This is a genomic window from Microcoleus sp. AR_TQ3_B6 (genome assembly GCF_036702785.1).
Lineage (GTDB): Bacteria > Cyanobacteriota > Cyanobacteriia > Cyanobacteriales > Microcoleaceae > Microcoleus.
The window spans coordinates 1-57,671 of the sequence record NZ_JAUBVJ010000018.1; the positions used below are offsets into that span (position 1 = coordinate 1).

Consider the following 57,671-nt stretch of genomic DNA (forward strand, 5'->3'; position numbering starts at 1 on the left):
TAGCATCTATAACTGGATGGGATTACATTTTGTCAGCCCTAGCTACTGTTGCATGATTTTTGAAAATTGGTATAAAAAACCTGTATCCGATGAAACTTGCCCCCCGAATTTATCCGTGGAGTCAATGCTTCAATTCTTTAATCTAAAATCTAAAATCTCAAATCGATTGACTTGCTTTAAATTCCTTTGAGGAGCGATCGCCAATCCCGACAGCGTTTCAGGTAAATACGAGCTACCTGATCGCTCGGATTTGTCCGCAAACACTCTTCAAACAATTTTCCCGCTTCTCGGAACTGCTTGCGCTCGCACAGTAACATAGCTTCAGTATATACGGGCAAATTTGCTAGCTTTGCCGACCTAATTTCCGGCGGATCGGCATCAAATACCTCATAGACTACGACATATTGAGATTTTCCTTTTACCTGTACTTTATCCACAATCCGAATAGCATAATCAGCAGGATTTCGCAACCGTTCCAAAGTCTGGTGAGAAATTAACAGAGGTACGCTGTAATCTTTGGTCAATCCTTCAATGCGAGATGCCAAATTAACAGCATCGCTAATCACAGTGCTGTCCATTCTGCTTTTACCCCCGACTGTCCCCAGCATCAAAGAACCCGAGTTAATGCCAATGCCAATTTGAATCGGGACGTAGCCGACACGCTGACGGTCTTGGTTGTAATTAGTCAGGATATTTAGCATTGCAATACCCGCTTTCACTGCATCATCTGCAAAGTCACTAAACAGAGCCATAATTGCATCGCCGATGTATTTGTCAATAAACCCATTATTGCTAGTAATGGCCGGCTCCATCCGCGAAAGGTAAGCATTGATAAAATTAAAGTTTTCTTGCGGTGTCATAGTTTCCGAAAGCGTCGTGAAGTCGCGGATATCCGCAAATAGCACCGACATTTCCTCCTGCACTTGGTCGCCTAAATTGACATCTATAATACTTTCATATCCCAACAAATTTAGAAATTGATGCGGCACAAATCGCCCGTAGGCATCAGTTAATTCTGATTCTGCATCCAGGGATTTTTCCAAATTTTGATTGAGTTCAAAAAGTTTTTCAATAAATTTATGGCGCTCGGTTTCAGCTTGTTTGCGTTCCCCGACATCTTGAAAAACTGCCATCGCAAAAGCAACTTGGTTACCGTCAAAAATAGGAGTTCCCGAAGCCTCAATGGGAACTTTCTTGTCGGGTCGATGAATTTCCAGATCGTCAGCCGTCGCGTTTTCGCCCCTCAAAGCTCGGACGATAGGCAAATTTTCGTAAGGGTAAAGAGTATCAGTTCCCGTGATATAAAGCTGATAACTTTCTGACAAATCCTCAACTGAATTTAGTGGCAAAACCCCTTGACCGAGTAACTGCTGTCCGGCGCGATTGATGTAGTAAGGTTTGCCTTGAGAATCGAGTACGGCTACGCCTATGGGAATCGCTTCCAGAAATTGAGCCAGCTTGATTTCGCCTTCCCGAACCGCCTCGAATGCCCGAGAGCGCAACTCAGTCTCAACCGTATCGGAATGTTCAGCAGTAGTTTCCAGCAAGATTTCCAGATCCGCTTTTTCCTCCTTCAAGTCTTTCACTTGCTGGCGCAATCTTTCTATCTCTAAAAGTAGGTGTTCTCTAGATGGTTGTTCTTCCAGCATAACGCGAGAATTTGCGCCTCGACTAACAGAAAATTGCTCAACAGCCCGCGCCCTAAAAGTAATCGTGTGTCTATACTAATTCCAACTGCAAACCAGGCATCAGGCGCTGGAAATTCTTCAAAGATTTACCTTGCCAAGCTATGCGTTGAGAACCTTGTACTGCCATTTCCACCCGGGCTTTTTTGCGCTCCTCGATAATAAACTTCGACAGCATATTGATGCCAGCACTGTTCAAAAATTCTAACTGCTGCAAATTGAGGGTAATTTTCGCCGGTTCCACCTCGGCCACCTTGCCCAGTAACTGCAGTATCGGTTCGTACTCCGTAGGCCCCCTCAGCCTGAGAGAGCCAACAAAACTCACGGTTGCCGTTGCTGGATCGTAACAGATCCGGTAATCTTCTGTCTTAATTTCCATTGTCGCAAAAAAAGTCCCTTAGATATTATCGATCGCCAGTGTTGCTTATAATCTCAATTGCACCATCGTTGTCACCGCAATTACTTCCGGGTCTTGGTGTACGGTCTGGAACTTCCAGCCGATTTTGGCGGTATAATCGGTGAGCATAGTCAACAAACCCAATCCAGAATCGGTACAGCTTTCCTCAACAGCATTTTTTTCCAACTGCTGAATGTAAAGCTCGCTGGGTTCGGAGACCAGCAACTGCTGAATGTAAGCCTGAAACTTGTCTACACCTTGCGGAGAGATACTATTAGCAACTGAGAAAATCACTCCGTCGCTCTCTAATTGCAGTTTAATGTTGATCGGGTACTCCGAGGTTTCATTATTAAACTTCATCGCATTTTCTAATAACTCGTTAGCAATGTAGCTAACAGCGCTTTTAATTTCAGCTTGTCTTTCAATTGTCGAGGAATCGTCTTCGTTGCCCGGAAAAAAAGTCGCCAAGTATTCAGCCATAAAATCCGCCGACAAACCGTTGTTCCGCCACCGCTGCTGCAGGGGAATCGAACTCGGGGAAAATCCAATTATTAAGTATTCTTGGCTAGCTGGCAACTCGATGAAATCGCCCAAAGTCTGAATCATATCGATGTGAGAGGTAAAGTTTGATAAGAGGAACATTCCTGAATCTATTTTAAACTTAAGAAGTGAGATTTAATTAGCTATTTTTGTTTGAGAACCAGCAATGTGATGCCATCAAAAACTTTTTGTTTGTCGATGTGCGATCGCACGTCCTTAATTACAGCGGGCATGATTTCGGCAGCCGAACGCTGCCAATTAATCTCTATTACCTCAATTAACCTATCTAAACCATAAAGCAGTTTATCCATATTTTCAGCTTCTGTAATTCCGTCAGTGTACAGCACTACCACATCTCCTGAATACAACTGCACCCTTGTTTCAACAAAAAAATCAGCAATCTCTGCATCCAGCCCGATCTGGAAACCCAAATCGATGGTATCCAACCCCTCGACACAACTGTTACACCGCACGACAATCCTTTCTTCGTGCTGGCCGCTCAACTTCAGCATTCCCTGCTGATAGTCTAGCAAAGCAAGGCTGGCGTTTTTAAAGAATTTCAGGCGCTGCACACTATCGTAAATTACACTGTTAATAGCGCTTAAAATTTTAATCGGCTCTGGTTCATTGTCAGCGAGCCAAGTTCGGAATGCCGTTTGAACCACAATCATTAAAACGCCGCTCTCCCATCCATGTTCCGTAACATCGTCCATGCCAATTTTCACTCTACCTTTGTGCTGGAGTACGTGGTAATAGTCGCCGCCTACTTCCTCAGCACCTTCCATAAATCCCGCAATATCTAAGCCGATAATTTCCTTGAGCTCTCGGTCTTTTGGCAGCAGCATCTGCTGAATTTTGCGAGTAAGGTCTAGTTCGGATATCATTCGCATATTTTCAGCTTTTAGGCGATCTTTGAGAAGAGTATTTTTTTGATTTCTACCAATTAAGGCATCGGCAATCATCTTAAACGCGCCCACAAATTGCCCTTGTTTATCTCTGTTATTCAAAATAATATTGTGGCATAGATTGGCGATTGCCCTCTTTTTTGACGCTTCGTCAATAACAAATAGATTTTGCCTAATTGCGCCGTAAAATTCTATAAAAATAGCTCTTTTGGTTAACAATAAAATATCGATTAAATCGCGAATTTTAACAAAAAATTTTATTGTGTTTGGCAGCGAAAAATCCAAATTATTTACAGTTTGATACCAGAAATTAAAAAATGAATTCCCAGCAAAATTTCTCCCGTTAATATAGGCGTCATATTTGATTAATATACTTTGATATATCGTTTTATATAGTTGCTTAATTAGCTGCTTAACCTGAGAGTTAAAATTTGTTAAATTCTGTGTTAATTTCAGTCGCAGATTCCCCTGATGATTATTTCTAAATGCTAGCTCCATATTAATTGCCAAATCCTCATTAATTTCTCTCAATCTGCTCCGAAGAGTAATCAGTTGCGCTCTTTCCTCTGGTGTGGCATCGGAAGGCCGGCTAATTATTTGAGCAATTAGCCTAATCTCTGACAAGATTTTTGGCATTTCTGGAAGATTGAGCAAAGTAGCATTTATCAAATAATAGGTATCCAAATCTGGGTCTAAAATTAGATTATAACTATGGCAGAATAGAGCGACCGGTCTATCCATGTCGGCAGCTAAACGTTGATATACAAAATCGTAAGTTTCTAAACTCCACTGGGTGCAGCGAAGTTTTAAATTTGGCCAATATTGATAAGTTTTATTTAAAATTTCACGGGGCATTAATATGTTTCCGAGCTGGGGAGCGGTATTTGCCAGTGATTGAAAGTTCGCCTCTATTTTAGCTTCTAAATTTGTCCTGGATTCTGAATTGCTTAAATTGGGATTTAAACTCTGATAATTTAACAGTTGAAGTTTCGGTATGTATTCCCTCAACTGGCGGAGCGGGCGCAGGTATTGATTGCCGTAGATTTCTTTTTGAGCAAAATAACCCCCGCTGTTAATTTCGGAAATCAGCAGGTACATGACCAAGGTTAAAGGTATTGCAAATAGAAAACCGATTAAGGTAAATTTTTGAGGATAGCTTAGCAGATTTATTAGATGGATTCCTAGGGGTTTTCTGTCCATAATTGATACATTTCAACAAGATTATACTATTTTAGTAGCGCTCGCTACTAAAATAGCTTCGGGAACGATCGCTCTTGAAAACCAGAATGGTACAATTAATCAGCGATAGCTGGCTTAATTTCTAATGCGTTTGGATCCTGTTGCAACAAATTGTGCCGCAACCCCTTTGATATCACCGGCTCAGCTCGCCTCCCACAGTCTAAAACACGTTTAGCAGTTTTGGAACAATGAATAGTCATTTTTACTGAGGTTGTGGGGCCGAAGTAGATGCTTTTAAGAATATTTACTTAAACATAAATTTTTCTTAATAACCGGAGACTCTGACTAAAAATTAAGTAATAAATGGGTATTGCAAGTTTCCTGAAACACAAGTGCCGGCAGCGAGTAGGAAATACTTGCGTCGCACCAGCAGTTAAGTTGGTTCTACAAAAAGGAACTAACAGCACGAGCAACAGTGTCTAAACAAGAATCGGCAGTTGAGTGATCGGGAGCGATCGCGCATTGTGTAAAGTCAGGCAGAGGGCGTATGATGAAACCAATCTCCAAAAATAACTCTCAAAACAATCAAAACCGAGACGAAAAGCAGCCCAATCCTTTAATATTGGCTTTGGTGCTAACAGGAATTCTGGCCCTTGAAATGTATCCGGCGCTAAGACACACCGCAGCAGCTAACGCGGGCGCTCTCAAATATTCCCTTGCCCAGTTGGAAAGCCAACAGCAGCAAACCGCGCAGCAATTTTCCTCAGCGGCGGTGTCCCCAAAAATCAGCTATTTGGTATTTGCACTCAATAGTCTAACTTCCGAACCGGGAAAGTTGGCCGAGGGTACGCGCCCACAGCCCCCGAACCAATTGCCCGCAACCGTAGCAGCAGCAATTCGCCGAGAGTTGTCGCGCTCCACTGGCATTCGAGCCGACAAGTTGAAAGTAACTGAATCGAGCCGACAAAGTTGGTCGGATACTTGTTTAGGACTCGGGAAAGCTGATGAAATTTGCGGTCAAATGATTGTGGAAGGTTGGCGAGTTGTGGTTTCTGATGGCAGCCAAACTTGGGTTTACCGCACTAATGCTAGGGGAAATATCTGGCGTTTGGAAAAAAAAGCTAGTTAGGTAAATGTACGCCTGTGAAATGAAAAATAAGTTTTTTTGGAACAGGCTTTGGGACCTGTTTCACAAAGAGTGAATTTTCTTCTGGGAGGTTTCTTGAGGTAAGGGGCACGCGAGCGTGCCCCTTACCTCAAGCTGGGAGTTGTTTTCTTTCGATGATGCCGCCGCCCAACAGCACATCCCCGTCATACCAAACAGCAGCTTGTCCGGGGGTAATGCTCAACTGCGGTTCGTCAAAAATCAACTTAACTCTTGTACTACCAGCTTTTTCCTCTGCTTGGGAGGGTTCCACAGGAATAATGGTAGCGGGCACGGGGTGCGATCGATACCGAATCTGTACCTGAGCCCGAATCGGAGCCCTCGGCTCGGCCACAGAAACCCAATTCACTTTCTCGACAGTACATTCAGATTCTACTGCCAACTGCCGATCGCCCACAATTACCCGATTGCCAGCAGCATCGAGTTCAATCACGTACAGCGGTTCCGGTGCAGCAATCCCGAGTCCCTTCCGCTGGCCGATGGTGTAGTGGTGAATGCCGTCGTGCTGTCCGAGCACCCGCCCTGCCTTGTCCACAATGTCACCCTTTTGCGGCGCAATGTACTTATCCAGAAAAGCCCGCATCGAACCGTTACTTTCCACCAAGCACAAATCCTGACTTTCCGGCTTATCAGCAGTTTTCAAGCCAAATTGGGCCGCAATTCTGCGAGTTTCACTCTTGGTAATTTCCCCCAAAGGAAACTCCGTACCCGCCAACAAATCCTGTGTTAAATCATACAAGAAATAAGACTGATCTTTCGCAGGGTCGATCGCCCGCAGCAACTGATAGCGACCCGTAGCAGCATCGTAAGTAATGCGAGCGTAGTGCCCTGTAGCAATCTTTTCAATTCCCAGTTCTTCGCGAGCATATTTGAGCATCGGCCCAAACTTCACAGTTTTATTGCACTGGGAACAAGGCAGAGGCGTAATTCCTGCACTGTAACCCTCCACCAAATAATCCACAATACTTGCCTGAAAGACCTCGCGGCTGTCAACAATGTGGTGGGGAACACCCAAATCTTCGCAAATTTTAGCTGCATCGACCATTCCCTCAGAGCAGCACTGACCTTTGCCCTTCATCAACCACAGCGTTAAACCCACCACTTCATATCCCTGATGGTGTAAAATTGCGGCTGCTGCGGAACTATCGACTCCCCCGGAGAGGCCTACAACAATCTTGTTCATAAAAAAAATCGGTAAGTGGGAAACGAGCGTCACAAAGAGTGCACAGAGGGAAACGACCCTTCGGCTACGCTCTGGGCATCGCTCGGGGATTTCAATAAGCGAGTGAATCTTTCCATTACACGGGGATTGCTAGAAAAGGTGTACTTTTGTTATGTACTTTCGATGGGACAATTACCATCTCAAATTTTGCAACCCTGTATGCATAATGTTTGCTCCTTTATGAGCCTCCATGAGAGGGGTGATGTTAGCTTGCGCCTTAGTTAACGGTCTGTACTCGATCTAGGACACTGATTTAACCCAATAAGTCTGTTTAATCCTAGATTTCGCGGTTGCAGGAACTAGGCGAAGCATCCCCTGGTAGGTCTTGAACTCTTACCGTTAACGTAGTACGCAGGTACACCTCTGGTCAACTGTCACTTAAGTCTTAGGCTAGAAGCGAGCGTGTCTTTAGAGCTGGGTCGTTGACGGTTGGGGAGAAATTGCTATTTTACTGTTACTTTGTTCGATCGAGCTAATTTATTGTAGCACTAAGATACTACAAACTGCCACTGCTGCAGTTAGCTGAAAGCTTACCACCACTGTAATCGAAATGACTATTCAAAAATTTGTTGTCACCGCCGACCAAATGCGGCAAATAGAAACCCGAATCTTTGTCGCTGGAATGCCAGTAGCAGCTTTAATGGAAAAAGTCGCGCTCCTGATTGCCCTACGCATTCAGCAGCTTTTGAAGGCGGAAGGAAGTTCGGCAACGAGCCCAGGACGGGATTTAACGGATAGAGGGAAAAGCCCAGAAGGGAAAAATCTTGTTAATTCTCAATTGCCAGTTATCGGCGTATTGGTTGGGCCCGGACACAACGGCGGCGATGCTTTGGTTGTTGCCCGCGAATTGCACTTTCAAGGGTTCCAAGTAGTTATTTACTGCCCGTTTTCTCAACTCAAAGAACTGACAAAAAGTCACGCTGATTATGCGCGTTCTTTAAATATTCCATTTGTTGACAATATTGAACGGCTGAAAAACTGCAATTTGCTCGTGGATGGTTTATTTGGATTTGGATTAGAACGAGAAATTACTAACCACACAGCCGCCGCGATCGACGAAATAAATAATTTAAACATCCCCGTTTTCAGTATAGACATTCCATCCGGAATTCATACAGATACCGGAGAAGTTTTGGGAACGGCAATCCGAGCCAAACATACATTATGTTTGGGCTTGTGGAAAATGGCATTTCTGCAAGACAGAGCGTTAGAATATATCGGCAGTTCAGAATTAATTGATTTTGATATTCCGGCAGCAGATATTGCAGCCATAGTGGGCGAAACGCCAGCAATACAGCGCATTACAAAAGCATGGGCAACTCAGCATTTGCCCTTACCCCGATCGCCAATTTCGCACAAATACACCAACGGTCACTTACTAATTATTGCAGGTTCCCGCCGCTACAGCGGAGCAGCAATTTTGGCAGCATTGGGAGCAAGAGCAAGCGGCATCGGAATGCTGTCAATTGCTGTTCCTGAGTCGATTAAACCCATGTTGAGCAGTCAGTTGCCAGAGGCATTAGTTATAGGATGTCCCGAAACCCACAGCGGTGCAATTAGCGAGTTGCCAGTAGCAATTGATTTGAGCATCTATGATGCGATCGCCGCCGGGCCAGGTCTGACATTGGAAGCGGCAATAGCTGTAGAATCTGTACTGGAGAGCGATCGACCTCTCGTATTAGATGCTGACGGTTTAAATATCCTCGCTCAACTCGGCACAGTCCCGATTTTGTCCGAACGCTCTGCACTGACAATTATCACCCCTCACCCGGGCGAATTCAAGCGTTTATTTCCCGAATTAGCCGACCAAACAGGTCATCATCGAATTGCCGCAACTCAAGCAGCAGCTCAGAAGAGCGGTGCAACGATAGTGCTCAAAGGAGCCAAAGTTTGTATAAGCTGTCAAGATGAGGGCGATTCCCTACCGGATAGCTACGCTTCACGTACCATCACCTACCTCAATCCCGAAAGCACCCCAGCCCTCGCCAGAGGCGGCAGCGGCGACGTTCTCACAGGCTTGTTAGGGGGACTATTAGCAACAGCTATCGCCCGCAATTCTCCCCCCCAATCAGTTGCAGCAACAGCAGTTTGGTGGCACGCTCAAGCCGGAATCATGGCAGCCAAAGAACGGACGGAATTAGGAGTAGATGCCTTTACTTTGACCCAGTATTTAATTCCAGCTTTGCGAGAATTTTCTTAGTTTGTACAGAATAGCCAGAGCTCCGACTTTTTTAAGAAGTCGGGGCTCTAACGCGCGATCGTATTTTAGGTTTTTTACCCTTAATATCAAATCCGTTAGCATAGGAATAGTAAATTTGAGTTCACTGTTGACTGTTGACCGTGAACAGTCAACAGTCAACAGTCAACATCACGGACGGTGTAACCGGAAATGATATCATAAAGCTTTGGTTTTTCGTCACCAACCGATCCACTCACCAACTTTGCGACTGTTTCATAACCCTCTATCAGCGGCAGGAGTTTGTAAAGTTTGCAAAATTTGTGCTTGTTCCACTTGAGAGAGTAAAAGTTGACCGCCCGGAGGTTGATGACGTTTGTCTTTCAACCCATCAGCACCTAAAGGCTAGGGCTTTGAATCCAACTTCTTAAGAATTGCGTCAAGTTTGCGCTGCATTTCTGCATTTTGCTGCTCGAGTTTGTCCACTTTGGCTTGTAATCGACCGAGATCCGTAGTTGATTCGGCGGAAGGAAGTTGACGGACATCTCGACCAAAACCCATCAAGGCTGGACGCTCAACGTAAGTGACGCGGTGCAGTACCCGCCAAGCCTTGTTAGCCTTCCCTTTAGCTTGTCGTAAAGCCCGAGCTTCTTCGCTGTTGGACTCAAGCCATTCTGGGTCAACCACATAGCTAAAAAAGTCGTAGAAATTGTTGGTACTGCCTTCAAGGTAGAAACTCATAAAGCGGTAACGGTCAACTTTTTCCCCAGGTAGGATGGGATAGTCGTTGTAGTCCGTAACCCCCCGATTTTCCACACCGCTTAAATCGACATTCAACTGAATACCCTTACTACGGCTTTCGGTTTTACTCATGGTTTGGGTCAGATTAACCGTTGCTTGAGCGGTTAACTCCACTCCGACTCCACCCCCAGCAAATTTACCTTCAAATCCTAAACCCGCATTCAAGCTAAAGGAGCCACCAATAGAATGTTCAGCAGTATTAGCAAAGCTTTGTGCCTCGGAGCGCAAACCACCATCAGCATCCCAAACATAAGTATTGACAATGTTGCGCTTTCCAGCACGAATTTGGATGTCTTCCATTTTCTTCTGCCAGCTAGCAAAACTCGCGGTAGCGTGGCTCTTTTTCTCTTGGTCTTGGATTTGTTTGTCTATTTCTGATTGTTTTTTTGCCACCGCTTCTGACTGTTGAGCTTGCGCTGCCTTAGTTTCTTTCTCCAATGTTGCCTGTTTTTCTTTGTCGGCAGCTTTCTTCTCCTCATCGGTAAGATTGTCCGCTGACTTGTCTTCTAGTCGGTTGACAGAGATTTGTCCAGGAGCTTCGCCTTTATTCGTTTCCCTGCCTAAGGAGCTTTCATCCACTAAAAGGGAATTAAATTGAGCAAAATAGGCTTCTCGATTTTTATCTTGTTGCTCAATCTGTTGTTTGAGGTCATAAGCCTCTTGCAGACGATAGTAACTAGCAGGGTAGAGGGAGCCAAATTGCGATCGCAGTTCGGGGACGTGCTTAAAGAAACGTAGACTGGTGGCACTGCTTCCTGTCATGCCGTCTAAGCTACCGCTCATGGTATAAGCAGGATTAATTAAAAAGGTGATGGTATTCACATCCGGGGGAATATTCTCAACGGGGAGAACCTGATAACCGATCATTGTCCCAGTGCGTTTGAGTCGGGTGACAAAGACATCTGCTAAAGCTGAAACTACCAAGGCGTAACCGACATTTTTGGGGATGAATCGTTTGCCTAAGTGGGGGAAATAAGCTTTTTGTTCTTGAGTACCGCACAATTGTAGTTTGTCAGTCATACTCAGAGATGAACTTGAGGTAATGCTGCTCTCATTTTGGAATTGGTAGGTGGTGTCTAGGTTGCCTTTGAAACCTGCGCGAACTTTAGCGACTGTTGTTGAAAATCCAAATCCTGCACTCGCTTCTGCGTCTGAGCCAGAAAAGATATCTATAGTTGTTCCTAAACCGGAATCTTGCGATCGCTTCCAATTAAACTCTACATCTTCCGACAAAGTTAATTCTACCGATGTCGCACCGTTGTAGCCTTCTTCTATCGTCAGGTTTTCGCTAGGAATGGGGGGAGCACCTTCAACATAGCCCAGAAGCGTCGGCGCAAACTGACCATTGCCAATCCATTTGAGTTCTAATTGTTCGATGCGTTTATCTGGTAAAACCTTAACACCTTGGGAGGTAGGAGCCGCAAAAAACCGCCGCATCATAGCTGTCCTGTCTTTACTGATAGTGCTATATTCACAGCTAACTAGAGCATCTAAGACATCGCCGGTGATGCTACCAATCGGTGCAGTACATCCCCACCAACTTGCGCCGACAATTATACCATCTTTACCATTGCCAGTACGATCGCTGACCCTCGTGCCTGTGGCTTCATTGAAGGGATAGTAAGCGACTAATCCGGGTTCATTGCCACTGAGACGGGTTTTACTGTTGACGGCAATTTCTTCGTCACTGAGGGCGATATTCCACACCCGAAATTCTGAGAGTTTGCCAAATTGTTCTTTCCCTTTGGTACTATTACCGATGGTAGAAAGACTACTAACAGTTTTGCAGATTGTTTCTTGTCGTTCTTTTTGGTTGGTTTTGAGCGCTTCGAGTTCTGTTAGTAGTTCCTTTTTTCCGGCTTCTGGTGCTGCTGGTATTGCTGCTTCTAGTTCCTTTATGCGGGCTTCGGCTGCATCCAGTAATACTTGCTTGACATCCCCTACTTTCTGACCATCGATATAGAATATTGTGGTAGATCCTTTACCCACAGCAGCTAGGTGATGCCATCCAGGAGTTAATTGCCCCAGACTGTAGCCACTGTTGTAAAAATGATTGTTCACAACCACGCCCAACTGCTTAGATTCTTGAACCACAAAGAGGTCGTTACTGGTTGTAGTCGCCAAGAAGTTTCTAGCGGATACTTCTGGTTTTACTAGAGTATCTGCAATTAACTCCAAGAATTTATTCATCAATCCCTGGGTTTGAGTGTTATTAATGTAGGAACCATTTGCTCCAGCATAGACTAAACAATATAGCCTTTTGACACCTGAGAGATTGGAGACACGGTGTTCATCTAGATCTGTGTTTGAACTAAAGGTGTGAGTCGCAGATCCGTTATATTCTACAACGATCAGATGATTAACCGACGAGTCACTAGCATTGTAAACCCGTTTCACAAATCCTTTGTAGGTTTTACCCTCTATATCAGTACTTAAGACTGCACCATCAACAGCACCACCACCATCGGCACCGAGACCTCCCGTAATGTTAAATTCATTTATGCCATCGACATCGGCAACAAAAACAAAAAGTCCTTGATACATACGAGTGAAGTAGCGACCATTCCCTGCATACCGATTAGTTGCGATCGCATTATCGGAGTAGGGAATTTGATTCCCTAAATTGGTGCCCAAGATGTTGCCATTATCATACATATCAGCCCCACCATCTTTAATGCTATATCCGGTTCCACCATCAATAACAAAGTCAAAGCGGTTGGGAATAAGGGTAGTAAGAGACTGATACTTCTCGTTTAGTTGTTTAAGAACATTTTCTAGTAATGTCTTATCTTCCTTTATTTCCTTTGCTTGTATGGGTAGCGGATAGGAAAAATAAGTTTCGATTGTCCATGAATCACCCAGAGGAACAGAATTTGGCAACTGAATGTGAGCGTTGTCATTATTAGCCAAGTTCAGACAAACAGGAAGAGCCTCGGGCAGCCATTGTTCAAAGGTAGAATTGTGGCTGTCAGAAGTAGCATCAAAGTTAGTCAGCCGCATCTGTCCTTGCTCGTCAAAATAGCTTAGTTGTACGTTGCCTTCACAAGTTTCAATGGCACTTAGACGACTAGCAGGACGCACAAACCCTAGTAAAGCGCCTTGAGTTACTAACCCTCGACTATCTGTTTTTAGGGATGGCATAGTTTGCGGAGTTTGTTGGATGGTTCGAGCATCATCGATCAATTGAGTGTTTAAAGCGTTCAACTCAGTTTGAATTTGAGTTAATTGAGCAATCAATTCTTTCAGACGAGTCTCCCATCCCGCTTTGTCACTCAGACTAGCATTTAATACTCCTTGAAGCGTTTTTAATTTTTCCTGTGCTAATTGAAGTTCTTGTTTTTTGGCTTCCCAAGCTTTTTGGGCAGTGTCAATATTCGTATTTGAGGGAGCGCCTTTTATTAACTCCCAGCGATCTTGAATTTGATTGTATCCACAGATTTTATCTGTATCGCGTTGGGCAAAGAGATATATATTATTCCCATAGCAATTTCTCGTTTCCCCCGCTGCTTTGATTACATAAATGTTACTCTGTTGGTGAATAAACTCCCATTGATCTTGAACCTGATTGTATCCACAGATTTTATCTGTATCGCGTTGGGCAAAGATATAGATATTATTCCCATAGCAATTTCTCGTTTCCCCCGCTGCTTTGATTTTATAAACGTTGCCCCCCTGGTGAATAAACTGCCATTGATCTTGAACCTGATTGTATCCACAGATTTTATCTGTCTCGCGTTGGGCAAAGATATAGATATTATTTCCATAGCAATTTCTAGTTTCCCCCGCTGCTTTGATTTTACAAAAGTAGTTAAAGGGACTATTGAGTGCTGTCTGATAAGCAGAGTGAAGAGTTTGCTCTTGGTTAACTAGAGCGTTCACTAAAGTTTGTTGAGTATTAGCCTCTTGTTGAAGGTTTGCAAGATTTGCCACCAAAGCTATTCGCGCTTCTAAGTCTTGTTTTTCTGTGAGCATAACTGTTTCTTGTTGCTCTTTTACTTTGACTTCTTGCAGCTTGACTCTTAACTTTGCTTGACTATCACCCAAAGTTGTCAAAGTCACGCTATCCGTATACTTTGTCTCAGTAATACTATCAGAAACTAACTGAATTTTATGCTTGCGAATATCTAAAGTAGTCCAATTGCCTTTAAGATCGCTAATTCCGAAAGAACGCACCACCGATACCCCATCCGGTACCGTAAAACGTGAACTTGCTTTATACCAATTATCGCCTAAATCGGTAAATTCCGTTGCCTCTGTGTAGATTTTTTGGTGCCATTTTTGAGAACTGCGATTTTTCTTACCTTTGTAGGTAAAAGCAAAAATTTGACCATTTTGGCCATCGGCATTATTAGGATTAATATTGCTGTTGGTTTTGAACTCAAATTCTTCAGTGTAAGTAGCCCGTTCCGACACAGCAAACAATTCTTCATTTTCGTATTTACTTGCTGCTATTGATGTCCCGGATAAATTACGATTAAGGGTGACAGAACTCAGATAGGCATCACCGTGGACAATGCCATCATTACCTTCAAGAGAAAAATCGATAACTTTACGTTTTTTGCCTTCAACAATCCCATCTAGTCGCCAATAACCCACTAAACCGAGTTCTTTACCCGTCAGTTGCAGATACATATTATTTTTGATGTCTGCCTCTGTGCGGACTGTATTCCAGATGCGAACATCGGCAATGCAACCGTGAAAATAATTCCCTTCTAAGGAGGAACCTATTTTTAACCGATCTGTTCCGGCAAATGGAATATGTCCGTCGGTAGAGTTATCCAGAACTCCATTAACAAAGATTGCCTGTTCTTGTGTGTCTTTGCTATAACGGAACGCAACATGATACCAAGTATTTGCTGAGAGACTTATTTGACCAAATGTATCATTGCCATAAAATCCAAAATGTGGAGTTTTACCCCTGACTATCAACTGCAGTCCCTGATTCTGAGAATTTCTATCTGTCCCTAAAATACTATTTAATACATCAGTTCCCCCCAAGGCACTAGGTTTAATCCACGCTTCAACGGTAAAATCCGAACTCAAAACCTTGCCAGATAAGGGTAATTCAATATAATCACCTACCCCATCAAAGATGACTCCCCGCCGTTTTTGGCTTTGTAGTTTCGCACTGATGGCGGTTCCTGCTTGCCACTTGACACCATCTAAGCTAAAACTCTTGCTATCCAATTTGGTCACGGTGTAGGTGCCATTATAGTCTTGGGCATCAACTATCTGTACCGAATCCCCATTAGTTAATCCATGATTGAAAGCAGTTACTTTTAACTTACCCGTTTGTGTAATTTCGTAGGCTGTGACGATGCCGTTATAAATCAGCCCGGCTTCTTCTTCGGGAATCACTTCCCAGGTTCCCCCGTTGGTAGTTTCCGGGCTAATTTCAAAGGTATTATCGTCAATTTTGGTGACTTGGGAATATAAACGGTTGTAATCTTGATTTCCCTCGACTTTAACTTGGGTAATTTTGACCTCATCTAACCCGGTAGCTTTGTCTGAGGTGAGAACAACGCCGTCTTCTTCTCCTCTTGCAATACGAGCGATCATTCCTTGGGGTGGCGGGTTAGAGTTGCTAAGGGCTTTGATTTGCTCTAAGGTGTCCAGAGGCAATAATATTTGACGAGTGGTACTGTGTAGAATTGTGGTACTGTCGGGCCGATCTTTAATCTGGGACAGGGTGCCATCAGCAGCAGCAGCAAAACTAATTGTTGCTACATTTCCCTCACTGGTACCCACTGCTAACAGGACACGCACTGACTCCTTGAGTAGCTGCATTCCGTCATCAGTTTGTCTTTCCCGTTGTAAGTCGTATTTAGTTGCAGTTAACCCTTTCGCAACAGTAATATTTCCCAAATCCAAGGTACGCTGGATAATACCGGGAATAGTACGAGGTTCAGGGTCAAGAACGGTATAGTCTTTAAGATCGAACAGTCCGTCATCAGAAGCACGAATGGTGGTTAGTTCAACTTTTTGGTTTTGGCTATTATAGGAGAAAATATGCCAGCGATATTTATCCTGCTCGCTGGTAGGCAGTAATACGACTGAAAACAAACCATCATCAACGCAACCAGGAATAATATTTAATATAGTAGTGGGTTCATAAAACTCATTCCCATTAATATCTTTAAAATCTAAGGAGTCAATAGTCGTTAGTCCTGTTGCCCCTTTTTTTTGAGTTTGACTAGGTTTATATCTCTGCTTGCTGCGTTTAAAGCGTACTTCTAGCTTACGATTTAAAGTATTTTCCAATCCGTCGAGAACAAACCGATCCACGAACAAGGTGTGGGAATACGACTGACGGAAAACATAGATATATCCTAACCCCGAAACCAACTGCACAGGAGCAATTGGCGAGGGAGAATTAGTACTGTAGCGCGATGCCATCAGCAAATAGCCATCTTGTTGGTGGGTTAGTTCTTCACTTTCTTTGTCAATAACTGACGGATCGTCGGATTCATCTGGGAATTTTAGCGGTTTCCAGCTTTCCCAACCTGTTCTTTCTTCCGGTTTCTGGTTGAGGTATTGTTCTTCAAAACCATCTTGTTTGACAGTGTACCAAATCTTGCCATCCGTATCGGTGCCTACGATGACAACTTTACCTTCGTGGGTGATGCTGTTGATGTGTTGGAGTGTTTTTTTGCTCAGTAGCATTTTTTTACTTTTTTTGCATCTGTATATTATGAGAACTTGGCCATAATACCATAGGCAGATCGTAAGCAGGTAGCTATAAAACGCAATTATGTAAAAAATTGTAAAGTCTCCAGCGGCCCTAAGCGTGGCTAAGTCAGCCCTGTTTACATACTGTTACATGGTTGAGTTTAATCCCGCCTACCTACTTAGTAGTCTGTGGTATCTATCCCTCTTTGACATCTCCCCATGCCTAAAGGCGAGGGGATTCATAAGACCACAATTTAAGTCTTACAGGTGCTGACAAGTCACCTCTACCAACTCCACTTAGATCCAATCCAAGCATTGTTGCTACTTTACGGCCAATATTTGCACACCCATTGCAGTCTGCATTAATTAGCCACCCCTTTGCAGTCCGATACAATCCACGTTTAATTCTGGTTCCAGAAGCTTTCCACCCTTCGGGTTTTTCGCCGATATTAGGCAGTTCGTCAGCATCGAGAAAAGAAGTTTTTGAGGTATAGGATTCTTCGGTTTCTACAAATTTAATTCCATACTGTTCGCACAGTTGAGCAATTCGATCTTTTAACCTACCCGTGGGAATTTGCACAAATTTTTGATTAGTCTTTGTACCCAGATTTATCGAATCTTTTTGATTATTGTTCCATCCAAATATGACTGTACCAATCTGGGAAGATACACAATGATTGATGACCTTACGAGCAGCTTTATTGACTGCATCCCGCATTGTTCTATTTCTGCTTTCGGTCAGCCGTTCCAGTCTTTTCGACCAGAATCCATTGTTTTTTCCAGACATCAAGGTTGCTACTCGTTTGTTGTAGCCTTGGTTGATGGACTTGAGATGCCTTCCGTCTACGATGAATGAAGTTCCAATATTGCTGACACAAGTTATCCAGTTGTCCATCCCGTGGTCGATCATCAATACAGAATCAACGTTGACATCGGATTGAACAGCTTCTTTTTGGTAAACCAATTCTAGATAAAAACATCCGTTTCTGGGTAAAATTCTGTACTCTCGAATAGAAGCATATTCTAAGTTAGATGGCATCGTCAGATAGAACGCATCTATGCCAAACCAAGCTTTAACTTGCTTCCCTAAAGGAAATCGCAACATTCCATCTTTTAATTTGACCGATCTACCTGTAAAAGTTACAAGTGCTAATCCGCCTTGTCTGTATCCAGGAAGTCTTGGATGTTGCGTCACTGTTCCTTCTTTGATTCCAGCTAGCAAGCCCAAATAGGATTGGAAAGATTCAGCAACGCTAGTCAGTATCTGCTGTGCGGTATCTGAATAAAAAGCTTTATAATGAATGTTTCGATTGTCTGTTCCTAAAACTTTATGTAGCTTAGCTCTACTCGGTATCCTGCCAGTTTTGAAGAATAGTTGTCTGGCATAATAAGTTCCACAATTAATTAACTTTGAGGCTTCACTACACAAGAATTCTAAGACTGCTTTCAATTCTTTGTCTGGACTAATTAGATTTTGCTGGCATCCATACATTCTGTTTTCCTCCTTGCTCTATATTAGCGTAGTATTCTTGATTGAAGATTCAAATATGACGATAAAACAACCAATCCCCAAAAAAATGAAGGCGGTTGAAACCGCTACCGACTTCCTCCCCATGTCTAAAAGCCAGGGGCTTCCGTCTCGTTTTTCGGTGAATGCTGCATACACAGCCAAAGCCTCACAACTCAATGTCAGTCGAAATGTTATCTTTGACAGACAAGGTTGGGTGTGGAGAAATTGAGCAAATTCCCTGTTCGGACCTCAATGCTTTAGACAAGCTATGGCTGATATCAATTCCGGCTGCACCGGAATTGATATTAACAGCGACGTATTTTACGTTTAATTAAGTAGTTCTACTTAACTCAAATGAGTGACACTCAGATGTGGTGGCGCACCTAAGTGCCACTATAAACAGCGACTGTGCAGCCACACAACCTCTTAGTTATACCTGAAATATCAAAGGCAAAAACTCGAATGCAGGGAAGATTTCGATCGTGTATACAGAAGAAACAAGCCTAAACAATGAAACTCGGGCTCTCGTCGCCGATACGACTTCTCTGTCAAATCTAGCATTTGCTCAAACAACTGGATTGATGAAACCCACTTTACAGCGCGGTTCTACAGGTCAAGCTGTCAAGGAACTGCAACAGCTTCTATTTGATTGGGGATATTATTTTGGTCTGATTGATGGTATTTTCGGCGTCGAAGTGGAAAACGCCGTCAAAGGTTATCAACACCGCGTTTTTTTAGCTGAAGATGGCGTTGTGGGTTCGATAACGTGGCAAGCACTATACTCTGGTGCACCTGTGAATATGCCGATTGTCATGAATGGCTGTTCAGGTAATGCTGTCAAAATTGTTCAGAATGTCTTGAAATTGAATGGATAGTATTTCGGTTTTGTTGACGGATTCTGTGGGACAATGACAAAAGTAGCAGTGATACAGTTCCAAACGAATAAAGGTTGATCGCCCGATGGATTTGTCGGGTTTAAAACTTGGCACGCTCTGAGCAAGTTACCGCATTAATAACGCTTAAAATGGCGCTCCGTAACAGTCAGCTACCCGACTTGTTTAAGTAAAAAGTCGGGGAGCTAACAGACAAGCGTTTTACGTTTAATTAGAGGGACTTACTTATCACTTTTACGCAAGTCCTAAATTAACCTTTGATGAACTTTTCTAATTTTTGAGCCATCTTATCGACAATTCCCTCCGAAGTATCTCCCCCCGATGCTTCTGCTTCAATACGCTTGACCGCATCCTCTGGAAGATTCAGCAACTGCACTAATTTTTGATAAGCTGCGGCTTCTTCAGCGTTAATTTTTGGTTCGTCGGGAGTGCGAGAACTAGAGGAAATCACTTCATAGCCGAGTTGCAAGACTAATTCTTTTTCATCTTGAGTTTCTAGTTGGCCGATCAACTCGTCAAGGGGGATATTTTGCATGATGTAATCCCGCAGTTCTTGTTGTAGTTGTTGTCCGTCGGTATCTGGGGCAAACAAACTGCAAAAGCGATCGAGCATTAAATTAACTTCTTCTGTCGCGAGTTCGCCGTCAGCCCAGGCCATAGAAGCAACTATTCTCAGCAGATTCATCTGGCGGGGCGTAATTGATGGAGGAGGTGGGGTTTGCATAATCAAAATTGGTAATTGGGAATTGGGAATTGAGAATTGGGAATTGGGAATTGGGAATTGGTAATTGGGAATTGGGCCTGATGCCTTCTTGTCTTTTCTTTCCCCTTCCCCTTCATTTATTTGACACTCCCGAGCCCTAAAGGGACGGGGATTCTTACTTCACAGGGATTCCGACGAATTTACTTGCAAGCAAGAATCACAGGCGGTAGGCCCTACGGCTGCAAGTCCTCTGATTAAAACTACTTGGGCTGCTGCAACGTGTCTGTCTTTTGTATAGCCGCAATTGTGACACGAATGGAGTCGTTCAGATAACTTTTTTTTCCCTGTTTCACTGAGGCAATTGGGACAGATTTTGCTAGTCTTTTTGGCATCTAATTTTTGGAAATATACACCGTGCTTAAAGCAAGTTTGCTCGAATATGTTGAAAAATTGCCCAAACCCAGCATCTAAGCAGTGCTTGTCTAGCATGGCCCTCGACCGTCCGACCAGATTCAGGTCTTCGACAAACACCATCCCCGCCCCGTCGCAGATTTGGTGCGATAGCTTGCGGTGCCAATCTTTCCGGCAGTTAGCGACGTACTCGTGCAACAGAGCAACTTTTTTCCGCAGCTCTCTTCCAATTGTTCGAGCCAATACGTTTTCTACTAACACGCTGTTGCAGCAATTTAAGCTTGCGTTCTGCATCAATAAAAAACCTAGGACGCTCGATCAAAATGCCGTTAGAAGTTGCAATAAAATTAGTTAATCCAACATCAATCCCCACTGGGTTGCCATGTGGAATAACATTGGGAATCGATACCTCCCCTGGTAAAGTTAGCATTGCATACCAGCCAGATACACGCCTAATTAAGCGCACTTGCTTTATGGTCGCACTACTTGGTATTTCGCGACTTTGGCGAAACCTGACCCAACCAATCTTAGGCAGCTTGACAGCACTATTTTTTAGTGGCTCTACGCCCATCTGAGGGAATACAAAAGAGCGCATAGCCCCTACTTTTTTAAAGCGAGGAAAGCCGTGTTTTTGTTCCCACATACTTATAAATGCGCGTTCAAGACGTTTAATAGTTTGCTGTAAAACGTGTACTTGAACTGCATTTAATGCTGGTATTATCGCTCTGACTAGAGTTAGAGCTTTACATTGGCAAGCGTAAGTTGGTGTAGGTTTGTCGGCGGGGATGATATATTCAGAACGAATAGAGCAAGCATTAATTTGACAGCTACGAGATTTCAACCAATCTTTACGCTCTGCTAATGCAAAATTGTAAACTCGGCGGCACTGTTCTAGCCAATCTTCAAAGATTGCCACTTGTGTTGTTGTTGGTTTCAATTTAAATTCGTAGGTTAAATTAAACACTTGCTTTACCCCCTTCCTCTGTTATACTCTATCCTTGAACTACCAACCAGACGCTTTTTCAAGAAATAGGACACGAGCCAAATATTCAAGGCGGTTGAAACCGCTACCGACTTATCCCCACGTCTGAAGCCGGGGGCTTGCGTCTCGCTTTTCGGTCACAGTTTCGATAGAGGAACTCCCAGCCATCCAGTAAAGTTTTGTTTCTGAACAGGAGTGGGCTGTTCCACGGGTACGATCGAGTAACGCGTCGGTCGCGGCGGGGCGAGAGTAACGCGACAAGTCCGCAATTCGTCTTGGTGAAAAACTGTCACCGAGACGATATCCCCAGGCTTGAAATCTTTTAGTCTCTCGCCCGCTTGTTCTGCATTTACCCGAAAACCTTCGATCGCCAGCAACTCGTCCCCAGCATCAATTCCGGCCAATTGTGCCGGAGATTCAGCTTCGACAAATTTAACCATTTCCCGCCCGTTTTCCGCTCCTAACGTCCAACCGATGCGAGGTGTTTGGTCAATTTCACCTGCGATGAGTTCGAGCCCGAAAGGTTCCAGATACTTGTTGTAAGGCAACTCTTCTGTGCCGTCAATATAGCGCGCGAAAAAGTCGCTCAAATCGATGCCGGCGACGGACTCGATCGCACTTTGCAACTCTTCGGGAGTAAAGCCTATTTCTGCTGGCAGCTTGGGAGCATTTAACTGTCCGTTTGATGTCAGATGCGCCGGCTTGGCGTCTGTTCCCGACTTCTGTTCTAAATTGCCGTTTTGGTCTTTCTTAGCATTGCCAAACTGCTGCCACATCAAACGCATCACATCGTCGAGCGATCGCGAATTGCCGTGTCTGGCTCGAATCAACAAATCGAGCAAAAACGAAACAACTTCCCCTTTCAAATAATACGATATCTGCGAGTTGTCGCTGTTAGCATCCCTGCGATAAAGTTTTATCCAAGCATCCCAGCTCGACTCGCTGACCGGCTGCACGCTCCGGCCCGGAGTCGTCTGCAAGCGAGTGATTTCCTTAGCCATACATTGGAAATAACCTTTGACGCTGTAGAGACCAGCTCGAAAAGGAATCACCAAATCGTAATAACTGGTCGTGCCTTCAGAAAACCATAAAGAAGGAGTATAGTTCTCTTTTTCGTAGTCAAATACTTCCAGAGCTTTCGGTCGAATGCGCTTGACATTCCAGAGGTGAAAAAACTCATGAGCCACCAACTGAATAAAGCGTTCATACTTTTCCTTAGCCCGAAAACTAAAACGCGGATAGTTGAGAGTGCAGCACTCCTTGTGTTCCAAACCACCAAAGCCCGAGCCGGACAAATGCAGCAAAAACACATAGCGTTCGTAAGGTAAACCGCCGAACATTTTTGCCTCGACTTCGATAACTTTTTGGATGTCTCGAATCGCCCGCTCCGGTTCTAAATTGCCTTTTCCCCAAACAACTAGCTGGTGTGGTTTTCCCATCACTTCAAACTCGTACACTTCGTGATAGCCAATCTCAAAAGGACTGTCTACCAGAGTGTCAAAATCCGCAGCAGCGAAAGTAAGATTTTGGTCAGAAACAGGTGGCAAAGTAGTAACGGTGCGCCATTGGGGCTGAGGCGGCACAACCGTCACCGTGTAGCAGTGGCGCTCAAAACCGGGCAAGAAAAAGCACAAAGCCGCTGGATTGAAATAACCGTGAGTCGAGTCTAAATGATTGGTTCGCACTGTCAGTTCGTTGGCAAAAATGCGGTAGCGAACCGTAATATCTGACACCGAATCGGTCTCGATTTGCCAGTTATTTTTGCTTTTCTTGCGCCAAGGTAAAGCTCGATCGCCTGATAGCGAGCTAAAATCTTGCAGGTGGCGGGCGTACTCTCGAACCAAATAAGAACCGGGAGTCCAGACAGGCATTTTTAAATCCAGAACCGGCTCCGACCAACCTTGCACGCGCAAAGTCACTTCAAACAGGTGGGATTCAGGATTGGGCATCGCCACCGAATAGTGAATTGTCGGTGCAGTTAGTTGCCCCTCGCGGTTGCCGGCCGCGGAGGAGGCATCCACAGAAGTAACATCAGTCATTGACTTGCCAAATTAATCAAGTGCTTGAGGTTGATCAAATGGATAGTTTGGCGGTCGGGATCGATTTTGATCCAACCTTTACTATCGAGTTTTTCCATAATTTTGCTGGTTTCCTCTAGGGTGATATCTGTCACATCAGCTAAATCTTCATAAGGAATATTGAAGATATCTTTGCCCTCAGCAGTTTTCTGACCGTAGTTTTCTGCCAGCTCGACTAAAGTATTTGCTAGTTTAACCGCTGGCTGGCGGTTTCGGAGTTGATAGCGGTGATTGGTTTGGCGGAGCCGCCGCACCATCAGTTGCAGCATCCGGTGGTGCAATTGCGGGTCTTTAAACAGGGTTTGGATAAATCGCTGAGCTGTGACGCTCAGCAGCCGCACCGGCGAGAGAGCAAGTACGTCATTCGATCGGGGAGATTCGTCAAGAATTGCCATTTCGCCGAAGAAGGCACCCCGTCCTAAAATAGCCATTGATACAGCTCGATCGTCTGACAAACGCCGGACTTTTACCCAGCCAGACACGACAAAGTAAATCGCGTTGCCCCAAGAATCCTCCATCACCACAGCTCGGCCCGGGGGATACTCATGCTTGACGGCATTTGATAGCAGCCCTCCCAAGGTTTCTGGGTTAGCACCCTTAAATAGAGGGAATAGCTCACTGAAAGCTTCTGTCTTCATGCAAACTCGCGGAGGTGGGAAATATGATTAGGCGACACCCAACAGCTAGGGAAGGATCGATGTTTGGGAACACAAACAATCCGTTGCTCCTTTAATTGATGATAAGGGTGCAGAGGCGCGCTTCATGTAAAATTGATAGATTCTTTAATCTTAAACGGGTTTACAAGCCTGCCACTGCCTGTTGAACTTTGCCCAACAGAGGTTCTATATAGTCCGGCCAGCCGATCGCGATTGACTGTGTGTGGGCCAGAGTCTCCGGCTCGATCGCATCTGCCGTCCACCTCAGCGGTTGACCTTGCAAGTCGCAACAAACCAATCCGGCTGCTTTTGCTAGAGCCACAGGGCCGACGGTATCCCACACTTTAACTCTGCCGTTGAAATACAGATACAAACCGGCCCGACCTTCTAGGATTTCCATAACTTTTAAGCCAAAGCTACCCAGCGAGTAAAATTCTGCTCCCGGGATGCTTTGGGCGATCGCCCGGGCGTAGTTTTTCTGGTCTGTGTCGCCGAGAATAATTTTACAATTTTCCGCTGTCGGAGCCGGAGGTTTGCAAAGTGCCATCGGCTGAGGCGCTTGGGCTCCTGCAGTTTGGAATAATCCCCAATCTTTGCCGCCGAAATACATTTGGTCAAAAGCCGGCGCGTAGATCCAACCGGCGACCGGTTCCCCCTCCTGCAGCAGCCCCACCATCGAAGCGTAGTGCTGTTTTCCCTGAATAAATCCCTCCGTCCCGTCCAGCGGATCGATGCACCAGAGGCGCTGGTAATTCGCCCGATAAGCTGCTCTAGAGGCCACATTTTCCTCGGTAATCGTGCCGTCTTCAGGAAACAAAGCGCTAAATACTGCCGATAGTTGTCGGTCTAGGTATTGATCGATACTCGTCACGTAGTCGTTGGGTCCTTTCTCGGAAACTTCAAAAGGTTGGGCTGCGAGCTTGTAAGCTTCTTGACCGCACTCGCGCAGGGTGTAGCGAATTTTTTGGTCTTGCTCTGGAGAAATATACATGAGGTTAAAAATAAATGCTTCAGCTAACTTCAGCATAAAAGCTTAAGTCCTTTGAATCGATCGGCGCGTGTCACTGTTTTTGACTGGTACAGGATTTGCGCCCGGGTGTGGAGAAACCCGGTCCCCTAACCATCAGTGCCGTTGCGATACAAGCCCCAGACAGGATTGGTGGTACTCACAAAAATTTACACATTAGGGAGAACCCCCCAGATTTATCTGTAGAGTCAAATCTAAAATCTAAAATCTAAAATCTAAAATCGACTGACCGATCGCACTAGCAATTTCAACAGTAGAGGATAGAATCTTCTGAGGTTAGATAATTTGTCCCAGCACCAACATGATTATAAGGAGAATACTTTGAAATACCATTTGGCATTAGGTCGCAAAATAGACCTAGATAGAATTGACCGCGATGCAAAACTCGGCAAATGCCCTCGCCACGTCCTGCGAGCCCTCAGAGACCGCTTAAATGCCAATGTCCACGCTCCGGATGGCGAAGGGATATCGTTGACCGACAAGCTGCGATCGAAAATTATTTCTAAACCCGAACATTGGGCCGCCGCCCGCAAGTTGTCCGAGCAAGTCAGCAGCGACGACGTAATATTTTGTACCGGCGAGGACATTGGCATTCCAGTGGCGGCGGTGTGCGGTGCATCGTCCGAGCGCCCGAAAATAGTTGTATATTTTCACAATATCCATCGGCTGCGCGGTCGCGTCGCCATGAAACTATTCGGTTTGGCTGACAAAATTGACGTATTCATGGTCAACGCCCGCCCTCAAAGTGACTTCATCCGCAGCTATTTAGCTATACCTGAATCGCGCATTTTAATGCTTCTAGAACAGACAGACACCCAATTTTTCACACCTGGCCCAGTTTCTGGCGAGAAAAAGCGGCACACAGTTGTTAGCGTCGGATTAGAAAAGCGCGACTACCGACTCCTAGCAGCAGCAACTGCTGACTTAGATGTTGACGTAAAAATTAGCGGTTTTTCTAAAGATGCCAAAGCTTTATCGCAAGCTTTCCCCGATACTATGCCAGAAAATATGTCCCGCAAATTCTACGAATGGCCGGATTTAGTGCAGCTTTACCGCGATGCAGACGTAATTGCAATTTGTTTGGTAGACAATAAATATTCTGCGGGAGTGCAGGGTTTGCTGGAAGCAATGGCCTGCAAGCGACCGGTCGTCATTACTCGGACTCAAGGTATGGTCGATTATTTAGCAGCCCCGGATATTGCCAAAGTGGTAGATGTGGGAGATGCAGCAGGTTTGCGCGAGGCTATCGTCCATTTGCTAAAAAATCCTCAAGAAGCTGAATCTCTAGCGCAGCGGGGGTACGAAATGGTTGTGAACCAGCACAGCAGCGAACCTTATGTCGATGTTTTAGCCCAGAAGCTGCAATCGCTTTAATAAAACCGTAGGGTGCGCCGGGCCGCGCACCATAACTCATTCCTCCGGAGGGTTCGCCGGACCGCGCACTATAAATCACGTCCGGATCGTGCACAATGCACACCTTACTGCTATACATAAAAAGCCAAAATATTTGTTACCTAAGTCATATTTACAAAGTAATGAGTTATGAGTTGCAGTTACCAATTAAATCTCACAGCAGTTACGCACCTACTAAATAAACCGAGTTTTTAAAACATAATCGAAAGCCTTAAGGAAGTGTTTTCGTTCATCAAACCCGGTTTATGCAGGACAGTCTCACTCAAAACTCACAAATCAAAACTATTAAGACTCCCGTCCGCTCGCCCACTTATCCCGCCATTTCACAGTCCCTTCCGAAACTAAAACCCAGCGGCGACAAACCAGATTTTCTCGCAGTGGCGACTGTCCTTCCCGTAGCAGCGCATACTTATAAGTAATCAACTTCCCGGCACTTTCATTAAAAGGAATTTCCCCAAACCAAGTATTAGTATTGATATACTCCAACGGGAAACCCTTACCAATATCCCAATTCCCCAGTTCCGGACAATCCCCAATCACCACAATTCTTTCACCAGGCTGAGTTTGAACGTTGTTAAGCTGCGCCCGCACGATAGTTTTTGCCTTAATTCGCTCTCCGACGCGGCTAAAAATCATTACTTCCCGGGAACCCAACTCTAAATTGTACAGCTTCCCATCTTTAACTTCAAACTTGCGGCGCGATAAAACCTCCGTATGCTCTCCATCAGGCAGCTCAGTATCAACCTCTTCTATTGTAACAGAATTGCCACGATTCAGCGCTACAAACACCACAGAATCGCGATAGCGGCGCACGTAACAATAAACATCAGGAGTTAGATATTTTTGCCACTGACTCCCCATCGAAATAGCTGGATTCAGCCGCCGCAATCCAGACAGCAACCGCACATCTCGGTAAATCGGCGAATCAGTATCCCACTTTTCCATCATCGGGCGGTTGTAAGGGTCATTTCCCCCTTCTGTATCATCATGCAGATACTGTTCAGTGCCGTAATAAATACAGGGAATACCGCGAGTCGTCATTATTAAACATATCGCCACCCGCAGCATTTCTGGATCGGGATTCAACGACTGAAACCTCGGCATATCGTGGTTGTCAATAAAAGTAATCAACTCCGTCGCCCCGTAGTAGCGGTAATCCAGATCTAGTACATCTTGGACTAAGCTAAATCCCGCTTCAGCACCCTTTCCCAATACTTCTCGAATTGCCACGCACAGACCAAAATCTAAAATACTCATCCCTGACTCGTTGACAAATTCCACAGAACGCTCGTTTCTAGGGTCGCTGTAAATCCATTCGCCAAAAATGAAAACATCAGGTCTGTGTGTTAAAATGTCAGCATTAAATTCCTGCCAAAACCAAATAGGCATATGCTTGACTGTATCAACCCGCAAAGCATCAACACCTCTGTCCAGCCATTGTTTAATTGCTGACTTAATGTAAGTGCGGTATGCAATATTGTTTTCGTTGAAAGTTGCTAAACCAGACAGTTCGCAGTTTTGGACTTGCCATTCATCTTCCCAGTTTTGGACTTCGCCGTAGTGGTGATACCAGTTATCTTTATCGTCGTTAAAGTCAGCTATTTTTACGCCGTCGTCGTAGAGTTCCCCTTTTTTGCCACTAAAATCTGGGTTGCTGTGATTGCAGACAATATCGAGCACGAGTTTCATGTTTCGCTGGTGCAACTCGTATACTAATTTGTCAAATACCGTATCTTTACTTTCTTGTGTTTGGTTGATAGAAGGATTGTCGCCTTTGGCAATAAAGCGGGGATTTAGTCGCTTGAAATCTTTAATCCAGTAGCCGTGAATCGCTGCTTGTTCGACAAATAATGCTTCTACTTGCTCGAACAGTGGAGTCAGCCAAACTGCGGTAACACCCATATCTTTTAAGTAGTCGAGTTTGTCGATAACTCCCTGCAAGTCGCCGCCCCAATATTTGCCCCAATCTTTGCCTTCTGGATCGTAAAGTTCTGGGTTGGGACCTTCGCTATTTTCGGGGTCGCCGTCGTAAAAGCGATCGACTACAAGGAAATAAATTGTTTCTTGGCGGAATTCAATGTCTCTGGTGTAGAGGAATTCTAAATCGAGCTCGCTTTCTGGCTTAACTTCTTCTACCAGAGAGTCAAATTTTTCTTCTGGTTCACTAACTTCGTATTGAGAGGAAGTTTGATTGGGAGTGACTGGTGTCATGAGATGTATTTTTTGATATAGTTAAGATTAGTCAGTTATTCAGAGCGAGAGTCGGAGATAGCTTTCCCCTCTGACTGGCTTTTACAGCATCATACGGAATTTACTCGTTTAATGAAATCTTCCTTTAGAGAGAGGGCAGACTCATCCTTGAAAATTAAGTGGATGAGAGTTAATATTTAGCGTAATTCTCAATCAAAGAGCCACAGCCTCAAAAGCCTGCGCTACCAGCCTGAGCCTGGTAACGAGAAAAGGTACACTAATTGTGCGATCGCACTTTTTCCCTTCCTTTCTATTCCTCCCGCAAGTTTTGGATATCTTCAACGCTCAAACCAGTAGTTTGACTAATGGTTTGATTGTCAAGGACATTGAGAAGTTGCCTAGCAATTTCTAGAGCCTTTTCTCTCATTCCTAGGGCGATTCCTTCTTCTCTGCCTTCTTCTCTGCCTTGTTCTCTGCCTTGTGCGAGTCCTTCTTCAATTCCCTTGAGCAAGATTCCCTGCTGATCCAGAATATACCTTTCGCGTTCTTCTAAATCTGCCAACTCCTCTGGATTCAAATTAGTTTCATTGGCAATCGCAAAGGCTTGCTGTATTTCCGAGACTGTTTCCATTGTTGATGGCACTATTTCCAAGGTGGGAGCATTTTTCATAAAAAAAATCCACTTGTCAGTCAAAGTTTCTAACTCATCCAGTTGTTTATTGAATTTTGGCAATTCGATAAATATCAGTTCAATCTCTGGATCGACATAATCAAATAAACGCTTTTTCTCCTTAAACACAAAGTGAGAAATTACTTCTTGGTCATTGTCAAACATTTCAAAATCTGTAATTGTCAAAGCAATTACAGGTTTTAACTTAAAGTAACCTTGACCGCGAATCAGTTGAGTAGAGTAAGTTTTCGCAGCATTGTAAACCACCCGTTTCGCAAAAGATGCTACATTTAGAACTTGCATTTCGATAATTACAATTGCGCCTCCTGCAAGCCTGGCTTTGACATCCAGGTAAGAGTCTTTGAGATACGGAACTCTCGATGCTAAATACGGGTCGATAATTTCTAGGTCGGCGATGGTGGGGTTGCCATCATAAATCATGGCATTGAGAAAGCTGATTAAAATTGGTTTGCTTTCGTTGGAACCGAATATTTTTTTGAATGCAAAATCGGTTTTGGGGTTAATGAATGTCATGGTCAATCTCTTTTAAAATGACTTACTTATTATTTTAACCCAGTTGGATATGTTGGGATTGGCAGCTATATCTTTTTTTCTGCAGCTCTCCGGGGTGGGCGAGTTGCCAAAACTCGATATTGGATGCTCTATCCAAGCTTGAGCCGGGGAATCCATCAGCAATTAGCCTTTGCTCTATGTTTTATTCTGTCAAATCGACTTGTCGAATCTCTTCTAGCGTCAGATCCAAACATTGTGCGATTTGCTCGTCGCTCAATCCTATTGCTTGCGAGCGTTGGATCGCCTCGATTTTCGCCTGCTGCTTTCCCCGCAAAAACTCAGGCGACTCTTCCTGTGATGTGCAGATATTCAGCGATCCGATTACATGATTATGAGCGACATGATGACCAGTAATGACGCCACCAGTAACGTTGCTAATCATTGACTTGCGAATCAGTGCCGATCGCAAATTTAGTTTATTAACCTCTTCTCTAAAAGCATCAGAGAACAACTCCCATAGCTCGTAGCCCACATCTTTAGCATAACCCTCCGTACAGTTCAGCTCTTGGGCAATATCCCCGTACTTTTGTCGTTTCAGAACGCCCTCAATCACGCCAACTTGCATATCATCTAAATGCTTGCCAGTTTTGGCAAAGACCACTTCATCTGTAAAAGCCAGTGCTTCTTTAACGTTCATCAGCTTTCCTCACGAACTCGCAATAATAAAATTATAACCCTCTCGATCCGACTAGATCCGACTATTTTCGCCTTGAATACAAAAACGATTCAAATTTTATTAAAATTTTCTACACGATCCGACTAAATCCGAGTTTTTTCGACTAGGCAGATTAATTTACAAGTTATAGCATTGTAAGTATAAAACTATCACTCAAGAAAAATTAACTTATGACGACTACCCAGATCGCTCTCAACAAAAAATCACATCCTTTGATGATGCACCTGAGCATCTTGCCAAAGTACGACATCTCCGAAGAGCCATCTACCTACAATCCCACCACGCAGACTTCTAATATCAAATCTATGTCTGGCACTAAATGTGAACGACAGGGTTCCATGCGGAGTGACGATTAGCATTTTCTCGGAGTATTTCGAGCGCACTCTTTTTTCTTGAAAGACCTGTATTAATTTTTGTAGTACAGGTCTTTCATTGTCAACTTTATTTTATTTGATTTAGATATGATCGACGTTTTAATCGTAACTTCCGAGACGGATGTTCATGCAAGTGCCGTTATCAAGGAATTGCATAAATCAGATGTTAAAGCAATTCGATTGAATTCAGAAAGTTTTATTCAAAAAAGTCACTATTTTTATGAATGGCAAGCTTCTGGCAATCCCAGTCAAAGTTTTTTGTGTTTTGAAGATTCTTTGAAAAAAGTTCAAGATATTGGCGTGATTTGGTGGCGAAAGCCAGAAGAGTATCAAGTATTTCCAGAAGTTAATGAGGATTGTGCTATCAAGTATTGTCGAGAAGAAACAGAGTATTTAATTTATTCTCTATCTGCACTATATCCGAAAGCTAGATGGAGCAATAACTATTACAATATGAGATTGTTATCTCATCGAATCAACCAAATCCCAATTGCTCAAAAACTGGGGATTACTATCCCTCCAACACTCGTCACCAATTCATACGAAGCTGCTTGCGAATTTGTGACACAACAGGGAAAGTGCATTGTTAAAGCGATGCGCTACGCTGGATTTGTACATGATGAAAAGCAGTACGGTTGCTATACTCGCCCCATTGATGTAGAAACTCTCTTAGCATTTCGAGAGAGCATTCGATTAGCACCCGTTTTTATTCAAAAACGCATTCAAAAGAAGGCAGAATATCGCGTTACATTAATTGGTAAGCATGATTTTGTCTGCCGGATTGATGCCAAACATATCAACGATTCAGACGTGACTTTGGATTGGCGCGTCACCGAACCGGATAAACTCGTTCACGTTCCCGACAATTTGCCGCTCGACTACCTCAACAAACTTCATCAAATGCTTGACGAGTTTGGTTTAAATTTTGGTGCATTCGATATCATTCGTGACGAGGATGACACCCTCTACTTTATCGAACTCAATCCTAACGGACAGTGGTATTGGATAGGAATTCTCACTAAAATGCCTATGGTTCGCGCAATGGTGGAACTCATCGAAGATTTAGCGCTGCAATATCAACAGGATTCCTGAATCGTCTATAGGTTGGTAATGAGGACGTCCGTCCGAGCGAGTTTTATGAGGACTGAAGTCTTCACTGCAAAGCAATTGTATTATGGTCGGTCCAGGGGACATAATCCGATCCGTCACGTGCGATCGCCCGACATCTACCCAAACCCTAGCTAACTACAGCCACCGCAGACTCTCGCACCTCAGAATGCTCCACCCGGAACACATTTGCGCTCAGATTAGCAACAAATTGTTTCCCCTGCTGCGTCAGTTGCAAATAGCCGATCGCATCCTTCACATACCGATAAACCACATTCCAATAAAACTTCGGATAACCCTCCCGCAACTCCCCCGGGTGCTGATAGCCCAAAACCCGATTCTGGCCAGTCTCCTCAAACTCGTAAAACAGCGCGGCAATCTTTTGCAAATATCGCGGATCGCTCAACTGACCAATTAAATCAGCAGCGCGAACTAAACCCGGATAATTCACAGTATCTTGATAATCTTCATCCGCAGGAACCGGAAAACGAGTCAACTCAATATTACGCTTAACCAGCTCAGCATCAATCAGTTTGTGACCGCCAAAACGCTCGTCAATAAACATTTTTCCCCGATCGACATGATAAGGCGTCAAACTAGCATCAGTCCCCCCCGGAGGCAGAGTTAATTTCATATCGCCTATTCCTGTCGCATACAGTCCCAAATCTTTTCTATCTTGTCGGCAAACACCTTTAACATACCCGATATCGTGACATAGCATAGCAATGTGAAAATGCAGCCAATCTTCGCAGGAAACACCCCCTTCGCGGATGTGCTTCCCACGCAGAATTTCTTGTCCTACCAAAGTCACTAAAATAGTGTGTTCGACATTGTGGTAAAGAGCATCGCTATTAGCAATATTTTCTAAAGCCATGCTCGCCGCCCAAGCAATAATCTCGCCATAGTCAGATTTGCATCCCCCGTAAGTGTGGCTGTAGCCTTCAATCAGCAGATTTACACAAGCGTTAATCAGCAGTTCAGTTGCGTTAAACATATTCACTTCCCTGAGCAAAAGTATATTATTAAATTATTTTTATAGTTATTGTTTTTGTTGCTACCGTTTGATGTTATTTTTGGCTTAACCGCCCCGATGGATGCCCCCTCCTATCTAGATGTATCCACTGATATTATCAACGATTATGGCTTAAATTAGCGCTCTGGCAACTATGAGAGCGACGCACCCCGTAAATAATTCATATCAATGGGCGATCGAGGTATGACACCCCTCAATCAGCAGTACGGTGTTACATCTTCCCCACATACCTCAGTCGATTTTAGATTTTAAATTAACTCCACAGATACATCTGGGAGCTTTAACTAGGGTCGAAAATTTTGGGTTGCTGACGCCTCCTGTTGGAAACTTGTATCCGTTTTTGGGCGGGGTCAGCCAAAAATGAGAGCGATGGAAAACGCAACCCCATTAATTCCTCATACACAGGATTCAGGTTGCACAGATGCGGTATGTGGAAAAGATGGTGTCCCAATAACTGGATATCTCTCTCAAAAGGACACCGTCCGGATATAAGTTAGCACCACCACCGAGCTACTTGCGGAGTTCCCCCTGCCATGCTATGAAGCCACTTTGGCACTGGTTGCACGAGGCGATCGCGAAAAGTTAAGTCTGGGCGATGATTTTCAGGGAAAATACTTGTAGTCGAGTTCATCATTGAGTTCAGAAATCATTACTAACAAAAAGTTATGAATTACCCCACTTAATCATCAACGAAACCCGCTGTTGGTCGGGTGAGGAGAAGAAGTTTTATACGTGACACTCGCGGCCCCACAATGTAATGCGAAGAGCTAGCATTTGTGATTTAATATTCCCCAAAATGTGAGACAGATCACAGGCCCTGTACCCAACAGAATATATATTTAGATAGATGGCAAGAAAATAAGATACAATAGCTTGTAACCCTCTGTCGCAGCTTCCCCCTCCCACGATCTGCGATATAGTAATCTGTCTACTTACTGATAAAGGTTACAGGCAATGATTCCAGAAAAAAATAGAGATGCCGACCTTGCTCAACGCCGACACACAGATATTGTGCTGGAAAAACTTCCTATAGAAGTTAAAGATTGGGCCCAAAGCTTGCCTTGGAACCAGCGGCGCTATGTCTTGTCCCTCTGTTACATATTGTGCGCATCTACTCCCGACTCGCAAGCAGAATTTTTAGATGATTACACAGCCGACGGTTTAATTTCAAAAATGTTTGAAGATGTAGATACTCTAAACCGAGTCAAACAGTATTTAATCAGATTTCGAGTCAACAAAGAATTAAACGAATCAGATTTAAGAAGCTACATCAAACAATTTTATATCCACTCAGCTCAACAAGCGTGCCGGAAAACTGACCAATATTTAGAATCAGCACTCCGCTTCGTCTTGAGTACAGAAGAACGCAATAATGTTTTTAACTACATTTTGGGCTTTGAATTTATTAAAATTGTTTTTCAAATGAGCTGGTTGCAACACGAAAGATTAGCGAGACTGCAAAAAAATCAGTCGCAGTTTATTGAAACCTATATCAAGCCGATTCAACACGTACACAAAATTAATGGCATAATTGTGCCGAAAGATGAGAGAATATTTTTTGCCAGACGCGCCTATTACGTTCAAAAGCCTAAGATTTCTTACAAAAAACTTATGGAATTAGTCATGGCAACTTTTACTACAGAAATGGTTACTCACTGCGGATTTGACCTCAGCCTCCACGCTCAATCTCTGGGCTTTGACTGGGATTACATTTATGTTCCCGAACCAGAAGAAGAAATATTTTCGGCGTTGCATAATTAAAGGATGATATTGAGGTTAATCAGTATGGAATGTCCAGACTGCTTGCTCGACGAGAACCAGTAACAATGGACATAAAACAGGCAATCTTTCATTAACTCTGCCGCAATTGTGGTCGCCCCGTGAAAGTTGCTCTACCGACAACCAATCGTGGCTATAGCTATAAACTCAAACGTGAATGTCTTAAAATCTATGTCAATAGCATGGGTCTGCGAGCAATTGAGCGTGGTCATTGCGTGTTCATCATACAACTATTATTACTTGGCTAAAAGCAGTGGGAAAACAGTTGCCAGATGCCTATACACGCGAACAAATTCCTGAGGTCGGCTCCAGGCGATGAGGTAGAAGCCTTTATCGGCTCAAAAAAAACTTGCATCTGGCTGTGGAAAGCGGTAGACCATTTTCGCTTCAGGCATCTTGGTCATCTTCTTAGGAGATGATAGTGCTGTTACTTTCCAACCTTTATGAGAAATTGTTAGTAATTGGCATTGTTATTTTTACGTCACTGATGGATGGTCTGTTTATCTTTATTCCCTTTCTAATGGCGGCCCGATTGTAAGCCAAACTTATATGACCAGATTACAAGGAGAGAACAGGCGCGGCAGTCATTATTTAGCTCGTCTACACTGCAAAACTTTATCCTATTCCAAGTAAGTGAGAAATGCTGGCTCCCTCGAAGAGTCTATTAATTCATTACCTCATGTTTGGTGATGTCCCTGAACCCGATCGCTTCATCCCTTAATTCAGCAATGCCAGATTTCCTACTGACTTGCAATTTATTCATTGAATTTACGCAGTAAGGTGCGCACGCATCAGCGCACCCTACGTTGCTTTTTTCTATTTACTTTTAGTTTGGCGTTACGCAAAGGAGAGTTGTTCTAGGCATTCGGGTTCTAGTCGGCTGCTTAAAACTTGGTTTTTCAGCCGGATTTGATAGAAAATAGGAGGGATCGAGCAATTAACCTTCCCCTTGCATTTCTTCAATTTCAAACCAGCTAACTATCACACCCGCGAGGGGAATAGCCAGAAATATGCCTAAAAGTCCTGCGGCTCTAGCGCCTACTAACAGTGCAAAAAACACTACTACCGGATTGAGGTTAAGGGAATTTTGCATGAGTCTCGGATGAATAAAGTTGTCTTGAATTTGCTGCAAAACAATGCAAGCTGCCAAGACTTTTAAAGCTAGCCACACATTTTGAGACAATACAATAAAACACACTAAGCTAATTCCCAGCGTCGCTCCGATTCCCGGAACTAAATCAAACAATCCGATAATAAATGCTAAAATCAAAGGAAATTTCACATCTAAAAGTAGGAAAATTACAAAGCTTGCTGTTGTCAAAAATAACATTAACAGAATTTGTGCCTGAAAAAATCCTAAAAAGTTTCGTTCTATTGTTAAACTTAAACGCCTGTGCAGGTGTCGAGGTATAAATTTGAGAACCAACACCCACAGCCTCTCTCCATCAAGTAACATGAAAGAGGCTACCACCATAATTAATATTAAATTCAATAAATTGGTTAAAAATACTTGTAAAAAAGCAATACTCGAAACAACTCCAGCTAAAGCTTGATTTCGCAGTTGTTCCTCAATAACTCGCAGGTTAACTTGCAGGTTTCTCGCCCGCAGGAATGCTTCGATGCGCTCGGACAGAGGCGCCAGAGCATTCACAAATTCAGTCATGCTGTCAATTAATTGCTGCCCTTGAGATAAAAGAGTGACGCCTAGGGTGACGGTGAGACCGCCAAAAACTAAAATGGTGAGCAAGACAACGAAGGCGACAGCTAAACTTCGCGGTAAAAATCTCTGGAGAGTTCGCACCGGATAGTTGAGCAAAAAAGCCACGAGTGCAGCAATCGTGAAAACAGCGACGGCAGTTTCAAAGTAAGCTAAAAGTTGCAGTCCAGCCCAACCTGAAGCAAATAAAAGCAAAAACCGAACTAAGACTAAATTGCTTAGCATATTCCAAAAATTGGGAGGGGTTTTTTCTTGCTCTTTCACAGGGATTTCCAGGGGTTAATAATAACTCAAAAATATTGCAGAACCCTCTTTTAGAATCGCACCCAAGATAGATATGTGGCTATCCCCCTCAAGGCAGAAAACAGTTGTCGAAGGAAGAAGCAAGAGGGGAGAAGGAAGAAGTTAGAAGGAAGGCAGTAGGCAGTGCTTTCTAACTTCTGTCTGAGGCAGGGGTGGGTTCTCTTCAGCATAGGTGCGATCGCGAATGCCGAATAAAACACGCCCGCGATCGAATCAAACAGCCTTTCTGAGTCTAAAACCGCCTCGGAAACTCTTTGGGATGGCAGTATTTGTTGTGCCAGCCCGATCGCAACTAACACACAAACGCTCAAACAAAGCCGGCGCCGAAAAACCGGCTTTCAGTGCCAGTCGCGAAAAAATTCAACTCTGCCTTGTGGAAGATAGTATGAACAGGTCAATTTTTGGGATACTTGAAACTAGCACTCAACTTAGCTGAGGAATAAACGTGCTGCTCTCAAAAGGCTTTGAAGTAGAAATGTATACCGGCACTCCCGAAGGTGAGGTTGTCGGTCTCTCCGATCGCATAGTTGCCGATCTAGAGGGATTTGTGCGGGAGCCTGATAGCCGCAATGTGGAGTACACGACCGCCCCGCTGTGCAGCTACGATCGCCTGCTGTGCGCTTTAGTCAAGCCGCGAGTCCGTCTGCGCGAGTATCTCAAACAATTGGGCGACTATACCTTGCTGCCGGGAAGTACCTTGTCTCTCGGGGGGAGCGATCGATTTTATCGGTCCGATCCCAACAACCCCTACCACACCTACATAGAGCAAACCTACGGCACCAAAGTCGTCACCGCCAGCATTCACATCAACATCGGCATCTCCCAACCAGAACTGCTGATGCGCGCCATCCGCCTCGTCCGTGTCGAAGCACCGCTGTACCTTGCCTTGAGCGCCTCTTCCCCCTTCCTCGACGGCGAAGTCACGGGCTATCATTCCACTAGGTGGGGTTTGTTTCCCAAAACTCCCGCCATCGTCCCCCTGTTTGAAAGTCACAGACATTACATCCAGTGGACTGAAGAACAGCTAGAACTCGGCACCATGCAAAACGTCCGCCATTTGTGGTCTGCAGTGCGGCCCAATGGCGATCGCCGCCCCTACTGTCTCAACCGCCTCGAACTGAGAATTTGCGACCTCGAAGTCAATCCTCTGGCTTTGTTGGCCATCACTGCCTTACTAGAAGCTCGCATTTGGCAGATGATGGAAGACCCCAGCTTAGACCCGTTAGAACTGTGCACCTTACCGGCGGCCACCCGCAACGAAGACTTAGTTGCCCTCACAGACGCCAACGAAATTGCTGCATCCGGGCAAAGTTTGGATGCCGAACTCACCCACTGGCAAGACGGCAGAACTATTCTGGCACGAGATTGGATTGAGGAAATTTACCGAGAAGTGTGGCCTATAGCCAAAAAACGCGGCTTTAGCTGCTTTCTCTCGCCGCTCAAAAAGGTTCTCCGGGAAGGCAACACCGCCCAGCAGTGGTTGAAGCTGTACGAGGGCGGTTCGGACACCCGCAGTATTATTCGCCAAGGGATTCAGGGGATGTCTCACCAAGAATGGGAACTCGAAGACAACTTGTGCGCCCAGTTAGTTGCCTGAAGTACCCGCCGTTATAATAACGGGGGCTTTCACTAGCCCCCAGAGTATGCGTACTCAGCCAATAATAAAAATAGCCGGAACCTCCCGCGAAAAAGTTGCAGAGCGCCGCCCTTAAAACAAATCAGAATATTTAATGAGTGGAGTTCGACAAAGGTTATAAATAAAAGCTATAAGGTATATCTACCTTTGGGTAGTTTGATAAATTTCCCAATAGCTGTATTTTTCGCTTTTAATTAGCTTCATGCCCCAACTTGTCTTGATTCACCCGCAAATCCCCCCGAATACTGGCAATATCGCCCGCACTTGCGCTGCCACAGGCACGGAACTGCATTTAGTGGGCCCGCTGGGGTTTGAAATTAGCGATCGCTACCTGAAACGGGCAGGCTTAGATTACTGGCCCTACGTCAATCTCCACTGCCACGAAGACTTAGCGGCTTTTCTGTCCTATCGGCAGCAGCGCGGGGGACGAGCGATCGGATTCAGCACTGGCGGGCGATGCAGTTATGCGCAATTCCAATTTCAGCCCAGCGACTGGCTGATGTTTGGTTCGGAAACTGTAGGGATTCCCCAATTCGTTTTAGATGCCTGCGACGCCACAGTTTTTATTCCTATGAGCCAGCCTGGAGTCAGGAGTTTGAACCTCTCCGTCAGTGCGGCTGTAGGTTTATTTGAGGCTAAACGACAGTTGGGCGAGCTGGGATCGATCATTATCAACACATAAATATATAGATATTTAATAGCTGCTGTAGGGTGCCAAATCTCCCTTTAAGTATAAGAAATTTGTATCAAAGCGGTGAAAATCTCGATAGCAGAGATTAATATATTTTATTCATTCAAAAACAGATTGTTATCAGCCACACCAAATTACTCGCAAGATGATTCAGGAACAAAAACAGAGGATTTTAGCGATTTAGGGCGTCAGCGAGCACCAGCTTGGGTCAGAACACTATATCTAGTAAATATACGGTTGTAGCCTGTCCGGAAATTAGCTTACAGTCGGATAATAGGTAAGTGTTCAGAGCCTTACGGGAACGAAGATTTTATGTATTCGTTCCAGCTATTGCGGTGTAAGGCTTTTGGGGTTAATTGCAGCAGCTGAGACCGAGAATTTCAAAATTTTTGACGGTTTGAGCTTGTCTAAATTAAAAAAGCAAGGTAATCTGGCCTAAGCATGATAGCTGTCAACAATCAGAATATTTTTGCTTGTTGATTTAAATTCAGCGTCATGCGATCCCCTTGAGTGTTTCCAAGGACAGTTAGCGCTTCTCAGTAGGAGGTCGTTTTTTTGAAACGAACATATCCCCAAATTAAGCCTGTTCAGGCTAGTGAAATCGACAGAGACGGTTCTGCAGAACCGTCGAAACAGACAACGCTCAGCACAGGCAGAGTTCGCTCTCTCGCCACGATCGGGCTGGCAATATCGGTAGGTGCTTCTGGCATCCTGCTACCGAGAAATGGAGACAGCGCTCGCGCGTCTGAACTCGCACCGACATCAGAATCCACCGCTGAAGTACAGCCAGTATCGGCCAACGGGCCCGCTACCTCCGCACAAGTTGACGGTTCCCGGACCCAACAGCCCGGCTCATCTTCTGACCCGGTGGCGGTTAAGGTACAGCAGGGGCAAAGCCTTTGGGAGCTTTCTCGGGATTATGCAGTTGAACCGTTGGCACTAGCAAGTGTCAACGACATCAAACCCGATATCATACTCCAAGTAGGCCAAGAACTCACAGTTGCTCTGGCTCCGGGAGCCGCGCCACAACAGAACGCCGCCGATACCGCCGTGGCTTCGCTAGAGCTAGCAGGGGCAGTCAATCCCGAAGAAAAGTTAAATCTGACTGGCTCCGAGCCGTTGGATAGTGCTGCCATGACAGCGCTGCCATCAACCGCAGCGACCCCGTTTGTCACGCCGGTACCGGAACAAAGTTCGATCGAGATCCCGAAGGCAGAGGGGGCGATCGACAGTTTGAAAAAACAGGAAAACCGCACCACAGAAGCGGGTCGGACCCAGTTAGGGTCTGAGGGGGGAGCAAATTTATCTACACCTGCGGCATCTTTGCCGGAGTCAGCACCGAGGCTGGCAGCCCCCGGCTCTGCAACTGAGACAACTATTCCCGACCTCGGGGCCACACCTGTAATTCCAAATGCCGGGGTCGGTCAAGCAGCATCGCCCGATCGAGCATTCGAGTCAATTGAACAGTCTCTGGCAACACCCAGTTTGCCCTCGGCTGTGCTAGTCCCCCCAGCGGGAAGTAACGCCGGGTCGGCTGAGGTGCTCTACAGCGTGCGTCCGGGAGATACCCTAGATGCGATCGCCAAAGGTCACGGCGTATCACCCAAAGAGCTGATCTCCGCCAACAAGCTCGGCAACCCTAACTTGCTGAATGTTAATCAACGGCTGAAAATTCCCCAAGTTCGGTCAAATAATCCAGTGGTGCAGGCGGCAGCCTCTTATTCGGCCTCCAACTCTACATCTGTCTGGTCGGCGACTTCGGTTCCCGCATCGGTGAACCCCAGCTCGTCTACCTCGGAAATAGCCAGTGCTGGCGTTGCAGCACCCGCGCCCACAGTCCCGGTTGTCTCTCCCCTGGCGAACTTGGAAGGTCTGAACAATATTTCAGCGCCGATGGTTCCCCAAGTTAACAGCATTCCCCTAACTCAAGTTTCCCAAACCATTAGCGACCCCGGGAAGCTGAATCTTCAAGGCGAACCAACATTTACAGGTGCAGTTGACACCAGTGCCCTGCCCTCGCCAGCCAGTGCAACTGCTACCGCCAGCGCTACGGGATTCGACCCGCAGCAGCTCAGCTTCGTGCCAAATGCTAGCGCCCAGGGTTTAAATGCCGCTCCAACTAGCGCTTTACCAGAGTCGAATTCGGAGGCTCTCCCCACTGCCGAAGCTCTCAACCCTTATTCCGAACGCTTGAGGGCAGAAGTGGTCAGGCTGCGAGAGGAATATCGTGCCTCGCGCAATTCGATCGGGGCAAATGCGGTGTCGCTGGCTCCAACTGACAGACCGGAGGCGCCAAGAGTCTCGAGCAACCAGTCTGAGGAGCTCCCCAGTGTCAATCCCTATCTCTACACCCCCGACTATACTGAGGCGGTGCAGAATGAAATCAGCAGACCCCCATCGAGAGCTTGGTCCGAGCAGGTTCAGAAGCAGCAGCAAGAGCGTTTTGACCCCGCTCGCGCAGCGGAACAGCAACCGATCAACCTGACTCCGAGAATTACTCAGGAGCAGCCTGTGGTGGCAACTGCTCCTTTGGGAGCCGAGGGTTACGACCCCTTGAGCAACCCGTCTTTGGGACGCATGGTTTCTCCGGAACTGCCTCCGCTTTCCAACCCTGATACTTATCTGCCTAACGGCAAACAACAGTCGGCTAACGGGTTTATTTGGCCGTCTAAGGGCGTTCTTACTTCTGGCTACGGTTGGCGCTGGGGACGGATGCACAAGGGAATTGATATTGCAGGGCCGATCGGCACGCCAATTGTGGCAGCATCTGACGGGGTGGTTACCTATGCTCAGTGGAATGACGGCGGCTACGGGTATCTGGTGGAAATTACCCATCCAGACGGGACTGAGACTGTCTATGCCCACAACAGCCGGATTTTGGTGCAAAAGGGTCAGAAGGTCGCTCAAGGCGAACAGATTTCAGAAATGGGCAGCACTGGCTTCAGTACCGGGCCGCACTTGCACTTTGAAATTCATCCCGCAGGACAGGGTGCTATCAATCCAATGGCTTTTCTGCCCGACGATGCGTCCAGCGCTTCTCGGTAACGACTGGTCGGAAGTTATGGGTTTTGAATGATTACCAAAACTCATAACTTTTACTAGAAGTTATTAGAAATTCGGTTGTTTTAAAAGCAGACAGAGCTCGTCCTACCGTGCTACGATAGTAAATCGTGAAGTAGATTTGGCTCAGTGGCGCAGTGGTTAGCGCAGGGGACTCATAAGCCCAAGGTCGCAGGTTCAAATCCCGCCTGAGCCATGATTTAATCAAAAAAACCGCGCTCTCAATATTGAGAGCGTGTTTTTTTGATTTCTCAAGAAGATACTTGTAGTCGTTATGAGTATGATATATTTGTAACAGTTCGTAAAAAAGGAAAAAAATCTATGACCAGTGAATGCCTCCGGGTTGGTCAAGCTGCACCTGATTTCGCAGCAACAGCCGTAGTGGATCAGGAATTCAAGACAGTTAAACTGTCCGACTATAAAGGCAAAAAGTATGTAGTTTTGTTCTTCTACCCCTTGGACTTCACCTTTGTGTGCCCGACTGAGATTACAGCATTTAGCGATCGCTACGAGGACTTCAAGAAAATCGATACCGAAATCCTCGGCGTATCCGTTGACAGCGAATTCTCTCACCTGGCTTGGATACAAACAGACCGCAAATCAGGCGGTGTCGGCGACCTTAACTATCCCTTAGTTGCTGACCTCAAAAAAACAATTAGTTCTGACTACAACGTCCTCGACCCAGAAGCAGGCATTGCCCTCAGAGGTCTGTTCATCATCGACAAAGAAGGCATCATCCAACACTCTACTATCAACAATCTTGCCTTCGGCCGTAACGTGGACGAAACTCTCCGCACTCTGCAAGCTATCCAACACGTGCAGTCTCACCCTGATGAAGTTTGTCCCGCCGGCTGGCAGCCCGGTGACAAGACTATGACTCCCGATCCGGTCAAGTCTAAGGTATTCTTTGCTGCTGTTTAAGCACATTATATTTGTAGGGACACGGCAGCGCCGTGTCCGTACCCGCAGAGGCATTTATCGAAAAATTGGGTCTAAAACCTCCCCATTCTAGGGGGACTTTACTTTTATTTCACTTTAGCTTACCATAGCAAATATAGTTTGGTAAGTGCAATGTTAAAAGCCTGCAAGTACAGAATCTATCCGACTCAAGAGCAATCTATATTGCTTGCTAAGTCGTTTGGATGTGTACGGTGGTTTTACAATTTTGCGCTTAACCTAACCAGTGAAACTTACAAAGCAACAGGTAAGGGTTTAAGTCGAAACGACATCATTAATTTGTTACCTTCGCTAAAAAAAGAATATGAATGGTTAACAGAACCACCTTCACAATGTTTACAGCAAGTAGCATTGGATTTGTCTAGTGGTTTTTTGAACTTTTTTGAGAAACGGGCTAAATACCCAAATTTCAAGAAAAAGGGACAAAAGCAATCTATCCGATTCCCACAAGGAATTAAATTAGATGGCGACTATCTCACGTTGCCAAAACTAGGTAAGGTTTACTGCAAAGTATCTCGATTGCTGGAAGGAAATTTAAAATCTGTTACCGTATCGGTAAATCCATCAGGTGAATACTACGCCGCTTGTCTCTACGATGATGGTAAAGATAAGCCTGTTTCATCGTCAGAGGGAAAAGCTATTGGTGTAGACATGGGGATAAATCATTATGCAATTACGTCTGACGGGACTAAGCATGGCAACCCCAAATATTACCGTAAATATGAAGTTAAACTAGCCAAGAGACAAAAGCAACTTAGTCGCAAACAAAAAGGGTCTAGGAATCGTAACAAAGCACGGATTAAAGTTGCTAAAGTGCATGAAAAAATCACCAGATGTCGGGAAGATTTTCTCCAAAAACTAAGTCGTAAATTAGTTGACGAAAACCAAGTCCTAGTGGTAGAAAATCTGGCAGTTAGAAACATGGTAAAAAATTCCCAACTAGCTAAATCAATCAGTGATGCTGGATGGGGTCAATTTTGCACCATGTTGAAGTACAAGTCAGAGTGGGAGGGAAGAATCTACATCGAAATCGATAGATTTTTTCCCAGTTCAAAAACTTGTAGTAACTGCTTACATCAACTAGATAACCTGAGTTTAGATATTCGTAGCTGGCAATGTCCCAAATGTCAAACGGTACATGACAGAGACATTAACGCCGCCATGAATATCCGCGATGAAGGTTTACGACTTTTGGCGGGAGGGCATCTCGCTAACGCTTCCAGACGACGTGTAAGACCATCTAAAGGCACTGCTTTTAGAGGCAACGTTGGATGAAGGAAGAATCTCGGCCGTTTTACGGCGGGGAGTTGTCAATTAACCGGATTTTTAATTACCAATTAGCAATTAGCAAGTACCCAATTAGGAAATATGCTGACTTCTACTAATTTTAGCGGCTTGTTAAATGAGCGGTTTTTCCAAAATTTATTGCCTGTGCCGGCGAGTAATGTTCTGAAGCTGGGACAGATGACGCCAGATTTTGAATTGCCGGATATTAATAATGGCAAATTGGTGCGGCTGTCGAATTATCGGGGCGATAAGCCGGTAGTTCTGGCTTTTACGCGGATTTTTACTGAAAAGCAATATTGCCCTTTCTGTTTTCCTCACATTAAAGCTTTGAATGAAAACTGGGAAAAATTTGCCGCTCGCAATATAGAATTATTGATGGTTGCCAGTACCGACGATCGCCAAAGCCAAATTGTGGTTAGAGATTTAGGCTTGAAAATGCCTCTGCTGTCCGATCCAGGCGTAAAAGTGTTTCGGGCTTATCAAGTCGGTCAGGCTTTAGGTGCTCCTTTGCCCGCTCAGTTTGTTTTGGATGCAGAGGGAAAACTCGTCTTCAAACATTTGTTTTCTTTCATAGACCACAATGCTAGTGTGGACACTTTGCTGCAGTATGCCAATGGGTAAGGACACCGCTACAGTCATTAGTCATTAGTCAACAGTCATTAGTCATCAGTCATTAGTCAACAGTCACCAGTCAACAGTCAACAGTCAACAGTCAACAATGACGGACGGTGCAACCGGAATCAATATGACAGTGGCTGCTACAGCTTTTTAGTCATAAATACTTATTGTGCCAATTGCGATGGCGGAATGTTGCCATGTTCGATCGACATTAATCTAGGCTATAGCTTGAATGTAGGTAGTACAAGTTTAAGCCGATGTCGTCTCCCAAAGGTCGATCGAGCAAAATTGAATTGAGCGTCTTAGCCTCGCATCCTGAGTTGTTGACAGGTTTAGAAGCGTGGCTGCGGCTGGGTTTGCTTTCGCCCGCCGAAGTTGAGCAATTGTGCCGGCAGTATTTAGTCTGCCCAGTCAGAAATCCCGCTGCAGACATTTCTGAAATTGACGGTCCGCGAGTTCCTATGAACGAGCCAAAAGTACCTGTCCCCTCAACGCCTCAAGCATTACCTAGCAGCAGAGAAAGCCTTGCTACGCCCACAAAAACTACTCCAGCCCCTAATTTTATCGCTCAAATTTTGCACTCGCTAATGGCAGAAATTAGCGTGGTGTGGCTGTTGTTTTTAGGAGTGTTCATGGTAGTTGTCTCCTCAGGAGTCTTAGCTGCCAGTCAGTGGGAAAGATTTCCTGCCGCCGGACAATATGGAGTATTGTTAGCTTATACTTTAACTTTTTGGGCGATTAGCACTTGGGCAAACAGACAACAGAATTTGCACTTGACTGCTCGAACTTTGCAAGAAGTGACACTGTTGCTAGTGCCGATCAATTTTTGGGCAATGGATACTTTTGGATTGTGGCGGTATCCTTGGGACTGGGCGGTAGCAATCGCAGCGGCACTTATTTTGACTTGGATAACTGCCCGGATTATAAAAGATCAATATCAAAGCTTTTCAGGAAACAACATCACTCGCTCGATCGCCATAAATCACTTGGGATTGAGTTATTTGCACTGGGGGTGGGGAAGTGCCGGCTTTTCCCTGGCTGCGGTTTATTTGGGTACAGTGGGAACTGCTGCTGCTACAGTTTATCAAGTTCAGCAACAACGATTGCAATCTATCACACCCGCGGGAAATACTGAAACATTCGCCGCTGCTTCCAGTTCGAGCAGAGATTTTCTGACTTACAAAAAAGCGGCTTTAGTAGCTTATTCCTTAGGAATTTTACTGGGTCGGGCGATATTTGTCAAGGATGTAAATATCGCGGAAATGGGTTTAGCTTTGGGAATCTGCGGCGTGCTTTTAGCATGGCCCGATTGGCAGCACCCCCTCGCATCTGGGACTATTGAAAACAATATATCCGACCAGCCAAATCCGAGCAAATTTTTTAACTGGCAATTAGCGGGAATGGGTTTGGTGGGTTTGGGATACCTGGTTTGTTTTCGCGACATTCCGCTACAGGCGATCGCAGTTAGCGGATTGGCTGTTTGGTTTTTTTACAACCGTTTAGTGCGGTTTTGGCAAAAGTTTGATTTGCTAATGCTTGAGGCCGTCGGACTTCAGAGTATTTGGCTGTTTTGGCGAGTGCTTCCTTTAGGGATTAAAACACAATTTGTTGCATTTTTAACTCAGCTTACAAACTCTCAGCAAACTCCTTGGGCTTTTTGGGGTGTTTTGCTGTTGCCTTATTTAATTTTAATGGTAAGTGTGGCCCAATGGCTCTACCGCAAGCGAAAGTTTCAACTTGCCCGTTTTGGCGAAAACCTTGCTCTCAGTTTGGGGATGGTTTTAACTGTTGTTAGTTTAGTCAATCCGTTTTGGCGATCGCTCAATTTATTCGTCTCTACTTTAACTTTAGGTTGGATAACTTGGAAATACGTAAGTGCCGACAATTCCCGGCGAGTTTCGAGGCAGGCTGATGCTGTTGAACAACAGGGAAATCCCGCTATTTTGGTTCCCCTAACTCACATTATTGGTTTAGGCGCGATCGCTTCGGCAATTGACTTATTTTTTCCCAACCAGACATCCAATATTTGGTCAGCAATATTATTAATATTCATGGCGAGTGAATGGGTATTTTTTGTCTGGATGAAAGCGGGCAATTCCCGAGAAAATTCTGCTTTTTTCCGCTGGCATCCTGCATGGTTTCAAAGTTCCTGGTATCTGGGCTTAGTATTAGCAGGATTCAGCTTTATATTGTTGCAAAATTATTTAATTGCGGGTACTGCCACTTATCGCCCTCAGTGGAGTTTGCTCTGGCTGGCGACTCCTTTGGCTTTGACGGCTGTTGCTAAATATACTGAGCCTCCCCACAAACAAGTTGCCAGTACCTTTAGTGCGATCGCCTTAATATTCGCACAATTTCTAATTTTTACTTTTCCGGGATATCGGTTAATTGGTTTTGGCTTTGCAGCCGGATTAATGTTGGTCAATACTTACTATTTAGTAGAGCTACCAGCGGCTGTGATTGGAGTGGGGTTTGGCTTGAGTTTCCTAGCTGCGGCGATCGAGCAATTAGGTTTTGTGTCGGGTTGGGATTGGGCAATTGCCGGGGCGATCGCTGTTTTGTCTCTGTGGTTGCTTCGCAGCATGATTGTTCGTTTTTCCAGCCGTTTGCCTGAGTCTTCTCAATTAACTCAAATTTACGATCGAGCTTTAGATGCTTGGGCCATCTTACTGGCAGGCTTGCTGTTAACAACAATTACTTTTTATTCCTTTGACTTCTACGCAGGCAGTACCTTGAGTTCCCAGGCTTCTGCTGAAGTTTTGGCTGCTATTTTGGTGATAATGGCTGCGATTATTTTCCGAAGTTTACGCCAACTTTCCCCTCTGGCAATTTATGCCTTGGCTTGGAGTTTGGAGTTGTTGACAGCAGTCGGTTTGAGTTTTGTCGATCGCACTACGATTAATTTGGCAGTTGCTAATATCGCTCTCGGGTTGTCTACGCAATTATTGGGCGATGTGTGGCGGCGCCGCCACCCCGATCCAACAATTTTGCCTAGCATTCATTTTATACCTTTGGTTTACGGGGTATTGGGTTTAACTTTCCGATCGCAAACTTTTGCGAATTGGACTGGTTTAACTGTGTTGGGTGCGTCTTTAATTGCGATCGGCATTGGTAGGCGGGAGCAAGAATTCAAACCTTTGGTTTATTTGGGATTAATTGGCGTGTCCGTTGCTGCTTACGAATCGCTACTCTATCAACTTTTTCAAACATCAGGAGGAGTTTTTGGCGACGGCTTAATTGTCCTGGCAACTCTCGGCACAACCTTAACCTATATCTATCGCATTTTATCTCCTTGGCTCAGCAATTATTTACATTTAACCAATGCTGAACTAAAAATATTTACTCACCTGCACTGGGTTTTGAGCAGTTGGCTGCTGATTTGGGCTTCGGCAAATGATATTAAATCCGGCTTAAGTTTAGGATTAGTCACAGGTGCTTTATTAGTTCAATATGCTTTCTGGCAAGGGCGAAATAATCTCGATCGCCAATGGGCAGAAATTTGGATTTACTTGGGTTGGCTAGAAGCCTTTGGCATCCGGCTTTACTGGATCAATACACCTTTAGTTAAGTATATTTCCGGGCCGCTGGGACCTTGGAAAGTTGCCTTCGCTTCTCTATTAGCCTATTTCATTTACATTTTGCCTTGGGACAACTGGGGTTGGTCAAAAAAACCTTGGCAGGTAATTGCTTCGCTGATTCCAATAGTTGCTATTTTGGAAAGTCCGGCTAAGTTTTATCCGATTAGCTTGCTGATAGCTGCCGCGTTTTATGTTTTCCTGGCTTGGGAAAGGCAGGAAGTCCGTTTTACCTATGTGAGTGTGGCGATAATTGACTGGATATTGCTCAGGTGGTTTGGACAAATGGGATTGACTCAGCCAGAGTTTTATGTTACTCCTTTAGGACTTTCTTTCCTTTACGTTGCTCAGTTCGATCGCACTCTCAAATTACCAGCAGAAAAACCGCTGCGCCACACTCTGCGAATGCTCGCAACTGCGCTGATTTGCGGGATACCTCTTTTGACTCAGCAAAGCCACGGTTTAGTTGCGGGAGCTTTTAGTTTGGCGGCGATTGCAGCGGGTTTGGCGCTGCGAGTTCGGGCGTTTTTGTTTGTGGGAACTGGAATTTTCTTAATCAATATTTTTTATCAGTTGGTGGTTCTGATATTCGATTATCCGCTGATTAAATGGGCGATTGGTTTGGCTTTTGGGATTGTGTTTATCTGGATTGCTGCTACTTTTGAAACTCGGCGCGATCGCATTTCTGCTTTTGTGCAGCATTGGGTTGTACAATTGCAATCTTGGGAGTAAATTTATTAGGACTTACGCACAGACTCTAATTGTAAGGTGCGCAGTGCGCACCTTACCACTACAGATAGTGTAAAAATTGATTCCTTGCGTAAGTCCTGTTCTGAAGCCATTTTTGCCTGGGTTTTTGTCTAATTTCGGCCATAAGGCATTGGTAACAAGTTAAGCTAAGAAAGCATTTGTCAATCAGCAATTATGCTCAAAATTTACTCGGATTTTGGGCATAAAACTGAGATTTGGGCGATCGTGCGATCGTGCCGAGGGTGATATTTATACCTACTCCCTCTCAAATCGTGAATTTTCCACTTCTAAAAAAGCAGTTTTTTTGAGTAATATTACTGATTGACAAATGCAATTAAGTCTTAACTTGTCACTAATGGCCATAAGGAGGGTTTATCTCCCATCTTGGTTTAGATAAACCATTATCTAAACTAGAGTAAACAATATATATGCTGCCATCCCCAAAGTTATAAGTGCTATGAGTAAACCTGATAAATAATTGTTCGGGAGTTTTAGTTAAATCAACTTTACCCCCTCTTGAAAGTCCTTTATATTTCTCTGGTAATTCTATGTCTTCTCGACATGTATATAGCTTAGACTCCTCTTTATGTAGCTGAAAATTTTGAATGCAGCTTCTTTTACCATGTAATGTTCTTGCTTTAATCAGACCCACTATGTATTCTCTATGCTTAAGATAAAGATTTAAGTTATTAATAGAAATGCTTTGATATCCATTATGAATAAATCCAAATCCGAAAAACCCCAAACCTAAAGCAACAAGAATCAACATAAATATATATTCTTTCTTTTGTTTTCTGTTCTGATTAATGCTACTAATTATTTTCTTTAAAACTATTATATTCAAAATAGCGATCGGGAAGCCAATGAAAAGTAATATGAATGCAAGACTTACTCCCGTTTGAGGTAAATATATTTCCCAAAAAGGAAAGCAATAATTAGTCGCTGATATTGTTAAGTAGAATACAATAACTGAAATTCCCAGGGAAGTTAGCCAAGAACGTCGCTGTAATAAAAGCCAGAATAGCCAGAATAAAAAAGATACAGTAGCTAATATTGCAAGATATGAAGTAGCTAATATTGCAGATGACATGATTTGAAACCCTCCTAATTTATTTTCCTATTAAACGCTTAACCCGATGAAATTATACTATCTTTAGCACAATTTTTGGTTTTTCAATAGATCCCCAACTTCTTCAAGAATTTGGGGATCTGGGTATTCTGTTTTTTTATCTGCGTTTAATCTAACTCTAAATCGTGAGGTCGATCGAACATAATTTCCAATATGCCCGATCGTACAAACCGACGCAAAGCCCTGACACGATCCTCAGCATCTTGGCGATTGCAGAAACGGGCAACAGTGTGATTTCGAGCATCAGGCAAAACCCGCACAATTGCCCAAGGTTTGGCATAATCAGGCCTTAAGAAATCAGGGCTTTTCGTTAGTTGCGGGTGCTCTGCCGGCAGTGCATTTACTTGCGGATTTGAAGAATGTTCGGCAATTATCTTCGCACCTGCTTTTCGGAGAATGTCGAGTGACTCGATGAAAATAACATGACGATTGCGATCGAAATTTAGGTAAAAAAATAGAGACAGGCTTTTCGGCCTGTCCCCCAAGATAACATCTGTATTTCCATCAACATAGAACCGCTATGTTAAGAAATATCTGAGGTGCGTGACGCTTAATTTTCACCAGTGAGTCAAAGATTTATCGCTGTCACGCACCCTACAACTGAATTAAAGGGTCAAAGCGAATTCAGGCAATTTCGGCTCAGAAGAACCATCAGGTAAGACCTTAACTTGACCGTTTTCATCCACATCAACGATCGCCTTTTGACCTTCTTTCAGCTTCCCAGACAGCATTTCCTCAGCCAGTACATCTTCCAACAACCGCATGATTGCGCGCCGCAAAGGTCGAGCACCGTAGCTGGGATTGTAGCCTTCTGCAACTAACAGTTCCTTGAACTTTTCTGTGACGGACAAAGTAATACCCTGTTCGCTTAAGCGGCTGAAAACTTCCCGCAACATGATGTCGCCAATCTGCTTGACTTCTTCCTTATTCAACTGGCGGAAGACAATAATGTCATCCAAGCGATTCAGAAATTCGGGACGGAAAAACTGTTTCAGTTCCTCGTTGACCAAATTGCGAACGCGGTTGTATTGAACATCTGCAAAGTTGTCATTAAACTCAAAACCGAGACCGCCGCCGCCTTTTTCAATGACTCGCGAACCGATGTTTGAGGTCATGATCAGCAGCGTATTTTTAAAGTCAACTGTCCGACCTTTAGCGTCAGTCAAGCGGCCGTCTTCCAAGATTTGCAGCATCATGTTGAAGACATCCGGGTGAGCTTTTTCGATTTCGTCGAACAGCACGACGGTGTAAGGACGGCGCCGGACTGCTTCTGTTAGTTGGCCGCCTTCATCGTAGCCAACGTAACCCGGAGGCGAACCGATGAGTTTAGAAACCGTGTGGCGTTCCATGAATTCGGACATATCTAACCGAATCATGGCTTCTTCGGAACCGAAGAAATATGTTGCTAGGGCTTTTGTAAGTTCCGTTTTGCCGACGCCTGTGGGGCCGGAAAAGATGAAACTGGCGATCGGGCGATTCGGATTTTTCAAGCCTACCCGCGCGCGGCGGATGGCCCTAGAAACTGCGCTGACAGCTTCTTCTTGACCGATCAAGCGCTGGTGCAGCGTGTCTTCCATGTGCAGCAGCAATTCTGATTCGGATTCTGTCAGCTTGCTAACCGGTACTCCCGTCCAATTAGCCACGATGTGGGCGATGTCTTCTTCGGTGACGATGGGAGAGGTTTTGACTTGGCTTTTGTTGATCGTAGCTTCGGCGATTTCGGCTTCAATTTCTAATTCGCGATCGCGCAATTTTCCAGCTTTGTCGAAGTCTTGCTCGCGCACTGCTGCATCTTTTTCTTTTGTTACTGCGGGCAGTTGCTTTTTGAGCTCTTTAACTTCGGGCGGGGTTTGTGAATGCATCACGCGGACGCGGGAACCTGCTTCGTCAATTAAGTCGATCGCCTTGTCTGGCAAAAACCGATCGTTAATATACCGATCTGACAGTGTAGCTGCTGCTTCTAAAGCTGCGTCGGAAATTGTCAGCCTGTGATGTTGTTCGTAAGCCGATCGCAACCCGTACAATATTTCTATTGTTTCAGCCACGCTCGGTTCGCCGACTTTGATCGGTTGGAATCGGCGTTCTAAGGCAGCGTCGCGCTCGATGTGTTTGCGATATTCGTCCAAGGTAGTTGCGCCGACACACTGCAATTCGCCTCTAGCAAGGGCTGGTTTGAGCATATTCGAGGCGTCCATGCTGCCTTGAATTGCGCCTGCACCCACTAAGGTGTGAATTTCATCGATTACCAGAATGATGTTGCCGGCCGCACGAATTTCGGCCATGATTTTCGTCAGCCGTTCTTCAAATTCGCCTCGGAACTTTGTACCAGCAATCAGCGAACCCATATCGAGGCTGATTACTTGTTTGTCTTCTAAAATTTCCGGGACGTTTCTATTAACAATCCGCTGGGCTAGCCCTTCGGCGAGGGCTGTTTTGCCGACTCCCGGTTCGCCTACTAACACTGGATTGTTCTTCGTGCGGCGCCCCAGCACTTGGATCACGCGCTCGATTTCATTTTCGCGGCCCACGACGGGATCGAGTTTGCCTGCTGCAGCTAACTTGGTCAGGTTTGTGCCAAATTCTTCTAAAGTCGGGATTTTGCGATCGCCGCTATCCCCTCTGCCTCCGGGTACCGCCGCCACTTCTCCCACGGCACGAATTACCTGCGTGCGGACTCTCTGGCGATCGATCCCCAAGTTTTGCAGCACTTTCCCCGCCACCCCTTCGTCGTCTTGGATCAGCCCCAGCAGGATGTGCTCGGTGCCGATGTAATTGTGACCTAACTGCCGCGCTTCGTTGAGCGCCGTCTCAAAAATGCGCTTGACGCGGGGCGTAAAAGGAATTTCCGGCGGGAGGAAGCCGGAACCTCTGCCGATGATATTTTCGATTTCATTGCGCGCCTCTTTCAAGTTGAGGCCCATATCCAGTAATACTTTTGCAGCGATGCCAGTGCCTTCGCCCACGAGTCCCAGGAGGATTTGCTCGGTCCCTACAAAATTGTGGCCGAGGCGCCGCGCTTCCTCTTGGGCTAGCATGATTGCTTTAATGGCTTGTTCTGTAAAGCGTTCAAACATATTTTTCTATCCTACTGTCTTGGCGAGGGCTGTATCGCTGCTGGTTAGGAGCGATTTGGAACATTACACCAATTATAGATGTAAATTTTTGTGTATTTCCTTCTCTAACAATGTATCGTTGCTAAGGGGGGGCGAACAGTGGGGAGAGCCGAATAGTAGGGGTGTGGTTGCCGTCAAGAATCATGCTATCTGCTGTGCCTCAATCTACTGTCCCACGGCCACCCTGTCAAGCATTTTCTCAAAGAAAGCAAGCGAAACTGTTTCGAGCACGAGCGAGGAATGCTTTTGTTTGCAATGATGCGCTGCGATGCAGAGTATTTCGCCCCAAAGCAATTTTATTATTTTAACAGGTTAAGGGACTTGTGGGTTCTCCGGCTCGCGGCAAAATTGCCGGCATTTTTCAGTTGCTATTATTTGCATAATTGCCGGAGGAATTACCCGGAGTTGAGCCCGCTGTTTTTTTGTGTTTTTGGCTGTTTTAAGTCTGACAATTTTATCCTATTTTAAAGCAAATTTAGGGTGCCAGACTGCGAATAGATGCGAGCAGGTGCACAAGGTTTCAATCGTCACGCACCATAACTCAAGATAGCAAATGTAGGTGCATCACTGTAAATAGATTCGACGACGAGCAAGCAAGTGCAGAATGCCTCAATACTCACGCACCATAACTCGATCTGTACCTGTGGATTTTATAGCCGGAGAAATCATGAAAGCTTAAGAAATGTACTTTTTTGGTACTTTTGCATTTCTAACTATAGCGGTTCGATCGCGTGGTGAGGTATGCCCTGCGCGGGCCTGTTTGCCCCATGGCCTGCGCGGGCCGATGCCCTGCGCGGGCCGATGCCCTGTTTGCCCGATGCCCTATGTTACTGAGAAAGGCTATATTACACTTTGCTACTTTTAAAGCCATCGTGAAAGCAACTGTTCAATTACTTTCACAAAGCCGATCGCAATTTGGATCAACGGCCAACCCACCAGACAAATTAACACCGCCCAGCGAGTTTGAATATCCAAACCTTGGCGAACCGCCACAATTACAGCTAGCAAACTCCACACAGCTAATATGCGCTCTATTCCTTCTCCCAGCAAGGGAATTAAGGTTAAGAAATTCAGCACTTGGGGGGCGTAGGCAAATCCGATTGGAACCAGCAACTCCCGATAAGTTACGTGACCCGGTTTCAGCCACTCCCCGATTTTAAAGATAGTGAAAGTCCAAAAATAATAACCCCCCGCGACTGCCAAACCCTCTATCCAAAGGCCTAGAAATATTACTGATAGCTCAGTTCGGTTGATTAACAAGATGACGGCACTGCCCAACACCCGGGACACCGCAGCTAAAATTACAATTGTTAAAGCTATCCGCTTAGTTCTGCGAGTGTAGGGAGTTTTTTCGTAAAAATTGCCGTTCAAAGAAAGTGCTCTCCAAATCGTTGCCCCCAAACCTGCAATTGAATCTTCTCCCTTCACGTTGAAGTCCTGCTCCTCAAGATAGTTGACAATTTATACAAAATCAGCTCTAATACAGCAGAAATACCGAAAAATTTCTAGGTAATTAGGTAATTAAGGGGAATTCTACCAGATTTTATTAAATGCTAAGATTGATTTTACGGATACTTGCGTGGCTGCGCGGGGGAAGTTTAAATTTGTTGCTCGTCGCAGGTGCAATCCTATTAGTTTGGGGCATTCTTTCCCCGGTGGGAACTGTTATATGGTGGCTGGGTCAAAGTGCCGAAACTTTGGGTTTCCAGAAAAATCCGCCGGAGATATTGCCCTCAAACAAGGGGAATCTAGAAGCGCCCAAGTCTTCGCAGCTCAATTGTTATATAATTTTTTTACCGGGAGTTGGCGATTTTTCGGGGGACGAATTAACCCCGGGCGAAGAGTTTTTTCTCAAAGGTTTAGTTGGAAGTCACCCGCAGTGCGTAGCAGTGGGCGATGTTTTTCCTTATTCAGCTTCTAACAAAAGTTTAGGAGGAGAGCGGTGGCTAGCTCCTTTTTGGCGGTTTGCAGAAAACGCCAAAAGCGGGCCGATTGCGGGGGATATATTCATCAAAATTCGCAATCTCTGGAGGTTTGCAATTTCTCTTGATTATCGCTACGGTTTTGCATACAATCAGGGAATGGCTAATGCAATTATCGATCGCATGAATGCTAAATCTCCGATTTCAGTTAATCCTCAAAAACCTTTGAAAGTTATTTTAATTGGCACTAGCGGCGGCGCACAAGTTGCTTTGGGTGCTACTCACGATCTTAAAAAGTGGCTGAATGCAAAAATTACTGTTATTTCGGTTGGGGGCGTTTTTTCGGGAGAGAAGGGTTTTGCAGATGCCGATCGCATTTTCCACTTGCGCGGCACTCGCGATTCAATTGAGGATATTGGCGGCATAGTTTTTCCGAGTCGTTGGTACTGGTTCGCGACTTCTCCTTTCAATCAAGCTCGTTTACAAGGCCGCTATGCAGAAGCTTTCAGCGGCCCTCACAAGCACGACGGCGATGATGGATATTTTGGGGAAAATCAAGCGGCGGACGGTAAAAAGTATGTAGATATAACCCTGGACAAGATTAATCAATTGCCTGTTTGGTCTAAAAGCACCTCCAATTGATGAGTTTTTGCATATTCGATGCCTGTACAATTATAATTAAGTTAGGAGGAATTTTTTTAGTTTTAATTTATTCATAAATAGAGGAGTGACGTTCATCATTAAAAACTAATTTTATTATAGTCAATCGACCGCAGATATAGCAATCCTAAATGATTATACTCGTTACCATGCTCTGCCTGGAAGTTAAACCAGTTAACCAGTTATTGAAATTGATTTAGGATTGCTATAGTATCAATCGGTAGCATAAGCTATTCAGCAATTAAATGGCATCTAAAATAATAATAAAAATAGTCTGAACCGTTGCTATGAGCCAGGTTAGGAATATACAAGTTAAATACACAACCGCTTAGTCATTAGTCATTAGTTATTAATTTTGTCATTGTTTGTTGTGCGTCGCTTGAAGCTTGGCCTTGTTGCCTTCCCGTCTCTACCTCCAATTTGCAATTCCCGATGCCCGATGCCCAATTCCCAATTCCTAATTCCTAATTCCTAATTCCCTATTATCAATGTCTCGACCAACATTATATATTGCCATCACGAATCACGGATTCGGTCACGCTGTCCCAGTCTCCTCCGTAGCTGCAAAAATTCAAGAATTAAATCCAGATATTTTACTAATTATTACAACAACTGCACCTCGCTGGCTGCTAGAATCTTACATTCGCGGCGACTTTATCCACCGTCCCCGCGCTTTTGATGTGGGTGTCGTGCAAGCTGACAGTTTGAATATGGATAAAGACGCGACACTGGAAAAATTGCGGGAAATTCGGAAAAAGCAAAATTCGATAATTGCCAGCGAAGTTAATTTTATCAAGCAAAATCGGGTGGGTTTGGTGCTGGCAGACATTCCTCCTTTGGCAACGCGAATTGCGGCATCGGCTGGGGTTCCTTGCTGGATGATGGCTAATTTCGGGTGGGATTTTATCTATCGAGATTGGGGCGGGGAATTTGCAGAAATAGCAGATTGGATTGCTGAGTGTTTCGGAATGTGCGATCGGCTTTTTCGTCTTCCTTTACACGAACCGATGCCAGCTTTTCCAAATATTCAAGATGTTGGCTTAACTGGCGGCAATCCTCGCTACAGTAAGGATCGACTTCGGGAAGTATTCGGAATAGAAACACCGCTGGAAAAAACTGTATTGCTGACTTTCGGCGGACTGGGCGTAGAGGACATTCCTTATCAAAATCTACAGCAATTTAGCGACTGGCAATTTATTACTTTTGATGATGGATGTCCCGATTTGCCGAATTTGATTAAAGCGACAAATCAGGAGTTTACAAAATCTCTCCCGAGTTTACCGCGTCCGGTTGATATTATGCCTGTCTGCGGGCGCTTACTTTCTAAACCGGGATACAGCACTTTTGCAGAAGCTTTGCGCTTGGAAATACCTGTTATTTCTATAATAAGAGAAGGTTTTGCAGAATCTCCGGTGTTGCTGGAATGGCTTCAAAATTAT

The 57,671-nt window shown here is 44.9% G+C and carries 42 protein-coding genes, 1 tRNA gene and 1 pseudogene (1 of these 44 running past the window's edge); 20 read left to right on the top strand and 24 right to left on the bottom strand.

From position 1 onward, the window contains the following. Positions 1-176: 176 nt before the first annotated feature. The 4 genes from QUB56_RS11410 to QUB56_RS11425 form a co-directional block, all read right to left on the bottom strand. On the bottom strand, positions 177-1,649 hold the full coding sequence (locus QUB56_RS11410; RefSeq protein ID WP_332955258.1) for an adenylate/guanylate cyclase domain-containing protein: 1,473 nt from the start codon (positions 1,647-1,649) through the stop codon (positions 177-179). A 70-nt stretch (positions 1,650-1,719) separates the two neighbouring features. Next, the gene (locus QUB56_RS11415) at positions 1,720-2,064 is read right to left on the bottom strand and encodes a slr1659 superfamily regulator (RefSeq protein WP_332955259.1); all 345 of its coding nucleotides are present in this window, start codon (positions 2,062-2,064) and stop codon (positions 1,720-1,722) included. A 45-nt stretch (positions 2,065-2,109) separates the two neighbouring features. Further along, on the bottom strand, positions 2,110-2,688 hold the full coding sequence (locus QUB56_RS11420) for a DUF6272 family protein (protein ID WP_332955260.1): 579 nt from the start codon (positions 2,686-2,688) through the stop codon (positions 2,110-2,112). A gap of 77 nt (positions 2,689-2,765) precedes the next feature. After that, on the bottom strand, positions 2,766-4,727 hold the full coding sequence (locus QUB56_RS11425) for a PP2C family protein-serine/threonine phosphatase (RefSeq protein ID WP_332955261.1): 1,962 nt from the start codon (positions 4,725-4,727) through the stop codon (positions 2,766-2,768). 526 nt (positions 4,728-5,253) lie between these two features. Between QUB56_RS11425 and QUB56_RS11430 the strand changes: the two genes are divergently transcribed. Further along, positions 5,254-5,835: a hypothetical protein gene (locus QUB56_RS11430; RefSeq protein ID WP_332955262.1), complete on the top strand. Its 582-nt coding sequence runs from the start codon at positions 5,254-5,256 to the stop codon at positions 5,833-5,835. Positions 5,836-5,962: 127 nt separating this feature from the next. Here the strand turns inward: QUB56_RS11430 and mnmA are convergent, their stop codons facing one another. Continuing rightward, complete coding sequence (gene mnmA / locus QUB56_RS11435; RefSeq protein ID WP_332955263.1) at positions 5,963-7,054, bottom strand: tRNA 2-thiouridine(34) synthase MnmA; 1,092 nt, start codon at positions 7,052-7,054, stop codon at positions 5,963-5,965. Positions 7,055-7,643: 589 nt separating this feature from the next. Between mnmA and QUB56_RS11440 the strand changes: the two genes are divergently transcribed. Next, the gene (locus QUB56_RS11440; RefSeq protein WP_332955264.1) at positions 7,644-9,293 is read left to right on the top strand and encodes an NAD(P)H-hydrate dehydratase; all 1,650 of its coding nucleotides are present in this window, start codon (positions 7,644-7,646) and stop codon (positions 9,291-9,293) included. A gap of 381 nt (positions 9,294-9,674) precedes the next feature. Here the strand turns inward: QUB56_RS11440 and QUB56_RS11445 are convergent, their stop codons facing one another. Further along, positions 9,675-16,733, bottom strand: coding sequence for a LamG-like jellyroll fold domain-containing protein (locus QUB56_RS11445; RefSeq protein WP_332955265.1), 7,059 nt, complete (start codon positions 16,731-16,733; stop codon positions 9,675-9,677). 229 nt (positions 16,734-16,962) lie between these two features. Next, positions 16,963-18,231: a transposase gene (locus tag QUB56_RS11450; protein WP_332955266.1), complete on the bottom strand. Its 1,269-nt coding sequence runs from the start codon at positions 18,229-18,231 to the stop codon at positions 16,963-16,965. An 85-nt stretch (positions 18,232-18,316) separates the two neighbouring features. On the opposite strand from QUB56_RS11450, the gene QUB56_RS11455 reads away from it, so the two are divergent. Next, the gene (locus QUB56_RS11455; RefSeq protein ID WP_332955267.1) at positions 18,317-18,478 is read left to right on the top strand and encodes a hypothetical protein; all 162 of its coding nucleotides are present in this window, start codon (positions 18,317-18,319) and stop codon (positions 18,476-18,478) included. A gap of 253 nt (positions 18,479-18,731) precedes the next feature. Continuing rightward, on the top strand, positions 18,732-19,124 hold the full coding sequence (locus tag QUB56_RS11460; RefSeq protein ID WP_332955268.1) for a peptidoglycan-binding domain-containing protein: 393 nt from the start codon (positions 18,732-18,734) through the stop codon (positions 19,122-19,124). Between the two features lie 268 nt (positions 19,125-19,392). On the opposite strand, the gene QUB56_RS11465 is transcribed toward QUB56_RS11460, so the two are convergent. From QUB56_RS11465 to QUB56_RS11490, 6 genes are all read right to left on the bottom strand, one after another. Next, entirely contained in the window at positions 19,393-19,866 is a 474-nt protein-coding gene (locus tag QUB56_RS11465) for a TerB family tellurite resistance protein (RefSeq protein WP_332955269.1), read from the bottom strand. A 159-nt stretch (positions 19,867-20,025) separates the two neighbouring features. After that, positions 20,026-20,454 carry a transposase gene (locus tag QUB56_RS11470; protein WP_332955270.1) on the bottom strand — a complete coding sequence of 143 codons (429 nt, stop codon included), beginning with the start codon at positions 20,452-20,454 and terminating at the stop codon, positions 20,026-20,028. Further along, on the bottom strand, positions 20,435-21,220 hold the full coding sequence (locus tag QUB56_RS11475) for a transposase (protein WP_332955271.1): 786 nt from the start codon (positions 21,218-21,220) through the stop codon (positions 20,435-20,437). Before QUB56_RS11475 ends, QUB56_RS11470 begins: the two co-directional genes overlap by 20 nt. Positions 21,221-21,375: 155 nt before the next feature. Then, positions 21,376-23,277: a M61 family metallopeptidase gene (locus QUB56_RS11480; protein WP_332955272.1), complete on the bottom strand. Its 1,902-nt coding sequence runs from the start codon at positions 23,275-23,277 to the stop codon at positions 21,376-21,378. Continuing rightward, entirely contained in the window at positions 23,274-23,954 is a 681-nt protein-coding gene (locus tag QUB56_RS11485; RefSeq protein WP_332955273.1) for a Crp/Fnr family transcriptional regulator, read from the bottom strand. Before QUB56_RS11485 ends, QUB56_RS11480 begins: the two co-directional genes overlap by 4 nt. A gap of 160 nt (positions 23,955-24,114) precedes the next feature. After that, positions 24,115-24,999 carry an inositol monophosphatase family protein gene (locus QUB56_RS11490; protein ID WP_332955274.1) on the bottom strand — a complete coding sequence of 295 codons (885 nt, stop codon included), beginning with the start codon at positions 24,997-24,999 and terminating at the stop codon, positions 24,115-24,117. A gap of 321 nt (positions 25,000-25,320) precedes the next feature. Here QUB56_RS11490 and QUB56_RS11495 point away from each other — a divergent pair, with 321 nt between their 5' ends. Then, positions 25,321-26,373, top strand: coding sequence for a glycosyltransferase family 4 protein (locus QUB56_RS11495; protein WP_332955275.1), 1,053 nt, complete (start codon positions 25,321-25,323; stop codon positions 26,371-26,373). A gap of 324 nt (positions 26,374-26,697) precedes the next feature. Here the strand turns inward: QUB56_RS11495 and QUB56_RS11500 are convergent, their stop codons facing one another. The 3 genes from QUB56_RS11500 to QUB56_RS11510 form a co-directional block, all read right to left on the bottom strand. Further along, the gene (locus QUB56_RS11500) at positions 26,698-28,623 is read right to left on the bottom strand and encodes an alpha-amylase family glycosyl hydrolase (RefSeq protein WP_332955276.1); all 1,926 of its coding nucleotides are present in this window, start codon (positions 28,621-28,623) and stop codon (positions 26,698-26,700) included. A gap of 289 nt (positions 28,624-28,912) precedes the next feature. Next, entirely contained in the window at positions 28,913-29,806 is an 894-nt protein-coding gene (locus tag QUB56_RS11505) for an Rpn family recombination-promoting nuclease/putative transposase (RefSeq protein ID WP_332955277.1), read from the bottom strand. A 181-nt stretch (positions 29,807-29,987) separates the two neighbouring features. Then, on the bottom strand, positions 29,988-30,482 hold the full coding sequence (locus QUB56_RS11510) for a hypothetical protein (RefSeq protein ID WP_332955278.1): 495 nt from the start codon (positions 30,480-30,482) through the stop codon (positions 29,988-29,990). A gap of 209 nt (positions 30,483-30,691) precedes the next feature. Here QUB56_RS11510 and QUB56_RS11515 point away from each other — a divergent pair, with 209 nt between their 5' ends. Beyond that, positions 30,692-30,877 (top strand): hypothetical protein, encoded by a 186-nt coding sequence (locus QUB56_RS11515; RefSeq protein ID WP_332955279.1) that lies wholly within the window; start codon positions 30,692-30,694, stop codon positions 30,875-30,877. 105 nt (positions 30,878-30,982) lie between these two features. Continuing rightward, positions 30,983-31,987, top strand: coding sequence for an MvdC/MvdD family ATP grasp protein (locus tag QUB56_RS11520; RefSeq protein ID WP_332955280.1), 1,005 nt, complete (start codon positions 30,983-30,985; stop codon positions 31,985-31,987). A gap of 145 nt (positions 31,988-32,132) precedes the next feature. Here the strand turns inward: QUB56_RS11520 and QUB56_RS11525 are convergent, their stop codons facing one another. From QUB56_RS11525 to QUB56_RS11535, 3 genes are all read right to left on the bottom strand, one after another. Continuing rightward, entirely contained in the window at positions 32,133-32,996 is an 864-nt protein-coding gene (locus QUB56_RS11525) for an Npun_R2479 family HD domain-containing metalloprotein (protein ID WP_332955281.1), read from the bottom strand. 319 nt (positions 32,997-33,315) lie between these two features. Next, on the bottom strand, positions 33,316-33,525 hold the full coding sequence (locus QUB56_RS11530) for a Mo-dependent nitrogenase C-terminal domain-containing protein (protein ID WP_332955349.1): 210 nt from the start codon (positions 33,523-33,525) through the stop codon (positions 33,316-33,318). Positions 33,526-33,528: 3 nt separating this feature from the next. Continuing rightward, positions 33,529-33,669, bottom strand: coding sequence for a hypothetical protein (locus QUB56_RS11535; RefSeq protein WP_332955282.1), 141 nt, complete (start codon positions 33,667-33,669; stop codon positions 33,529-33,531). 320 nt (positions 33,670-33,989) lie between these two features. Here QUB56_RS11535 and QUB56_RS11540 point away from each other — a divergent pair, with 320 nt between their 5' ends. Then, complete coding sequence (locus QUB56_RS11540) at positions 33,990-34,796, top strand: cobyrinic acid a,c-diamide synthase (protein WP_332955283.1); 807 nt, start codon at positions 33,990-33,992, stop codon at positions 34,794-34,796. A 24-nt stretch (positions 34,797-34,820) separates the two neighbouring features. Beyond that, a pseudogene (locus QUB56_RS11545) lies at positions 34,821-35,535 on the top strand (IS1 family transposase). Positions 35,536-35,751: 216 nt separating this feature from the next. On the opposite strand, the gene QUB56_RS11550 reads toward QUB56_RS11545, so the two are convergent. After that, a complete protein-coding gene (locus tag QUB56_RS11550; RefSeq protein ID WP_332955284.1) occupies positions 35,752-36,795 on the bottom strand; it encodes an AI-2E family transporter in 1,044 nt (347 codons plus the stop codon). A gap of 223 nt (positions 36,796-37,018) precedes the next feature. Between QUB56_RS11550 and QUB56_RS11555 the strand changes: the two genes are divergently transcribed. The 9 genes from QUB56_RS11555 to QUB56_RS11595 all read left to right on the top strand — a co-directional run bounded on the left by QUB56_RS11555 (position 37,019) and on the right by QUB56_RS11595 (position 49,390). Next, the gene (locus QUB56_RS11555; protein WP_332955285.1) at positions 37,019-37,270 is read left to right on the top strand and encodes a hypothetical protein; all 252 of its coding nucleotides are present in this window, start codon (positions 37,019-37,021) and stop codon (positions 37,268-37,270) included. Between the two features lie 9 nt (positions 37,271-37,279). Further along, on the top strand, positions 37,280-38,431 hold the full coding sequence (gene gshA / locus QUB56_RS11560) for a glutamate--cysteine ligase (RefSeq protein ID WP_332955286.1): 1,152 nt from the start codon (positions 37,280-37,282) through the stop codon (positions 38,429-38,431). Positions 38,432-38,672: 241 nt separating this feature from the next. Then, entirely contained in the window at positions 38,673-39,152 is a 480-nt protein-coding gene (locus QUB56_RS11565; RefSeq protein WP_332955287.1) for a tRNA (cytidine(34)-2'-O)-methyltransferase, read from the top strand. Positions 39,153-39,716: 564 nt separating this feature from the next. Further along, on the top strand, positions 39,717-42,206 hold the full coding sequence (locus QUB56_RS11570; protein ID WP_332955288.1) for a peptidoglycan DD-metalloendopeptidase family protein: 2,490 nt from the start codon (positions 39,717-39,719) through the stop codon (positions 42,204-42,206). A 138-nt stretch (positions 42,207-42,344) separates the two neighbouring features. Further along, positions 42,345-42,417: transfer RNA gene (locus tag QUB56_RS11575), tRNA-Met, on the top strand. Between the two features lie 125 nt (positions 42,418-42,542). Then, the gene (locus QUB56_RS11580; protein WP_332955289.1) at positions 42,543-43,142 is read left to right on the top strand and encodes a peroxiredoxin; all 600 of its coding nucleotides are present in this window, start codon (positions 42,543-42,545) and stop codon (positions 43,140-43,142) included. A gap of 150 nt (positions 43,143-43,292) precedes the next feature. After that, positions 43,293-44,453 (top strand): IS200/IS605 family element RNA-guided endonuclease TnpB, encoded by a 1,161-nt coding sequence (gene tnpB, locus QUB56_RS11585; protein ID WP_332955350.1) that lies wholly within the window; start codon positions 43,293-43,295, stop codon positions 44,451-44,453. Positions 44,454-44,546: 93 nt separating this feature from the next. Next, positions 44,547-45,086 carry a redoxin domain-containing protein gene (locus QUB56_RS11590; RefSeq protein WP_332955290.1) on the top strand — a complete coding sequence of 180 codons (540 nt, stop codon included), beginning with the start codon at positions 44,547-44,549 and terminating at the stop codon, positions 45,084-45,086. A 254-nt stretch (positions 45,087-45,340) separates the two neighbouring features. After that, entirely contained in the window at positions 45,341-49,390 is a 4,050-nt protein-coding gene (locus QUB56_RS11595; protein WP_332955291.1) for a hypothetical protein, read from the top strand. Between the two features lie 370 nt (positions 49,391-49,760). Here QUB56_RS11595 and QUB56_RS11600 read toward each other — a convergent pair whose 3' ends face one another. The 4 genes from QUB56_RS11600 to QUB56_RS11615 form a co-directional block, all read right to left on the bottom strand. Then, complete coding sequence (locus QUB56_RS11600; RefSeq protein ID WP_332955292.1) at positions 49,761-50,498, bottom strand: hypothetical protein; 738 nt, start codon at positions 50,496-50,498, stop codon at positions 49,761-49,763. A 146-nt stretch (positions 50,499-50,644) separates the two neighbouring features. Further along, positions 50,645-51,022 carry a hypothetical protein gene (locus tag QUB56_RS11605; RefSeq protein ID WP_332955293.1) on the bottom strand — a complete coding sequence of 126 codons (378 nt, stop codon included), beginning with the start codon at positions 51,020-51,022 and terminating at the stop codon, positions 50,645-50,647. Between the two features lie 120 nt (positions 51,023-51,142). Next, the gene (locus QUB56_RS11610; protein ID WP_332955294.1) at positions 51,143-53,611 is read right to left on the bottom strand and encodes an ATP-dependent Clp protease ATP-binding subunit; all 2,469 of its coding nucleotides are present in this window, start codon (positions 53,609-53,611) and stop codon (positions 51,143-51,145) included. Positions 53,612-54,511: 900 nt separating this feature from the next. Next, positions 54,512-55,078, bottom strand: a complete 567-nt coding sequence (locus QUB56_RS11615) for a hypothetical protein (protein ID WP_332955295.1) — start codon at positions 55,076-55,078, stop codon at positions 54,512-54,514. 122 nt (positions 55,079-55,200) lie between these two features. Between QUB56_RS11615 and QUB56_RS11620 the strand changes: the two genes are divergently transcribed. Beyond that, the gene (locus QUB56_RS11620; protein ID WP_332955296.1) at positions 55,201-56,214 is read left to right on the top strand and encodes a hypothetical protein; all 1,014 of its coding nucleotides are present in this window, start codon (positions 55,201-55,203) and stop codon (positions 56,212-56,214) included. 506 nt (positions 56,215-56,720) lie between these two features. Continuing rightward, on the top strand, positions 56,721-57,671 hold the 5' portion of the coding sequence (locus tag QUB56_RS11625; protein WP_332955297.1) for a glycosyl transferase. Its footprint extends 150 nt past the window's final position; the window shows 951 of its 1,101 coding nt (coding positions 1-951); it begins with the start codon at positions 56,721-56,723; the stop codon falls past the right edge of the window.

Excerpts from the sequence above, each read along its gene's own strand:
- QUB56_RS11505 (WP_332955277.1), bottom strand. The coding sequence starts at position 29,806 with ATGACATTCATTAACCCCAAAACCGATTTTGCATTCAAAAAAATATTC.
- QUB56_RS11510 (WP_332955278.1), bottom strand. The coding sequence starts at position 30,482 with ATGAACGTTAAAGAAGCACTGGCTTTTACAGATGAAGTGGTCTTTGCC.
- QUB56_RS11415 (WP_332955259.1), bottom strand. The coding sequence starts at position 2,064 with ATGGAAATTAAGACAGAAGATTACCGGATCTGTTACGATCCAGCAACG.
- QUB56_RS11490 (WP_332955274.1), bottom strand. The coding sequence starts at position 24,999 with ATGCTGAAGTTAGCTGAAGCATTTATTTTTAACCTCATGTATATTTCT.
- QUB56_RS11445 (WP_332955265.1), bottom strand. The coding sequence starts at position 16,733 with ATGCTACTGAGCAAAAAAACACTCCAACACATCAACAGCATCACCCAC.
- QUB56_RS11580 (WP_332955289.1), top strand. The coding sequence starts at position 42,543 with ATGACCAGTGAATGCCTCCGGGTTGGTCAAGCTGCACCTGATTTCGCA.
- QUB56_RS11525 (WP_332955281.1), bottom strand. The coding sequence starts at position 32,996 with ATGTTTAACGCAACTGAACTGCTGATTAACGCTTGTGTAAATCTGCTG.
- QUB56_RS11520 (WP_332955280.1), top strand. The coding sequence starts at position 30,983 with ATGATCGACGTTTTAATCGTAACTTCCGAGACGGATGTTCATGCAAGT.
- QUB56_RS11535 (WP_332955282.1), bottom strand. The coding sequence starts at position 33,669 with ATGATGAACTCGACTACAAGTATTTTCCCTGAAAATCATCGCCCAGAC.
- QUB56_RS11455 (WP_332955267.1), top strand. The coding sequence starts at position 18,317 with ATGAAGGCGGTTGAAACCGCTACCGACTTCCTCCCCATGTCTAAAAGC.
- QUB56_RS11565 (WP_332955287.1), top strand. The coding sequence starts at position 38,673 with ATGCCCCAACTTGTCTTGATTCACCCGCAAATCCCCCCGAATACTGGC.
- QUB56_RS11600 (WP_332955292.1), bottom strand. The coding sequence starts at position 50,498 with ATGTCATCTGCAATATTAGCTACTTCATATCTTGCAATATTAGCTACT.
- QUB56_RS11465 (WP_332955269.1), bottom strand. The coding sequence starts at position 19,866 with ATGCAAACCCCACCTCCTCCATCAATTACGCCCCGCCAGATGAATCTG.
- QUB56_RS11450 (WP_332955266.1), bottom strand. The coding sequence starts at position 18,231 with ATGTATGGATGCCAGCAAAATCTAATTAGTCCAGACAAAGAATTGAAA.
- tnpB (WP_332955350.1), top strand. The coding sequence starts at position 43,293 with ATGTTAAAAGCCTGCAAGTACAGAATCTATCCGACTCAAGAGCAATCT.
- QUB56_RS11595 (WP_332955291.1), top strand. The coding sequence starts at position 45,341 with ATGTCGTCTCCCAAAGGTCGATCGAGCAAAATTGAATTGAGCGTCTTA.
- QUB56_RS11610 (WP_332955294.1), bottom strand. The coding sequence starts at position 53,611 with ATGTTTGAACGCTTTACAGAACAAGCCATTAAAGCAATCATGCTAGCC.
- QUB56_RS11480 (WP_332955272.1), bottom strand. The coding sequence starts at position 23,277 with ATGACTGATGTTACTTCTGTGGATGCCTCCTCCGCGGCCGGCAACCGC.
- QUB56_RS11515 (WP_332955279.1), top strand. The coding sequence starts at position 30,692 with ATGACGACTACCCAGATCGCTCTCAACAAAAAATCACATCCTTTGATG.
- QUB56_RS11440 (WP_332955264.1), top strand. The coding sequence starts at position 7,644 with ATGACTATTCAAAAATTTGTTGTCACCGCCGACCAAATGCGGCAAATA.
- QUB56_RS11425 (WP_332955261.1), bottom strand. The coding sequence starts at position 4,727 with ATGGACAGAAAACCCCTAGGAATCCATCTAATAAATCTGCTAAGCTAT.
- QUB56_RS11420 (WP_332955260.1), bottom strand. The coding sequence starts at position 2,688 with ATGATTCAGACTTTGGGCGATTTCATCGAGTTGCCAGCTAGCCAAGAA.
- QUB56_RS11620 (WP_332955296.1), top strand. The coding sequence starts at position 55,201 with ATGCTAAGATTGATTTTACGGATACTTGCGTGGCTGCGCGGGGGAAGT.
- QUB56_RS11410 (WP_332955258.1), bottom strand. The coding sequence starts at position 1,649 with ATGCTGGAAGAACAACCATCTAGAGAACACCTACTTTTAGAGATAGAA.
- QUB56_RS11540 (WP_332955283.1), top strand. The coding sequence starts at position 33,990 with ATGATTCCAGAAAAAAATAGAGATGCCGACCTTGCTCAACGCCGACAC.
- QUB56_RS11500 (WP_332955276.1), bottom strand. The coding sequence starts at position 28,623 with ATGACACCAGTCACTCCCAATCAAACTTCCTCTCAATACGAAGTTAGT.
- mnmA (WP_332955263.1), bottom strand. The coding sequence starts at position 7,054 with ATGAACAAGATTGTTGTAGGCCTCTCCGGGGGAGTCGATAGTTCCGCA.
- QUB56_RS11555 (WP_332955285.1), top strand. The coding sequence starts at position 37,019 with ATGCCGAATAAAACACGCCCGCGATCGAATCAAACAGCCTTTCTGAGT.
- QUB56_RS11485 (WP_332955273.1), bottom strand. The coding sequence starts at position 23,954 with ATGAAGACAGAAGCTTTCAGTGAGCTATTCCCTCTATTTAAGGGTGCT.
- QUB56_RS11590 (WP_332955290.1), top strand. The coding sequence starts at position 44,547 with ATGCTGACTTCTACTAATTTTAGCGGCTTGTTAAATGAGCGGTTTTTC.
- QUB56_RS11430 (WP_332955262.1), top strand. The coding sequence starts at position 5,254 with ATGATGAAACCAATCTCCAAAAATAACTCTCAAAACAATCAAAACCGA.